Here is a 57,671-nt window from a genome sequence, read left to right as displayed (position 1 = left end):
CCAGCGAACGCTCCGCAGGCACTGGAAAAGGCGTTTGTAGTACAGCTTGAAGTACGTGAAACCGCAGTTGCCGCATACGCTAATGTGCTTTTGCCGGTAGCTCCGACTGCTGAAAAAGGCGGCACTTTTGTGAATTGGGAGGGCCGTCTGCGTCCCTTTGGGCAAGTGCTTACTTCAACACAATTACCAGACCGGCGTGTACTCAATGATTTGGCGCATGAACTCGGCGTTGAGCTGGGGCTGGATTCCTTGCAAGCAGCAGTAAATGAGTATGCGCAGTTGCGTACATGGGAAGGGCAGCGCGCAGATGTACCGCAAGTTCCTGCACAAGCGCCGCGGGAAGTTATGCCTGAAGATGTGGTTCTAGCTACTTGGCGGCAAATGCTTGACGGAGGAGCGTTGCAATCGCATGAGCCGTTCCTTGCAAGTACAGCGCGCAAAGCAGTAGCCGTAATGGATCAGCAAACTGCACAGGCGCATCATATTGGGCAGCGGGTAAAAGTTACCGGACCAGCTGGATCTCTTGAATTTCCGGTAGCGCTGCAGCCGATGCCAGTAGGGGTAGTTTGGTTGCCAGAAAATGCGGTTGGTTTAGCGCTGGCACAGATCGGCTTGAAAGCCGGAGATGCAATGCAAATCGCGAATGCGGAGGTGGCATAGTGAACGATGCAGCAGTGAATATGGTTGCTGATTTCTCCCAAGATACTTGGTGGATTTGGGTCATTAAAGCCGTTTTTATTGTGGTGTTTCTGATTTTCTCAGTGATTTTTGCGCTCTGGTTTGAACGCCGTTTGCTTGCGCGAATGCAAAATCGTGTTGGCCCCAATACGGTTGGTCCTTTCGGTTTATTGCAGTCTTTCCCTGACGCAGTGAAACTGCTCTTTAAGGAAGATTTCAATCTCAAAGGTGCAGATCACTTTGTCTATTTCTTTGCCCCAGCGCTTTCAGCACTTTGTGCTTTTACTGTGATGGCAGTGATCCCAATGGGGCCGTCGGTAAATCTTTTCGGGTACACCACTCCATTGCAACTTACCGATTCGCCAGTGGCGATGCTGTTTATTTTGGCAGTCGCAGCACTTGGCGAATATGGTTTGGTGCTTGGCGGATGGTCAGCTAAGTCGACCTTGCCGCTTTATGGTTCAGTGCGGTCAGCTACCCAGATGATTTCTTACGAGTTAGCACAAGGTCTTTCGCTCGTCACGATTTTTATTTTGAATCAGACGATGGCTACTTCTGGGATCGTTTCCGGGCAGCAGGCAATTTGGAATATCTTCCTGGTAATGCCAGCATTCTTGGTTTATCTCGTTACAATGTTTGGCGAAACGAACCGTCTGCCATTCGATCTTCCCGAAGCAGAAGGTGAAATTGTGGCTGGCCCGCATGTTGAATATTCTTCAATGAAATTTGGCTGGTATTACCTTTCTGAATACGTGAATATGTTGAATATGTCGATGATTGCGACCACACTCTTCCTGGGCGGTTGGCGTGCAGATCCGATTACCGGCTGGATTTTCAGCTTATGGGGTGGGGATCCGAACCTGGGCTGGTGGCCAATGCTTTGGTTCCTTGGAAAGACTTGGACTTTCATGGCGCTGTTCATTTGGGTGCGCGGTACGCTGCTTCGCTTCCGATATGATCAGTTTATGCATTTGGGTTGGAAAGGTTTGATTCCAGCTGCGCTAATCTGGCTCTTTATTGTAATTGCTGTGATTGGGATTGATATGGTCTATCCAATCAACACCACAAATGTGCTGTTGATCCTTTCAATCGGTTTCTCAATGATCCTGCTGATTTGGGCAATTGGTGATGATACCGTCAAGCCAAGCCAGGCTGAGTTGATTGCGCAACGCGGGCAAGAAGAATTTACTGGCTTTGAATATGGCTATCCAGTGCCGCCGCTTCCGGGGCAGCATCTTCCGCCATCGGAGCGAGCTGCGCGAAGATCGATTGAAAACACGAATGATTCTGCAGGTGTGCAAGAATTGGAGGCGAATCATGTCTGAGCAGACGACGCAAAATCAGAGTGTCGATCCAAAGCTCTATCAGCCGCGGAAACGCACAATTCTCGGCAATTTGCTTGCGCCGGTAGCTGGATTTGGAGTCACATTTTCGACACTTTTCAAACCGGTAGTTACAGAGCAGTACCCATTTCAGAAAGTCCCGCCACGCCCGCGTTATCACGGGTTACACCGTTTGAACCGCTATGCTGATGGGCTGGAAAAATGTATCGGTTGTGAACTTTGTGCATGGGCTTGTCCGGCAGACGCAATTTATGTTGAAGCTGGTACGAATACTCCGCAGGCACAGTATTCGCCAGGTGAGCGTTATGGGCGTGTTTACCAGATCAATTATTTACGTTGTATTTTCTGCGGGTATTGTATTCAAGCTTGCCCGACGCGTGCACTCACAATGTCGAATGAGTTTGAAATTGCAGGGCAAACTCGTGAAGGAATGATTTACGAGAAGCATGATCTACTCGTGCCACTGGCAAAGGGGATGCTCCAGCCGCCACATCCAATGGTGGCTAATACTACTGATGCTGATTATTATCGCGGACGAATTACTGGTCCGACGAATGCACAAGTAGCATGGGTAAAAGAGCAGCGCCCGGAAGATGGATCATTAGCGGATGTGGCGATACTTGCTGATGCGCAGGATCGGTCAGAAGATGTACAGCGTGATTCAGCTAATGGGAGGAATGCGTAATGATGCCTCAAATGCAGCCATTAACGATCTCGACGGGAGAGACGATCCTTTTCGCTTGTCTTGCCGTCTCGATGATCCTTGTTGCAATCTTTGGGCTGCTGATCACACGAAAAGCTGTTTATACGATTATTTCAGTGATTTTTGTGATGGTTGGTTTTGCTTTCCTCTACACTATGCTGGAAGCGCCGTTTATGGGCGTAGCGCAAGTGGTTGTGTATACTGGTGCGATTTTGATGATGTTCCTCTTCGTCTTGATGCTGATCGGTGTTGATTCTGCCGATGCCGGCCACGAGCTGCTCAAATCACAGAAAGTTGTTGCTGGTATTGGCATGGTTGGGATCCTGGCGGTGATTGGCGCAGTGTTGATTGAACTTGGGCACAGTAGCGCAGCCGGACTGGAACTGGCAAATGGTGAATCGAATCCGGTTGCTGTCGCAAAACTGATTTTTTCAAACTATGTACTTACGCTTGAACTTACTGGTACTTTGTTGATCGTTGCCGCGCTTGGTGCAATGACCCTCACGCATCGTGACAAAATGGGGAAACGCAGTACTCAGGAGAAGCTGGCAGTGGAAAAAATGTTGGCTTTTACAAATCGGAATGTACACCCTGGTGCAAAGCCGAATCCTGGTGTTTATGCAGAGTCTAATTCGTCAGCAAATCCGTCGCTCACAGCGCATGGTGAACCGCTCGATAATTCGGTGAACCGCGTCTTGAAAGTGCGTGGGCAAGCACGGCGGGTAGCGGAGATCTCGCCGATTACGGTACAGCGAATCACGGCTGGTGCGGCCGTATCTGGACCAGAAACATATGGAAAAGTTGGTCGTGCGCAAGTGCCAGGGATGCCAGGCGAGACGGCACCTGATTATGAAGCAGCTAAGGAGAAGTAATGGACTTAATGTATTACATCGGATTGGCGCTTGTACTTTTCGTAATTGGTGGGGCGACGGTACTCACCCGGCGAAATGGTGTGATTGCCCTGCTGGGTGTGGAAATTATGCTCAATTCCTGCAATCTGGCGTTGATTACTTTTTCGCGTATGTGGGGAAACTTGCACGGGCAAGTATTTTCTTTCTTTGTCATGGTCGTAGCAGCTGCGGAAGTAGTAGTAGGCCTCGCAATTATCGTAACTATTTTCCAAAATCGCAGGTCAACATCACTTGATGGTGTGAACCTGATGAAGAACTAGGAAGCAGGTGTAGTCTATTGCTTTCCACACTTCTTACTTCTGCCAATGCGGCTCCTGCCGGTGGTGCGGCAGCATTAATCTGGCTTGCAGTGGCTGTGCCTTTGCTCAGCTGCGGTGTGCTGTTATTACTTGGTCGGCGTGCCGATAAATGGGGGCATTGGCTTGCAATTGCAGCTGCTGCTTGTTCTTTTGGAATCGGAGCGGCCGCTGCGCTTGAACTGATGTTTTTGGAGCCAGCGAAACGGATCCTTGAAAGTGAATTATTCACGTGGGCTGCTGCACCTGGCTTACAGATAGACTTTGGTACGCGTGTTGATCCGCTATCGATCACTTTCGTATTGCTTGTCACTTTTGTAGGCACATTGATCCACATTTATTCCGTGGCATATATGAGTCATGATCTGGATCGGCGGAGATTTTTTGCTTATCTGAATCTTTTCGTTGCTGCAATGCTGCTGCTCGTGCTGGGAAATTCTTATCTGGTACTCTTTTTCGGCTGGGAAGGCGTTGGTTTAGCGTCCTATCTGTTGATTTCATTCTGGAATTTCGTACCTGAATATGCTGCTGCCGGGAAGAAAGCTTTTGTGATGAATCGCGTAGGCGATTTGGGAATGCTGATTGCAATGATGGCAATGGTGGGTGCTTGGGGGTCAGTGAAATTCACTGACGTGAATGCGGGTGTAGCTGCGCAAAATTCGCAAGGTTTACTTACTTTTATTGGATTCTTTTTGCTGCTTGCTGCATGTGGTAAGTCTGCACAATTCCCGCTGCAAGCCTGGCTTGGAGATGCAATGGCTGGCCCGACTCCCGTATCTGCACTGATTCACGCGGCAACGATGGTTACTGCAGGTGTTTACCTGATGGTGCGTTCTAGTGCAGTGTATGCTGCTGCTCCGGTTGCGGCTCTGGCAGTAGCAATTATTGGTGCGATCACGCTTACTTTTGGTGCGATTGTGGGTGCTGCCAAGGATGATATGAAGAAAGTGCTTGCAGCTTCGACGATGTCACAGATCGGTTATATGATGCTCGCTGCTGGTCTAGGGCCGGTTGGCGCTGGATTTGCGATTTTCCATCTCGTTACGCATGGTTTCTTCAAAGCAAATATGTTCCTCGGGGCAGGGGCAGTCATGCATGCAATGGGTGACGAAGTAAATATGCGCGGTTTTGGCGCTCTCAGCAAGAAAATGAAGATCACTTGTGGCACGTTCATGGCTGGTTATCTGGCAATTATCGGTTTCCCATTCCTATCCGGATATTTTTCGAAAGATAAGATCATTGAGGTCGCATTTACAGGATCAGGTGTGCAGCCTTGGATCTTTGGCTCGCTTACCGTTTTTGTTGCTGGGCTTACCGCTTTCTACATGTCGCGCATGGTATTTATGATTTTCTTCGGTACAGCCCGTTGGGATCATGATGGAGTTGGTGCAAAACATCCGCATGATCCATCCCCATTCATGTGGATTCCAATGGTGTTGCTTGCACTCGGATCGTTGGTATTGGGTGCAGTGATGAATTATGGTGGATTCTTAACGTGGCTCGAACCAGTGATTGGTCATGCTGAGCATCCGCATCCGGTGCTTCCAGTTCCAGTAATTACCGGTGTTACATTAGCGTTTGTGGTACTTGGAGTTGCGCTTGCAGGGAAAATGTATTTAGCTCAGCCGATTCCAAAGGCTGCGCCGATTGGTTCGGCTCTTACCCGCGCAGCTCGGCAAGATTTGTACCAGGATTTGTGTAATGAAGCTTTCGTGGTGCATCCAACGATGAATCTTGCACATGGCACAGTGCTGGTAGATAAATATGTTGTTGATGGAGCCGTCGAAAGTACTGGAAAACTCTTGCCGGCACTGGGCAAGATCGTCGGTAGCATGCAAAATGGTTATGTTCGTTCCTATGCTGGGTATATGATTCTCGGCGTAGTGATTGCTTTGATTGCTGCAGTGGCAGTGACCTTATAAAGACGGAAGGATAGTTCAAAATGCAATCTGCAACGCCAGCCCTCCCGTGGCTGTCAATCCTCATTCTCCTTCCGCTCTTGGGAGCGCTGATTATTGCCTTAGTCAAGCCGTTTGCGAAAACTGCGAAATTGATTGCCTTAGTCTGCTCAATACTTGTTTTTGCAGTTTTTAGTGCGGTGATTTTTGGATCTTTCAATTTTGCTGATCCAGGCAGTGTGCAGCTGATTGAAAAATATGCATGGATTCCGCAAATCGGCGCTTCGCTTGCTTGGGGTGTAAATGGTATGGGGCTAGTGATGATTGCCCTTGCCACATTCCTCGTGCCGTTAGTGATCGGAGCTTCGTGGAATGATCTTGATAAAGCTCAGGAACGCGGTTACTTTGCGTGGATCCTTGCACTGGAATCGATTATGATTGCGCTCTTTGCGGCGCGTGATATATTCCTCTTCTACATTCTTTTTGAGGCAATGATCGTGCCAATGTATTTCTTAATTGGAAATTACGGTGGAAAAGAGCGGAAGCATGCAGCAATGAAATTCCTGCTTTATTCGCTCTTCGGCGGGCTGATCATGCTTTTGGGAGTGATCGCAATTTTCTTAGAAGGTCCTGGTGGACCTGGCGGATATCATCTTGAGATCTTGATCGACGGATTGAATTTGCCTGCGCAAACACAACTCTGGATTTTTGTGGCTTTCTTTATTGCTTTTGCAATCAAAGCTCCAATGTGGCCAGTACATACATGGTTGCCTGATACGACTGCACAAGCAACTGCTGGAACCTCGACGCTGCTTGTTGGAGTGCTCGATAAGCTCGGAACCTATGGGATGATCGCGATTTGTCTGCCACTTTTCCCGGCAGCGGCAAAGCAGGCAGCGCCAATAATTATTGCACTTGCGATTATTTCGATCCTGTGGGGAGCGCTGATGGCGATTGGATCTGATAATCTGTACCGCCTAGTGGCATACACTTCGGTTTCCCACTTTGGTTTCATTGTGTTGGGGATCTTCTCGGGTTCAGCACTGGCAATAACGGGTGCGATTCTATACATGGTTGCACATGGTGTCGGTACTGCTGGTTTGTTCTTGATTGTGCGGTTCCTGGAGCTACGCGGTGGTTCTCCCGCGATTTCAGCTTATGGCGGTTGGCAACGCGTTACTCCTGTGCTTGCAGGTATTTTCCTCGTAGTTGGGCTGGCTACGATTGCTTTACCGGGGCTTTCGGGATTCGTACCGGAATATCTGGTGTTGATGGGGACTTATGCAGTTGCTCCCGTCCCAGCGATTTTTGCGGTGATCGGTGTAGTGCTTGCTGCCGTCTATATTCTTCTGCCATACCAGCGGATTTTTACCGGCGCGCAGCCGCAGCAGCAAGTCTCTGATCTGAATTTACGAGAGAAAACGGTGATGGGGATATTAATTGCGGCAATGCTAATGCTCGGTTTTTATCCGCAGCCAGTGATCACCGTAATCGATCCGGTTGCTGCGCAAACTGCAAGTGTTTTTTCGATGAACCCTGGTGCAGTGCAGGAAGATCCTGCTCTTGAGACACCAGAATCGAGTGAGGGAGCAAATAAGTGAATCTGACTCAAATTATTTGGGGGCCGCTCGTCCCACTCCTGGTCGTTTTTTCAGGAGCGGTGCTTGCCACCATTTTTGAAGCTTTTATTCCACGGAAATTCCGTCGCTCATGGCAGGTAGGATTTTCAATCCTGGTATTGTTGAGCGCATTCATTAGTTTGATTTGGCGTTGGAGTGTTACGCAGAGTGAAGCAGGAATCAATACTACGCCGCTTGCGATCGTGCAGACTATGGGGAAAACGCCCACTGGTATTTCCTTCGTTGAGGATGCATTCACGCTGCTTGGGCAAGCAATTATTGTGCTTGCCGCGTTCCTCTCAGTAATCGTTATTGCAGATCGAAGTGAAATGCGCGAAGGTGCCTTTGCCGCTTCAGCAGCGACTACACCTGGATCACGGCAAGAGCATACATATACTGTCGCACGCTACGAGCAGAGTGAGATTTTCCCACTCACGCTTTTTGCTACCGGCGGTATGATGGCCTTTGTCTCCGCATTTGATTTACTTTCTTTGTTCATTGCGCTGGAAGTACTATCACTGCCGTTATACGTCCTGTGCGCCACAGCGCGTCGTCGGCGGCTTCTTTCGCAGGAAGCAGCATTGAAATACTTCCTGCTTGGTGCATTTTCGTCAGCAATTTATTTGATGGGTGCAGCATTCGTGTATGGCGCAACGGGCGCGATCGGTTTTTCCGAAATTGTGACCGTGGCACTCACCCCTGGAATTGCTACACAACTATTAACTATCGGTGCAGTACTGGTCACGATTGGATTATTGTTTAAGGTTGGTGCAGCTCCATTCCACGCTTGGACTCCAGATGTTTATCAAGGTGCACCAACGCCAATTACTGGTTTTATGGCGGCAGGCACGAAGGCTGCTGCTTTCCTCGCTTTGATTCGCGTATACGTTTATATTGCCGGTGGAGTAGCAGCAAATCTGCAGGTGTTCATGCTGATCGTGATCGTGGCAACGATTGTGATTGGTACTGTCGGCGGCTTGATCCAACAAAATATCAAGCGGCTTTTGGCATATTCGTCGATTGCACATGCTGGATTTGTGCTGATTGCCTTTAGCGTTATTCAGCTCACCACGATGACTCCAGAGACGTACGTAGTAACGGTATCTGCAGTAATTTTCTATCTCCTGGCTTATGCGATTGCCACAATTGGTGCATTCGCAATTGTGACTTTGTTGCGTGAGAAAGATCAGAATGGAAATATTCTTGGTGAAGCTACGAATTTGCAAAGTTGGGCAGGACTTGCAAAGCGCAGTCCGTTGCTTGCATTTTCGATGACGATCTTCTTGTTCTCCTTTGCCGGTATTCCATTGACTGCTGGATTCATCGGAAAATTTGAAGTATTCCGGGCAGGTATCATGGGCGGATCAGCTTGGCTAGTAGTACTTGCAGTGCTCGCTTCAGCAGCAACCGCATTTTTCTACTTCCGGATCGTGCAGTTAATGTTCTTCAATGAGCCAGCTGCAGGGGCAGCAGCGATCAAATCAGAGGGCTTTACGATCTGCGCGATTGTAATTTGTCTGATTTTAGTGTTGCTCTTGGGGATCTTCCCGAATTCAATACTGACATTAATCCAAGGATCATTTGCGTGAATATAGTAGAGACGGTATTCCCCGAAGATCAGGAGCTTGCAGCAAAAATTACTGCGCAGATGGAAAAGGTAGAAACTCAACTTGCCTCGGTACTGCGCGGGAGTGATGCATTTACTGATGAAGTTACACAGCATCTGGCATTAGCTGGTGGTAAGCGTCTACGTCCATTGCTTTGTTTTATGGCTGCACAGCTTGGCCCTGAACCGGAAAATGAGCGTGTGCTTGATGCTGCATTATCAGTGGAGCTAACGCATCTTGCATCCTTGTATCACGACGATGTGATGGACGAAGCTCCGATGCGTCGGGGTGTGCCTACTGCGCAGCGGCTTTATGGAAATTCGGCTGCGATCATGGCCGGTGACGTACTTTTTTCGCGTGCTTCAGCTACGATTTTGCGAGTTGGGTTAGCTGCCGTGCAAGCACATGTAGCAGCCTTCGAGCGCTTGTGCATTGGTCAATTACGCGAAACGGCGGGGCCAAAATCCGGAGCCGATCCGATTGCGCATTATCTCGATGTGCTTTCTGGGAAAACGGGTTCACTGATTGCTTTGGCTGCGCGCCACGGTGTGTGCGCTGCTGCTGGAGATCTCCAGCTTGCTGCTGATTTGGCAGAGTATGGGGAGCGGATCGGGGTAGCCTTCCAGCTTGCTGATGATGTGATTGATCTGAGCGAAGACGGTTTTGTCACTGGAAAAACGCCAGGCACTGATTTGCTTGAGAACGTTGATACGATGCCGACGTTATTGCTCAAGAAAGCCGCGCAAGCAGGAACTTTAGACACTGCTGGGCAAGAGATCCTCCGGCTGTTGGAAAGCGGTGAAATCGCTGCAGACGACAATTTACAGCGTGCTTTAGCAATGTTGCGCGAGCATGAAGTAGTAGCACAGACTAAAGAGCTTGCCGCAAAGTGGGCAGCGGATGCTTTGAGTTATTTGCAGCGCGTACCTGATGGCAGTGTCAAAGATGCTTTTGTTGGTTTTGCCCATGCGATGGTATATCGCATGGCATGAAAGTATGCGTGAGACGAGATAATCAGCGAATCTGACCCTGTCCAAAAATAGCCCGCGCAGCAAAAGGGCTTGCAATTTTTGCGTCGGCGTTCACTGCTGGGCGAAGGAATTCAAGATTCGCCCTTGAATGCCTTAGAATTAGCCAGAAGTCTGAAAATTTCGGATTGTATCTGGCGCTGATTTGCGTATATCGATGGTATGCCGATAGCGGTTTATGAATGATATTTTCCCGAAAATCTCCAAGGAGCAAATGTGCGGAACATATTAAATAAGATTCTTCGTGCTGGTGAAGGTCGGACGCTGAAAAAATTGCAGCGGATCACGGAACAGGTAAATCTGCTTGAACCAGAAATGCAGCAGCTGAGTGATGAAGAATTGCGTGGACTCACCGATGAATTCCGCAAGCGTTATGTAGCTGGTGAATCTTTGGATGATTTGCTTCCAGAGGCGTTTGCTGCTGTGCGTGAAGCATCTTGGCGCACGCTCGGGCAACGCCACTATGATGTGCAGATCATGGGTGGCGCCGCATTACACTTAGGCAATATCGCCGAAATGAAGACGGGTGAAGGAAAGACTCTCGTCGCTACTCTTGCGGCCTATTTGAATGCGATTCCAGGGCGCGGTGTGCACGTGGTGACGGTCAATGATTATCTTGCGTCATACCAGTCTGAGCTGATGGGGCGGGTATATCGTTTCCTCGGCATGACCACCGGCTGTATTACGGACGGGCTTTCATCGGAGCAGCGCCGTCACGAGTATGCTTGCGATATCACTTATGGCACAAATAATCAGTTCGGCTTTGATTATCTGCGCGATAACATGGCTACAGACGTTTCCGGCTTAGTGCAGCGTGAATATTATTTTGCAATCGTCGATGAGGTTGATTCAATCCTGATCGACGAAGCGCGGACACCATTGATTATTTCCGGTCCAGCTGAAGGAGATGCGACAAAGTGGTATCACGCTTTTTCGGAAGCAGTTTTGGAAATGAAGCGCGATATCGACTACGAAGTTGATGAAAAGAAGCGCACCGTGGGCGTGCTTGCGCCAGGGATCGACAAAATCGAAGACTACCTCGGTATCGATAATTTATACGAATCCGTAAATACTCCACTGATCGGGTATTTGAACAATGCGCTCAAAGCAAAGGAACTTTTCGCCCGCGATAAGGATTATATCGTTGCTGATGGTGAAGTGCTGATCGTTGATGAGCATACTGGGCGGGTGCTGCCTGGCCGTCGCTACAACGAAGGCATGCATCAGGCAATTGAAGCTAAAGAGCATGTGGAAGTGCAGGCAGAGAATCAAACTTTGGCTACGATCACGCTGCAGAACTATTTTAGAATGTACGATAAACTCTCTGGCATGACGGGTACAGCTGAAACAGAAGCTGAAGAATTTGCCTCAACATACAATATTGGCGTAATTCCGATCCCGACAAATCGACCAATGGTGCGGATTGATCAAACCGATCTGGTGTACCCTACAGATGCAGGAAAATTCCGGGCGATCGTGGCAGATATTAAGGAACGCCACGCGAAAGGGCAACCAGTTTTAGTTGGTACGGCTTCAGTGGAAAATTCTGAGCGCTTATCAGCGATGCTCAGAAAAGCGCATGTGCCGCATGAGGTTTTGAATGCGAAACACCACGAATCAGAAGCGTCAATCGTGGCGATGGCTGGTCGAAAGGGTGCAGTTACAGTCGCTACGAATATGGCTGGGCGTGGTACGGATATCATGCTTGGTGGTAATGCAGAGCATATCGCACTGGCGTTGATGCAAAAGCTCGGGCTTGATCCTGAAGAAAATTCTGCGGAATATGAGGCCCGCTGGCCAGAGGTGCTGGAGCAGGCGAAAGCTACAGTGAAGGCTGAGCACGATGAGGTAACCGAGCTGGGTGGGCTTTATGTGCTTGGTTCAGAGCGGCACGAATCACGGCGTATCGATAATCAGTTGCGCGGGCGCTCCGGCCGTCAGGGCGATCCTGGAGAATCGCGGTTCTATCTTTCGCTTGACGATGATTTGCTTCGGTTATTTGCGAATAATCGTGCGATTCAACCATTTCGGAATGGGCCGGAAGATGAAGTGCTTGATTTTAAGCTCCTTTCAAAGGTGATCCAGCGTGCACAGACAGCAATCGAGGCACGTAACGCAGAAATGCGGAAGAACGTTTTGAAATACGACGATGTGATGAATGAACAGCGAACCGTGGTTTATGAAGAGCGTCGGCGGATTCTCGATGGCGAAGATCTTGCAGCACAAATTCAATCTTTCGTTGATTTTACAGTTGAAGATGTAGTGCGCTCAGAGACGGCAGGCAGCCCTGAAGAATGGGATTTGGATGCATTGTGGACGGCGATCCGCGGATACTATGCACCGTCATTCTCGGCTGCGGAATTACTCGCTGCACAGGGTGGGATACAACGAAATCTTGATCGCGGAGAAGTCTTGCGAGAATTGTGTATGGATGCACATGAGATTTACGCAGACCGCGAAGAGGAGCTCGGCGAAGAGACGATGCGTAATGTCGAGCGTCAGGTGCTGCTAAACGTATTGGATCGAAAGTGGCGTGAGCATCTGTATGAGATGGATTATTTGAAGGAAGGCATCGGTCTGCGTGCGATGGCACAGCGAAATCCACTTGTCGAATATAAGCAAGAGGGTTATCAGATGTTCCAATCGATGAATGATGCGATCCGCGCTGAGACGGTACAATTCCTTTTCAATTTTGAACTTCCTTCTGAGCGTGCAGCGCGTCTGGAGCAAGAGGCTGCGGCAGCGAACCAGGCTGCGGCAAATGCGCAGCTACAAGCACAGACACAAGCAGCATTGCAAGCCGGTGCGCCGAGCAAGACCGCAAAAGAAATGGCAAAAGAAATGTTGGGCGTGAAGGAAGAAGATCACAGTGCGCAGATGCATTATTCCTCTGCTGCTGCTGAAGATCCGGCGCGTGGAAAAAAGAATGCTTTTGGAGTGCAAGCATCTGATGCTGACGGCACCAAGCAGCCGATGAACCGTGAGCAGCGGCGAGCAGCACAACGCAATGCGCGCAAAGGCAGGTAAGGAAGCAGCTAAAGATCGCTGATCTGAAGAATCGAAGTAAATCTAAAATTTTTGGGAGGGAAGCAGTCGAAGGCTGCTTCCCTCCCAAAGTTTATCCGTCCATGCAGATAAAAAGTGCAAAGTTGAATTTGCCGCATAAATATAATTGCCGCATAAATCATAAATGTTATGCGAAAAATTTCTTCAGCATCAAGCGTATTCAGTCGTCCAACCGATTGCAGATACACTTTCTTGTTTTGACTCTGAAATCCGTGCCGCTTTTCGTCCGAAATAAAGAAACCAGAAAATTACCGCCAATAATGCGAGTGTGCCAATGATGATCTTAACGGGCCAGAGTAAGGCGGAAGGAGTAACGAAACCTTCGATCACTCCAGAAAGCAGCAGTACGAATACTAGCCCAATTCCCACCATTACAGTATTTCGGCCTTCCTCAGCGAGCGCCTGCGTGCGGGGCATGTTCCGGGGGCGTACCCATGCCCAAAAAAGCCGCAATCCAGCTGCACCAGCAATGAAAATCGCGAAAAGTTCAAGTTGCCCATGCGGTAAAATGAGTTGAAAAAATTCGCTGAGCAAATCTCGTGAGGCAAGCACCGCTCCAGCCTGCCCGACGGAAATAGTATTCGCCCAAAGTACGTACAGCGGATATATTCCCGTCACTCCACTCGCAATACATTGCAAGGCGATCCAAGCGTTATTCGTCCAGACGATTAGTGTGAAATCAGAATTCGGATGCGCAGAGTAGTATGCTTCAAATCCGACTTTTGCGTAATAATCAAGTTGATCTTTTGGTGCAAGATTTTCAATCAACTGCGGATTGAGCAGATAGGTCAAAAGCACAATCGCGAAAAGCATGATGCAGCATAATGTGGTTGTGAAAATCCACCAACGGATTCGGTAAAAGGCGTAGGGGAGAGTAACGAAAAAGAGTTTTTGCAAGGCGCCAAAAACTGATGTTTGCTGTGCTGTAAGCTTTGAACGCGCCCGGCCAAGAATCGCCGAAAGATGCATGATCAACTCTGGATCAGGAGCATTAGCACGCAAAAATGCTAAATCAGCAGCTGTACGCTGATAAAGCTGAAAAAACTCATCTGCTTCCGCGCCCGAAAGTCTGCCTTTTTTCGCAAGTACTTCCAGACGTTTCCAGATCTGCTGCCGTGATTTTGCATATGCTAAAGAATCCACGCTTTAACTTTGCCATATTTTCCTTGCCGGTGTACAAAATATCGCAAGCTAAGAATCTTTGTGAGGAGTTCACTGATATACGTTAAACTCAAGGCATGCCCAAGAATCTTGATCCTTCCAGTGAACTTGCCCGGCAAGGTTACCTGGGAGATGAAATCGTTACCGGCGAAGCGGTGGTTTTGGAACTGCCTGCCGCTACTGGTTTTTCCAGAATAGTGGCTGGCGGGATCGATTTTTTGATTTACGCCTTAATGTTTGTCGGATCCCTATTTTTGCTGCTGCACCTTGAAATCGGATGGAGCTATGAAATATTCCAGGCAGTCCAAATCGTGATGGCGGCAGTATATGTTTGGATTATTCCAGCTACGGTGACGGCGATGACGCACGGTTTCTCGCTTGGGAAACTTTTGCTGCGGATCCGGGTGGTCCGGCTTGATGGTGGCACTATCAGCACACGCCAATCTTTTATTCGTGCATTAATCGCAATTTTTGAAGTATGGATGACACTCGGGGTGGCAGGCGCGATCACTGTGCTGATCACTAAAAAGGCACAGCGAACCGGCGATATGCTTGCCGGTACATACGTGGTGCGGTGGGTGAAACATCGTCGCGAAGAGCCACAATTTGAGATGCCGGCAGCGTTACAGACATGGGCGCAGATTACGCAAACACGTGCACTTCCAGTGGAGCTTGGTCTGCATATTCAGAATCATTTGCAGATGGCTCAGAAACTTACCCTGCACGCACGCGAGAAGCAAGCACTTGCCTTAGCTGCCAGCGCAGAAAAATATGTGGCTCCGCCCGTTCCTTGGGGTACGCCACCGGAAGATTTCTTGAAAGCGCTGATAATTTTGCGCTACCAGATTGAAGGCAAAAACCATGATCGTGATGTACAAACTCAAGAGCGGATCATGCAGCGTGTTGAAGCATTGAAATTCTAGTGATCAACACGGTTTTGCAGTACCGGGGGATCTTTATTCGGTCTGACCGCCGTCGATAATTTCTAAATTTGGCCGTCCTTGCTGCTTTTTCGTCACCTGGCTGGGGTGCTCTAAATGGCGTTGGCGAGCAAGCTCTGGGCGCACATTCAAATGTGCATTCGGGCGAGGCACATCACGCCGTGCGGGCTGGGGTGCTGGTACGTCACGGCGAGAAGCCTCACGGATTGCGTCAGCTAATGCGGTGAGATCATCATGTGACGGCTCGGCAGGTGCAAATTCTGTGACTAAACGTACCAGCTGCCAGCCAATTGGTACCGTCACCGAAAGTGCGTGCTCAGCGCAGAAATCAAAAGTGCCAGCCTGCGGAGTAGGGGATAACGGACCGATGACTGCTGTAGCTTGGGCGTAGCTGGAGGTCATTGTAGCTACTGCCGGCGATTGGCAGTGAGATCTGGAGCATCGGCGGATATATCCCATAGGTGTATCTTACACCCGCATTGCGATGCTCGTTACTCCGAACGCGGTGCACGGATGCTGGCTGTGTAGCGTCAGATATGATGGGATAGTGAATGAAGAGCAGTTTCGAGGCAATACAAAAGCATTGGCACAACCCAGAATCGTGGGAAAAGCCGATCTGCGGCGAAAACAGCGTGATCGGCATGGGCGTGGGATCCGTGGTCCGGTGATTCCACCATCTCTGCCTGCCTGGCGCACTAGAGCTGATATTTTTGATGACGTAATTTCGTATGAAATTGGCACTTACCGGAAGCATTTGGGAAATAAACTAAATCGCTTTGATTTCGCAGTATTAGATGTGCCACAAAATGAACTTGCTCCCTGGGAAAACGGCATCCCGATGGGGAGATTTCTGCCATTTGAACGACCAGCGAAAATTCATGGCAGGATCATATTTTATCGGTTGCCAATTATGATGAGTGCGTGCCGTACACCGATACCATCACTTTTTATTCACGATGTAGTGACGCAGCAAATCGCATCTGCGCTTGAAACAAGACCGGAGAAAATCGACTACCTGTAGTGCTGTGGCGTGTTTTCATACTTGCTTTATCTTGCCAATCAGTTTCGTACTTTGATTTGTACTTCGGCAGTGGCAGCGATTCCAGCAGTGAAGGGAACCCAGTCAAGCAATCGTGCATCGCCCACGTGCGAGCTTACTGAGATCGCGGCATAAATTGGCGCATCTGCTTCTAAAGCAACGAAGGCTGCATGATCGGGAAGCGGAATCGCTAATGTGCCGACCGTTTCTGTTGCAACTTGCTGGGGCATTTCGTCAGCAGCAAGTGCAGTTGCGCTAATTGCAAATTTTTCTGTCGCAATTTGCTTACCCAGCGCGTCATATGCGATCCAGGTGCCGTGTGTGCTTGATGCTGCATTGTGTGGATTCTGCCGGGGTGTATTTTCAGGAGAGCTTTTTACTGTGCTGATGATCAGCGTACCGTGCCCTCCAGAAAATGCTGCACCAGATGAGGTGAGTGGATTTTGTGCAGCGAGCCAGGCAATATCGCGGGCACCTGGATCTTTTCCGGAAATGGTTTCGATCCCGCCTGTAATTTCGCCGTCAGAAATCAGCTGGATCGCATATGCTCCTGCTTGTAAGCCGGACAGGCTCAGATCAAAGACGACACCTGGTGCGAGTAAAACTTTTTCAGCACCTGCCAGGAGCTGTGGTGCTCCAGATTCAGGGATGAGATATACACTTACATGTTTTGAAGTTTCGCCAGGGTTGACCATTCTTAAAGTTGCGGAAAAATCTGCTTCAACGAGTTGTGAAGCCGGCAATTTCTCAGCTTGCGGAGCAGGATCTGCCGGAGGGTTGGGTGGGGCGTTGCCGCTTGGCGCAGGGCCTGGAGGAGGTGCATCTCCCAAATCCACTAGTGGTTTGCCATCATTGTTGATTGTATTCTTTGCCGGTGGCAAGAATAGCCCGGGAATGATGAGTGAAGTTCCTGTTGCGGCTGGTTTTTGAAAATCAATGCCCTGTGCCGTCAATCCGGCAAGTGCAGAAGTCTGCACTGCCGCTCCAAAAAGCCCTGTTGAACTGCTTAAATGGAGCGATATTTGCGCATTCGTCTGGAGTATCCCGGTAAGTGAAACCGTCTTCATCGCACCTGGTGCAAGTGCAATATTTGCGTTTGCCCCCACCTGAGTTTTGCCGAGTGCATTAAATGCTTCCATTTGCACAACTAAGGGATTGGCTGATGGATTGATCAGCCTGAGTTGATTTGAAATTCCCACTCCGGCTTTCAAACCTACAAACCATGCAGAATTAGTGGCCCAAGTGCATGGATTGCTTGCCAATCCGCGCAAATCACCTGCCTCAGCACGATGAATATTGTTCACAGCAAGCACATCTGCATTCGCTTCATTGCGAGAAATTGCAAAAAAACCACGCAAATCTGGTTGCGGAGCAGAAGCAGTGCTTTCTGCGGCAAAACTGCTGATTACTTGCTTCGTTAGCGGCTCGCCTGAGTTTGTAGCGCCACCAGCATTTTCCGATGCTGCAGGAGAGCCTTCCGGGGCAGAGCTATCTTTGACTATTGACGGATGCCAAACAATTCCTTTTGGAATCAAATTTGCAGCGGTCTTTGTCTCAGATCGTGCAGGGAAGATGAAGCCTCCGGCGAGATGCCGAGTATTTGGATCTTGGATGCCTGCTGCTTCGGCTGAACCTGCACCTGCTGTGATCAGATGTTCGAGATTACCGGTACAGACAAGATTCATTGTGCCACCACTGGCAGTGATCCCGGGAACTGATTGTGGTGCGCTTTGATGCGTAGCTGGCAGTGGAAGACGGATAGCTGTATAGGCGGTGATCCCAAGTGCTGCCAGGATGCAGATCCCGCTGGCAAAGTTTTTCATCCGCATCAGTTTTAGTCACCTGCTTTCTTTGTCCGAAGCGGGAGTGCGACCACAATTGACACCAAAGCGATCAAAAGCTGGATCACAAAAAGCCATTTATGAATTGGATCATCATGCCAAATTCGTAACTCGCCAACAGAGTTGGCAGCTGATTGCGGAATTTCCCATGCTTGTGCCCAGCCATTTGCAGCCTGGGTTGGAGATAAGACGATCCCATTGAAAGAAGCCTGCCAATGATCATCTGCACGCTCTGCCATTTGAATGATTCCGCTTTCAGGCAGCTTAATTTCCGTCTGCAGATCATATTCACGCGAGGCGATAGCCGTGATTTTTCCAGATTCGTCGGTGATCCAGGCACGCGCCGAAATATCGTGCCCGTTTGCAGGCTGCACGCGCCAGAAGACCCCCTTTTCGTTTTCAGTCACATATTCGAGCCCTGGTACTCGTTGCAAGGCTGAAATTAGCTCATCACGTGCTGGCGTGCTGAGCTGAATCATATCCTGCCCTTGAATCAGATCATCTTTCAGCAAAATATCGGTTGCGGAGTTTTGCTGTGAATCAATGCGCTTGCTTTCGTTGGGATCGTTGGTAATACCTGCAATATGCTTGAGTTGTTGTGCTGAAGCTGGTGGTACCAAGACAACACCAACACCGTGTTCTTGCAGCCGTGCGGCTGAATCTGGAGTAGCTACGAGCAGATCAGCGATAATTTGGGCTAAATCTGCGCTTGCCAGATTTTGCAATTTTCCGTTATTCTCGGTGCGGTTGTGCAGCATCGAAAACTCATGCAAGGCGATACCGTCAGCACGCCACAATTCAGCATGGTATGTGCTCTGATCTGGTGTGTTTTGCGCATCACGGACGGCAGATATGGCCAGTAGCCGTGAGCGGTTTGCGGAAGTGCTTTGATTTTTTGCGATAGCCGGCAGTTTTTCTCCGCTATCGGCAGTTAAAACCCGCTGCTCTGGCGCGAATTGGAAGGCGAGAGCAGTTATGAACAGACCACACATTGATACCGGTACGAGGAAAATTGCCAAGGCACTCAGAATTTGCGCAAAGCCAAAATTTCGGGCTTTCAGACTTGCGCGTAAACCGTGTGTACCTGCTGCCAGTGAGATCAATAATCCCAGCCAAGCCACGGAGAGAAAGCTGCCATGCCACGGTGAGCCTTGTTGGATCTGCGAAAAGCGGCTAGTTACAGTTTGCGGCAAATAAAGTGTAGCAAGTGCAAAAATTGTGCCGAAAAGATAAATCACCCAACCAGAGCGAACTTGCCTTGCGAGTGCTCCACCGCGCAGAAGCGCAAAAATCGCGGAGAGGAGCAATCCGCCGAAACACGAAAAGGCAACTATCGTCCAAAGATCCGGCGATAAATCAGCATCTGGAAAACCTCCGAAAACTGCTATGGGAGCAGCGAAATTCGGCATTGGCACACCAGGATTTGCAAAAAGATAAGACAATACTGCAGCACCGCGGAGCTGAATTAGTTGTGGAGTGAGGAGTACGAGCGCAGGAACTGGGAGCCAGAGCCAAGCCCAACGGCGATGCCTCAGCAGCATCCAAAGCGTCAATACTGCGCTGAGCGGAAGGAAAATTGGCGCAGCTGCACAAATCAATGCAAGTGTGATCGCGCAAATTCCGATCCCGCCAGAGTGGCCAGCGCGTGCTCGAAGGAAAGCCCAAGCAAAAAACGGAAGCACAGCGTGTAAAAGAGCTGGGCCGATGCGCCCGTCATGCAAGGCTGTAATAAATCCGGGCGCGAGCATCCAGAAAATCGCCAAAACATACCGTACGAGCCATGCACGAGTAAAATGCCCGGTAAAAAGATACGCGCCAAGGACGCCAATAATCGGCGTAATATAGAGTGAAATCGTGACGGTAAGACCAAGGGTCGCTCCGAAAGGTGCGCCAAGTAATAAAAATGGCAGGTAGCACAACCATAGTGGATCGAGATTATTGGTAGTGCCGTCACCAGTATGCATCCATGATTGCATGGCAGTATGCCAGATTTTGATTCCTGTGGCAGAATCGCCGGCAAGCTGGCCACCGCTGAGCGTGCCGGATGCGAAATATGGAATAAACAACACAGCCGTCATGAGCAAAACAGTAAACAGCGCAAGATAACAGCCGCGGCGTTGGTAACGTGCCAGACTTTGTTGTGCCTGTAAAGTGAGCGGATCAGGCATTCCAGCCATCTTCCGAGCTTCGATATTGGCTTCACGATGAGCACGTTTTGCCTTGCGTACATCACGATTTGTAGCTTCAAGATCGCGTAAGCCTGCTGCGGAGCGTGAAATTTTCGCAATATTTTTGCGCCCTGCAAGAATATTTGGAAAATACCCAAGAATTTTCAGACCAGCGTGGAGCTCTCCGCGAGCGCGGGTGAAATCACGCCAGGCACAGCGGATCAGTGCACGTGGGAAGGAAAGTAGCACAAACCCAATCCAGAACAGCGGGAGCAGGATCGTCGGCGCAGCTAGCAGCGCATTGAAAATTTGTGCAAAACGCCGTGAGCCGAAACTTTGTGCTGCGGTCTGTGCCGAAATTCGCGCATCAGGATCGAGATTTGTACCTGCCGGGATCGCCGTATGCCCAATCAAGTTAGTCAGCTCTGGACGCAATGAAAGCTGGGCGTGCCGGATCCGTGCAGCGGGGCAGACTACTACGCGGTAACCTGCCACATGCAGCCGGCGCGAAAACTCCAGACCATCTCCAAAAGGACCAAGAGATGGATCGAATCCAGATAATTCGTGATACACAGCCGCGCGAATAAGTGATCCGGCGGACCCAATTGCGAGCACATCGTCTTGCCGGTCAAGCTGCCCCTGATCACGTTCTCCGGGAATGATTTCCGGTACGCGCCGGGCACTGCGCGTGGCTTTGATCCCTACTGCAAGCAAATCATATGAACCATCAGGATGCGCATTCCAAAAAATTTGTTTTGGCCCGACGGCAGCAATCCGGCGCGAATCAGAGCCCATTTTGATCATTTGTGCTAATGCGTCTGGAAGTGGAGCAGAATCGGTGTGCAGCAGCCAGAGCCAGGAGTTATCAGCTGCTGGCAGTGCGATCTGCGTTATTGCAGCTTGGATGCTTTGCCCGAAATTTTTTGCTTCGGGGGTGTGAACACAGCGAAAATCGATCCCACTTGCGGCACTAAGATTTGCGCAAATATCCGAAATAAGTTCGTGTTTTTGTGCTTGCTTGGAATCAGGAAAATCTTTTGCGACGGCTACCGTCACTTGTGTGAGAGGAGATGTTTGTGCAGCTAATGCATTGAGCGTATCTTCAAGATACATAATCGGCTCGGCATGGTATACCACAATTGCAAAAACAGCGTCTTTACTTGGATCAGAATCGTAATTGCTGCTGGTGGATTCGAGGCTGGGGATCCCCGATGCTGCTGTAGTAGCTGACGGAGCACTACTCAGGGCGGCGATAGGCGTGCGAAAATGTGTTTGCCCGTCTGTTTCTTCTTGATCAGGTGCGGTGTGCTGTTTTGCAATTGCACTCTTCGGGTCTGAATTTCTGCCCACGTCTACCTTGACTTATCTCTCGCGTTGATTGGCGAGTCTGCCTTATCGGCGACCGCCCTGCGCGATCCTACGTTCGCGGGCGATCCGCTTGCGATCATTATCAGAAGTGCCACCCCAGATTCCGTGACGAATATCGTTTGTGATCGCATATTCGAGGCATTGTGCGCGCACTGCGCAGCCCTGACAAATAGAAGTAGCTGGAGCAGTGGATCCGCCTTTTTCTGGATAGAAAATATCTGGATCCGTCTGTGCGCAGAGCGCATCTTCCATCCATGAGAGATCATCAGCATGCGTAGTGCCGTAGCCAAGGTTAAAAATACCTTGCATTAACGCCTGCTCACGAGCGGCTTGAGACTCAAGGCGCGGCGCCGCAGCGCCTTTGGGTCGGTGAGCATCAAGCTCAAAGACCGCAGCTTCTTGCCACATGTGGATACCTCTCGTCAGAAAAACATACTATGTAAATTACACGCGTGTAAGACGTCCAATGTCAAGACGAAAGAGGAAATTACATTGTTTCTGCACCAAGCTTCACACTCCCCAAAAATACTTGACTTTCTCAATTTGAAAGGCACCGCTCCGGCCCTCACATGGTATGGCATGCAAGGCGGTATTGAGCGGATTGAACTTTCGGGAAAGGTCTGTGCAAACCACCTGGCAAAAATCGCTAATTATCTCGCAATGGAATGTGATTTGGGGCCAGATACATGTATCGGTATTGATTTGCCGCCACACTGGAAGAGCTCATTATGGGCGATGGGTGCCTTGCTGATCGGAGCCCAGGTGCGGTTTTGGCCAACACGGATTTCCGCAAGAACGGCAGAAGCATTTGCTGCTGACGGCTCTGCGGCTGTGGATCCGCAGGATTTTTTGCAATCTGTAGACGTATTACTCACCGACCGTCCTGAATTTTGGTTGAGCGAGTTATCCCCACAAATTCTTACAGATTTTGCGGGGGAGATCATCGCACTGAATTTGCATAGTCTCGCATTTTCGTGGAACGGTGAGCTGCCGTCGGGAGTGCTAGACGGGCAAGCGGAAGTGTTGGGGCAAGCTGATGTGATGCTTGCCGTGGAATGCTGTAACGATGCAAATGCAATGCAATTTATCCTGCCGGTAGCGCAGCTGCATGATTTACCAGCGGGAATGCTGCTTGCGATCGACGCTGATCGGGCACGAACTGCGCTGAGCGTGCGTAATAGCAGCGCCTGCTTGCAAGCAATTATTTCCGGATGGGCTGCTGGATTAGCTGTAGTGATCGTGGATGATCCAATGCTGCAGGATCCGAAAAATGTGCAAAATTTATTGCGATCAGAAGGATTTTCAGACGAATATATCTAATCGCATGAGATGCGTACTAAGATTGCTTAAAAGATTGGAATAACGAAAAACAGTCGAAACTTTTCCAGGAGCGAAGATGAAAATGCGGCAAAAGAAAATATTTTGGATATTGCTTGGTGTGATATTTGTATTTATTGTTGCACTCGCTGCGGTATTTTTCCTCAATAAATGGATCGTCACGGTGCAGCTGCATGGTGCGCAGCGAATGACGGTGGAATACGGAGAAAAATGGGATGATCCGGGAGCAAGCGCTGCTTATCGCGGGTCAATCTTCAAATTTATCGGTACGGATCTTCCAATCGCTACGCACGGAAAAGTTGACGCTGAGAAACTAGGCGAATACGAGATCGAATATACGGCGCAGGCATATGGGATGAGCAGCACGGCAAAGCGGATCGTGGAAGTAAAAGATACGAAGGCTCCGGAGATCAAACTTGCGCATGGTGCGCAGGTGGAATTGATGCATGCAGCGAAATGGGGCGAGACTTTCACCGCTACTGACAACGTTGATGGAGATCTCACTGCGAAGGTGCATATTGCAGGTAGTGTCAATCCAGATGCGCCTGGCGAATATGAATTGAAGTATCAAGTTACTGACGCGAGTGGAAACACTGCAACGCAAATCCAGAAAGTAAAAGTAATTCCTCCGAAATCAGATGTGGTAGATCCAGCTGCTGGAAAAGATAAAGTTATTTATTTGACCTTTGACGATGGGCCGAGTGTGCATACGGCTCGGTTGCTCGATATTTTGAAAGCCCGGAATGTGCCCGTCACATTCTTTGTTACCGGTACTGCTCCACGTGAAATGATTGGTCGCGCAGCACGTGAAGGGCACTCAATTGGTGTACACACATATACACATGATTATGCGCAGATTTATGCATCTGATGCTGCGTTTTGGGCTGATATCGAGCAAATTGCGGCGGTGGTTCGTGAACAGACCGGAAAAGATACACGGTTATTACGCTTTGCTGGTGGAGGCTCAAATACCGTTAGTCGGAAATATTCGCCAGGGATCATGCGCCGTTTAGTGCAGCAAGCAGCACAAAAAGGGTACGTCTATTTTGACTGGAATGTATCCAGCGGAGATGCTTCGGCTGCAGCTACGAAAGAAAGTGTATTGGCGGCAATGAAACAAGGTGTGCAGGGGAAGCGGGTTTCAAATGTGCTTTGCCACGATAGCCACGGTTATACAGTGGATGCGATTCCAGAATTTTTGGATTGGGCTCTCGCGCAAGGATACACGTTCTTACCGCTGACGCCAGGATCTTTGACGGCACACCATCCGATTGCAAATTAAAACTACGCGGGTCTGCACATCAAAATCAGGAGGTGCAGACCCGCGCAATACAATCTCTGCATGAAAAATTTACTTTTAGTAAGCCATATTTAACGCAGTATGTACTTCACGTAGTGTTTCTTGCGCTTGTGCGCGAGCTTTCGCGATCCCCTGATGCAAGATTTGCGCAAGATAATCTGGATTGGCGGTAAGCTCCGCCCGCCGTTCCCGAATTGGTGCGAAATGTTCATTGATCGCTTCCGTTACGAGATTCTTCAAAGTACCGCCCCCGCCATTGCCGATTTCAGCTGCGATTTCTTCTGGATCACCGCCGGTGGCCATTGCTGCAAGCAGCAACAAGTTTGCTACTTCAGGACGATTTTCTGGATCGTATGTAATAAAACGTTCAGAATCAGTGACGGCCTTTTTGATTCGCTTTGCGGTATCGTCAGCGCTCATCCCGATTTCAATCGTATTCCCGCGTGATTTGCTCATCTTTGTACCGTCGAGACCAAGCACAGATTCCGCCTCGGAAAGCAGAGCTTGGGGACGACGGAAGATCGGGCCAGGGAGCGAACCGTGACCATAACGGGCTTCAAAGCGGTCAGCAATAACTCGCGCTTGCTCTAAATGCGGTAACTGATCCTTTCCGACGGGCACAATATTTGCTTTGCAGAAGAGGATATCTGCGGCCTGATGCACCGGATACGTAAGTAAGAGCCCTGACATTGGACGGCCGTTAGTTGCCTCAAATTCTGCTTTTACTGTAGGGTTTCGCCGAAGTTCCGCATCCGTCACTAAAGACAGGAACGGCAACATCAATTCGTTTAATTCGGGCACTTGTGAATGTGCGAAGATTGTGGTTTTTTCCGGATCAAGTCCGATTGCAAGATAATCAGCAAGGAGCGAATATGCCCGGGTGCGAATTGAATCGGCATTATCGCGGTCAGTAATGACTTGATAATCTGCAATCAAAATCCAGGTATCTACCCCGGCTTTTTGCAGCGCGACACGATTGCGCAGCGAGCCGAAATAATGCCCAATATGGAGATTCCCAGTTGGGCGATCTCCAGTAAGCACTCGGAATTCGTTTGCGTTTTCTTTTAAGGCTTCCTTGATTTTGGCACTAACTTTGCGCGCATGCGCAAGTGATGCGTCTGAAGTGGAATTTTCAAGAGCATCTTGAACGTTCTGAGAACTCATGGATTCATGCTTCCTTTTGTATCTCTTAAATGATTGTAGTTAAAGCGCGGGGAAAAACTAATTTCGCGCAATTCCCTTCATATCTTAGCCGCCTTAACTGCGGAGCAAAAACGCTTTATGACGATTTTTGATCCAAGAAATCATTTACAAGCGTTAATAATGCTAATCCGTAGCGAGAGAGCTTTAGGCTGCCAATACCTTTAATCAAGCGTAATTCGTCGAGCGAACGGGGTTTATTGATCGCAATTCTGCGCAGCACGGTATCGGGAAAAATCGTGTACGGTGGCTTTTCTGCAGTTTTTGCAAGCTGCGCCCGCCATTGCCGCAATTCCTCATAAAGGGCAAGATCTGCGGGATGCTCCGACACAAACTTGTGGTGATCCACTTTTGCTGTGATCCGCTTTTGCGTAGCTGACGATACTTCGCGTGGCCAAAGCGGAGCGAGAAACTGCGAAGCTTTTCGCTTCTTTCCATTCAAATTAGCTTTGGAATAAGAGAGATATAGTTCATCAGCTGCCCGTGTGATACCGACGTAGAAGAGGCGTCTTTCTTCCTCGATTTCGGACGGAGATTTAGCGTATGAAATTGGTAAAAGCCCCTCATTCACCCCGGCAAGAAATACGATTGGCCATTCCAAACCTTTTGCACTGTGCAGTGAACTGAGAGTAACAGATGCAAGCTGTGGTTCCATCTCAAATTTTGCATGTTCTGCAAGATAATCAATGAAGGCCTGCACGCTCGTATTTGCGGTTGTGGAATCATTTTTACGTTCCAACGCGGATTCGGCGCGAAACTTTTCACTCATCTGGCGAAGTACATCTAAGGATTCCCAGCGCTCGCGGCTTGCACCTGGGCTTGCAGGGGCTTCTTTTCGCCAGCCCATCTGCCAGAGCACGTCATTAAGGCATTCGGTAACATCAGCTGCAGGATTTACGCGTGCTCCTGCTCGCAGCGAGACCATTGCGTTAATTACTTCCGGACGTTCAAAGAAACGTTTCCCACCTTTGATCGTATATGAAATACCAGCTGCATTGAGCGCAGTTTCAAATACTGCGGATTGAGTATTCGTGCGATATAGGATTGCAATATCTTTTAGCGGAGTACCCTTTTTGTGTAGTTCGCTGATTTTGTGCGCAATTCCTTCGGCTTGCGCATTATCGTCTTGATAATCCTGAAAACTAACAGGGCGGCCGGCAGCGCGGGCGGATACTAAAAATACAGCTCCCGCTGCGGCTGAGTTTCGATTTGGCGGCTGCGGTTGGGAATGCGATTGGGCAAGAGCGGTAGTTGATTTACCGATTGTTTTATTGGCTAATTCCACAATTTGCGGTGTGGAGCGGTAATCGCGGTTGAGTACGATTTGTTTTGCGCCGCTCCAGTAAGCGGCAAAATTTGCGAGATATTCAGAGTTTGCTCCGGCAAATGAATAGATGGTTTGCGAAACGTCCCCAACTACACAGAGATCTTTATTTTGCCCGAGCCAAAGTTGTAAGAGCCGGTGCTGCATCGGCGAGACATCTTGAAATTCATCAACCACAAAGTACGTGTATTGTGCGCGAATTTGTTTGGCGATATCTGGACGGTCTACCAATAATCCGATCAGGATCAGGATCACATCTTCAAAATCGATTACGCCGCGTTCAGTTTTCAGCTCTTCATAAGCAATCATCAGACGCGCAATAGCTGCACTTTTTTGCGCAGCAATTTCGTCTCGGCCCGCGGCAAGAGCGCGGGACGGATACGTATCAGGCGTGATCAGCTGCACCTTTGCCCAGGCGATTGCATCCCGCAAATCACGAATCGTAGGTGTATCCGTGGGAAGATTCAATCTGGCGGCAGCCTGTGAGACTAAAGCCAGTGTATTTTCCTTCAGCTCTGGCACGCGTCCGCCGATGGCAGTGGGCCAAAAATAGTTTAGTTGCGCGAGAGCAGCGGCATGAAATGTTTTTACTTGTACCCCAGTAACTCCGATTTGCCTTAGCCGACTACGCATTTCACCTGCGGCACGGGTAGTGAATGTGAGCGCTAAAATATTTTGCGGAGTCACAATTTTACGATGTACAGCATTGGCGATCCGGTATGTGAGCGCACGCGTCTTTCCTGCTCCTGCCCCTGCGAGCACGCATAGCGGGCCGCGTAGTGTATGGGCAACTGCGAGTTGGGCTGGGTCGAGTTGCGTTTGCAGCACTTGTGCAAAATCCGTCATCACGATACTTCCAATTTCTTTAGTTTGGATTCGACTGCTAATTTGCCAAAATGGCATGAAATTTTTGGCTGGCAGTGGTTTGTCTGCATTTGATTCTATCGGCAGCATCGGTCGGTTTCGCGATAGTACATGATTTGTGAAGCGAAATAACGTAAATTCGCAACTGTGGAAAATTTGCATCAGCTGCGGCGATGATTTTTCTTCTCGCCCTCCGGCACATATTATCGCGCTATTTGCAAGAAAAATGGATTTTTCTTGCAAAATCAAAATTTTTGCATGATGCGGGTGCAAAAAAGTGTAAAAACTGTCAGAATTAGCGGAGAAAAACTGTTTGAAAAATTCTTTCACCAGCAGATTCGCCTGGAGGCACGATTTTATGAGCCATCATATGTTCTTCCTGCAAGGTGAATATCTGCATCTTCGCAAACTGAAAGACCGAGGCTGATTCGTAAATGCAAAATGCTTTTCTGAGTGATGCTAACGGCGTAGCGCCATCATCTGTGCACTATTCCGAACACACAAATGACGAGATGCGAAATGGGCCATTGGCTCGGCCAGTTCGTCTTGGAGCGTGGATTATCGGAGACGGAGTAGATTTTGCCGTCCGTGCTGGAAATGCACAACTAGTTGAAGTGTGCCTATTTGATCCAGACCCACAAACTGGAAAAATGCATGAAAAGCGCTATCCGCTTGTGCGCGGCTTCCAAAATATCTGGGCTGGGCATATTCCCGGCGTACAAGTAGGGCAAATATACGGCTACCGGGTGCACGGAAAATGGGATCGCAATATCTCAATGCTGCATAATCCGGCGAAAGTGCTGCTTGATCCGTATGCGCGTGCAATTGGGCAAATGCCGCAGCTGCATCAAGCAATTTACGCCTACCAAAATTATGAGCAGCTTACGGTGCAAACTGATCCTGCCCCAAGTAGCACTGAGATGTGCAGTGAAAGTTTAGAAGAACGAAAATACACTGATCTGGCGGCACGCGATGAACGCGATTCTGCTCCATACGCGGCGCTGGGAGTAGTAATCGCAGATACGCCTGCCCCGCCCACATTCCCGCGCACACCGTGGCGCAAAACAGTGATTTATGAAGCGCATGTGATTGGTTTAACGCGAAATTTTAGCTCTTTGCCAGCAGAAATACGTGGCACATATGCAGCGCTCGGGCATCCGGCTACAATCAAGTATTTGCAGGATCTCGGAATAACGGCGCTCGAACTGCTGCCGATCCATGCAAAATTTTCTGAACCATTCCTGGTGCGGAAGAATCTTGAAAACTATTGGGGCTACAACACGCTTTCGTACTTTGCGCCAGAATCAAGTTATGCTACCGCAAAAGCCCAGAGTGAAGGGCCGCAAGCCGTCATTGCGGAATTGAAAACTGCGATTCAAAATTTGCATGCAGCCGGTATTGAAGTGCTTCTCGATGTAGTCTACAACCACACTTGTGAAGCAGGTGCGGACGGTCCGACACTATCCCTACGCGGATTTGATAACACCTCATATTACCGTCACAGTTCACGGCAAATTGGGCAATTGGTAGATACTACCGGGTGCGGAAATTCATTAGATTTCCGCAGGCTTCCCGTCCTCCAATTAACGCTCGATTCTTTACGTTATTGGGTGGAAATAATTGGTGTGGACGGGTTCCGATTCGATCTTGCCGTCACGCTTGGGCGCGAAGGGGATAATTTCAACCAGCATCATCCGTTGTATGCAGCAATGGCTACTGATCCGATATTGAGCGGTGTAAAGCTGATCAATGAGCCTTGGGATCTCGGGCCAAACGGCTGGCAGACCGGGAATTTTTCGACTCCGTGTGCGGATTGGAATGATCGTTTCCGGGATAGTGTTCGGGCTTTTTGGGTCAGCGAGCCAGGGCAGATCATGCATGGTGGTGCAGGTAGTGATATGCGCGATTTGGCCACCCGGCTATCTGGTTCTGCAGATCTTTTCAGCCACGGAATCACACCAGGTGGACGTGGGATGTATGCGTCAATCAATTTTGTGACGGCACATGACGGATTCACAATGCGCGATTTGGTTTCGTATAACTATAAACATAACGAAGCTAATCTGGAAGATAATCGTGACGGCTCAGATAATAATGCTTCATGGAATCACGGGATGGAAGGCGGAGCTGACCCGCAAATTGAGAAATCTCGACGCAAAAGTGTGCGGAATTTGTTTGGCACATTGATTTTTTCCGCAGGCACACCGATGATCACTGCTGGCGATGAAGTTTATAAAACTCAGCATGGCAATAACAATGCCTACTGCCAAAATAGTGCAATCTCGTATCTTGCATGGGATGGATCAAAGATTTCGCAACAAATGTATGCTACTGTCGCATATCTTTTGCGTTTGCGTCGGGAGCATCTTACGTTGCGTCCGAACTGTTTTTATACTGGCGAGATCGGGGAAGACGGGATTCGGGATCTTGAATGGTTCGATGCGTTTGGGAACCAGCTTGCTGATTATAAATGGTTTGATGGAGGTGTCCGCACAATTCAGATGCTTCGCTCCGGGAAGGGCGGAGACGTAGACGCGTTATTAATTGTAAATGGGTCGATCGCTGATACAGAACTGCGTTTAGCGCCTGGGCGAGGTGTGGATTATCGTCTTGTGTGGGATTCAAATTGGGAAGAGCCGCGTGAGCAGCTGCCAATTTATCGAGCCGGAGCAGTGACTCGGATCCAGGCCACGTCAATGCAGCTCTATTTTGCTGCCCCACAACTTTGAGTGCTTGCTCAAATAGTATCTGGTCAGCGGTTCATTTTTTATGCAATCGGGGGTGATTCCCGTTTGTGGAAATGCTGAGCGAAAAAGCGCAGGCACAGTCCGCTGATATTTTGCAGTGGACTGCGCCTGCAATTTTTGTTGCACGTAATTTTGTGTACGTGCAACGGCACGTGTGGATTAATCCGTTGTGGTGTCGTCTTCCGGTTTTTGTGTGTCTGGATCCGCTGCTGGATCCGAATTTGCGGGTTTTGCTGATTCGTTAAATAAATCAGCCAGGAAAGAATCAAGCTCAGCAGAGATATCGTTAGCTGGAGCATCCTGGAAAAATGCTGTGATATCTCCGTTGAGCGCTGCTGCGCTCGGCAGTAAATCGGGGTGATTCCACAGCGCATCCCGCTCAGCGCTTCCTAAGTGTGTTTCAGCAAGCTGCCAGAAAGTGACGGCAGCACGCATATTTCGGGGTGTTAATTCCATCCCTAATTGCATCTCCCACACACCCTTTGCCGGATTGTCGGTAGCGTAGCGCCGCGCAAACATTTCCCGCAAAGCCATTGCGTTCGGTAAATGCGGTGCTACCGCGCGTGCTGAAACTTCACTGACCCAGCCTTCAACCAAAGAAATGAGATGCTCTAAACGATTCAAAACTTCTTGTTGTGATGGTGAAATCTCAAGCGCAAAGATATCGGTAAGATCGATTTGCCCCATTGATTGTGGGTTCTCGAAAGTCATCTCGCGGACCTTTTCCTCGATCGCCTCAGTATCGATTTCAATCCCGGGTGCATATTCGGCAACTGTGTCAAGAATCCGGGTACGCAGCCAAGGCACATGCGTAAAGAGTCGGGCAGCAGCAAGTTCACGCACGGCGATATATGCTAATACTTCACTCGCATCAATTTCGAGATCTTTTGCAAAATTTGCAATATTAGTCGGCACGAGAGCCGCTGTGGAAGCCTCCATCAATGGCAACCCGGTATCCGATGTGCCAAAAGAATTACTTGCCAGCTGAGCTAATGCGCTGCCGTATTGGATCCCCAAAACTGAACCAATTGCAGAACCGAGAAGCGCTGCCGGATCGCCCATCATTCCAAGCATTTGCTGCATTTCTTCAGGGGCATCTGCAAGCTGATTTTTAATCGATCGTGAAATCGCGGCAGTGATATGTGCGCCTACTGGATCCATCAGACGTTTGAAAGTAGGTAATGAATGAGCGATCCAGTCGAGCCGATTCCATGCCATATTAGTGCCGGTGACGGGTCCAAATTCGGTTGCGGCATCAAGCCAGAGTGAAGCAGTACGCAGCGCATTGCGAGCTTCGTCAGCTGTTGCGTTTGAAAGTGAATCCAGGTTTTTCTGGACTACCGTCTGCCGTGCAACTTCCTCTGCGATTTTCCAATTTACGGGGCCTTTGCCGTCAGCACCAAGCATCGACTGAATTTGCTGTGAAATTACCGTGAAATTTTCGCCGGTAAAAATATGCGGCATTCCTTGGATCGAATCCATCCCCGGGAGAAAAGGCATTCCGGGCAGACCGAACGGGGAAGCAGCAGAATTTAATCCTTTATCACGCATTGCGGAAATGATTTCCGCAGCAGCTTTATCGCCAAGAATTGAGCGTAAAGTTTGCTCTAATTCAGCGAAATCGCCTTCGTCATCATTTCTTTGTGCACCATTTTGCGCTTCACTCATCGAATCCTCCTGCATTATTTATCATTAGCGTATCGGGTTGTGTGAATCTGCCACAATCTGAAGTCTAATGTGCCCACAGTTTAGCACTTAGCGAATCTTCCCGACTGCATCATGTGTAGCGATACATAGTTTGGAGTGATGCGATGTATTCTTATGCTCAGTTTGGAAAATTGGTTTAGATGGATCGCTTCTGCATGAATGTGCGAAGCGCGATGCAGTGAACTATGGCTGCCCTATAGTTTCATGCTGCAGCGGATCAGTGAGGAGCAGGAATGTTTTTCCGCAGACGGCGTTTTGCGCCAGAAGATTCACGTGATTTTAGAAAGCCGCAACCTGCGTCGAATAATTTGCTGCAAACTTGCGATATTCCAGACTCAGAAAAGGATTTTGCGGTGTCTGTGGAAGAAAATGCACAATTTGCGGTGTCGGTATCGGAAGTTAAGGCTGGAGTAGGGAAAACACATCCGGTATCGCTCCGTACACTGGCTTGCTCACACACTGGGCGCACGATTCTGGCTGGAATTTGCTTTTGTATTTTCGTGTTGCTTGCAATGTTCTTGCCTTCGAGTTTTTTAGTGCAGACGGCGGGACCGGCAATTAATGTTAATTCAGATATTGACGGGAAACCGATTGTGCAGATCAGTGGTGTGCCAACCGAGCCAAGCGAGACGAAGCTGTTCATGACTACCGTCTCGGCCTGGGGTGCACCAACTCAAGGTGTGCCAGGAGCGCAAGCCTTAGCGGCGCTACTGAAGGGCGATTGGCAGCTGATTCCATTACGTGCATTTTATCCGCCCGAAGTCAGTGCGGATGAAGTAGCAGCGCAAAATAATCAACTAATGGCTAATTCGCAGGATTCTGCGGCACTCCTTGCCTTTGAACTTGCTGGTTTTGCGGTGCAGATGGATGTCACTGTGGTGGGCGTGGATCAGAAAAAACCGTCAGGAAAAGTACTCCAGCCGGGGGATGTGATTCGGGCGATCGGTGTAAACTCGGGGCATGCGACGGTAACTGATGCGAAGCTCACGCCAATAAAATCGCATTATGAGCTTGCGCAGATACTTGACCGGACACCTCCTAAGAGCAGGGTCAAACTGGAAATTGAGCGTGCAGGAGAGCGTAAAATAGTTGAATTTGCGACGCTTCCATATCCTCCTGATAATACCGGTTGGGTGCATCCTGGTTCGCTTCTCGGTGTGGCGATCACCGTCGAAAATGTGAAGATTCCGGGGAAAGTTGAGTACATTGTAGAAGGCATTGGCGGACCAAGCGCAGGAAATATGTTCACGCTTGCATTGTACGATCTGCTCACCCCTGGAAGTTTGGGCGGAAAAGCAAAAATTGCTGGCACCGGCACTGTTGCCTGGGATGGTGATGTTGGGCCGATTGGCGGGATCGTGCATAAGCTACGTGGAGCTGCGAAAGCAGGAGCTACGGATTTTCTCGCGCCCGCAGAAAATTGTGGGGAAACTATTGGTATGGAACCGCGCGGATTAAACATCTGGGCAGTCCGTTCTACAGATGAATCAATCAAAGTAGTGAAAGCAATCGCTGCAGGCGATACTGCCGGGTTACGAACATGTAAAGACGTGGCTGGTGCATCTTAAGGCAGCAGCAAATGCCGTGACGCAAGCTGCGAAATAATTATTTGCCGGGCAGAAGGAGATCGCTCATCGGCGGAAGCTTGCCGGTTACTTTTCAGGGTTCTCCGCTTCAGGTAGCTGCGTAAAAGTAACTTCAAGAGCAGCACAAAGACCTGAAAGCAGCTCAGCGCCGGAAAGTACTAATTCATCCCGATCGTGATCACGCATCCGCAACGCGCCCCAGGTAGCGCCATCGCGCATCAACGCGGCAACCATGCGCACATCTTGCCGTTGGGGGTGGGCTTGCAGGATTTTCATTGCTGCCTGCTCATCAGTTGGCAGTTCAACTTCGGCTGAGGGTGGTAAAATTACACGTTCTACACTGATCGCCACTCCGTCTACATCTGCTGGCCAATAAATCTGACCGAGTAATTCTGTAATTGAATCTGCAGCAGGCAGACCTTCTTGTTCTACGGAAAAGAGCGTGTGCGCTGTAGCTAGGTGTGTGGCTGCGAGATTCTCGTCTGCGCTCAGCTCTTTTGCTAATTCCGGATTTGCCGCGAGGGCTTTTTGCACGTTGACTAAGGCAAAGATCCGGATTGGCGCATCCCAACCAGCTTTTGCTACATATTGCTCGATTTCAATTGTGGCATCACGTAAGGCTTGTGTCTGCGGGGAGAGGGCGGGATCATTTGAATCATTCATACTGATTATTTTCGCATATTTTTGGGTCTTTTGAGATTTTCTATTTTTCGATTTCAGCCGCTCTCGCCTGTATCGCGCGGCATGTCAGTAATCGTTTTCACCTGGTTATTTGAGGCAAACCAATGACAGCGACACTTTGGATGGCGCGTGAGCGGCATCAATTGTGGAAGTTCGGGAATGGGTGGAATCTTCCAAGCTTTTGCAAAGAGCGTGCAGTGATTGTCAGGATTTTCTGCTGTTTTGCGCACTTGATCACGGGAGCGTGCAGAATTTGCGAAATTGTAGGTGTCAAGATATTCAAGGGCAGCGCGGAAGAGGAAGCTGGCTGCTAATTTTGCGCTCGCCAGTGGGATTGGGAGTCGTTTCAAGGCGGCCGCTTGCGGTGCTAATGCGGCCCAATTTTCGTCGATATCTTGACGGTAGTATGCCAAGCACATTCCGCACGGGCCTATTTGTGGGATCAGAAAAGGACCGGCAGTGATATCAATTTCGCCGATGGTTGCGACCAGTACTGGGATTTGCGCACCAAGATATCTATTTATCAGGAGCGGATCTATGCCGTGGTGGCCGGTGATAATTGCAAGATGTGTTAGGGAGCGTTGCGGAAAATCGCTTTGCAAACTTGATTCTGTCAGTGAAACTGTTTGCATTTGCGGCAAATTTGCGCGCAGATAGCTGGCTAATGCAAGATTTTTCCGCATTCCGAGGCATTCATTCTGAAAGATCGGATGGGAGAGCGGACCTGAGATCGAAGTGTCGAGAAGCGTGAAATTTCTGACGCCAGCTGCTGCTAAAGAGAGAGTGATCTCTGTGCTGATCCAATCTAATTTCGGGATCGTGATCTGCATCTGCTGCCGTGAGTGTGGCAGATGCCCATAAATTCGCCAGTGTGCTTGATATTCGGGGAATAGTAGCGGGTGCTGTTGATCGGGAATTGCTGGCTCAATGAAGGATAAATGGTGCAGCCATTTCTGGATTTGATGCAAACGATTTTCACTCACGTCATTTTTCTTTGCAAACAGGGCCAGTTCGGCTTGGGTGCGTGTATGTACTAGAGCTTCGATCAATCTGATTTCTGATTTGGAAAATCCGATTAAACACTGAGCTATTCGCGGATCGATACCGATTTGTGCATGGCTCAGGCTGCTCCAATAAATGCCGAGTCCCGAATTTAATTGCATTTTTGCCCTTTCTGCGCGGCACGGATTTTTAGTGCGGCTGATTCTTTGTTGCGAAGAATTCTGTTAGCCTGATGCGAAATTGGCTGGGATGTTTTCTCTTCGATGCAAACATCATGAAATTAACACCGCGTGCAATTGGAGCGTAGCGAAAATCCACAGTTGTGGATCTTAGCTACGCATCTAGAGCGGAATAGGTATTCTGAAAGATTTCTCTTTGCAGCTGAGCGCGCGATGTGGGTTTGCGGTGCTAGATTACGGATTCAAATTTCAACGCACAAATGATTTGTGGGTATTTTGCTTGGTCGGGATTCGCTTTCAGCTGGCAAAATCTGCTGTGATGCTTGGCATCTGATAGCCTTTTGCTAAACGAATTGCATCTTGAATTGATCAACCAAAGGAGGTCAGGAGATTGGGTACTGCTGATAAATCACATTCGTCTGCAAAACCAAATCCTTCAGGAAAAGGTAAGAAAAATAGCCAAAAGTTGCAAAAAGGCGGATTAAAAGGTGGCGCCTTTGGCATCATGCTAGGCGTGCTCGCCATTATTTTGATGTTCCTGGTGCTCTTTTCCCGCTTCTGGACAGAACTGAAATGGTTTGAACAAATTCAGGCAGTACGGGTTTTCTGGACCCATTACGGGGCATTCCTCGGAATTGCTGCAATCGGAATCGTCACGCTCTTCTGTATTCTTGCGGTTTCGGTATTAATTGCTTTCAGCGGGAAGACGGCTGCTGGTAAAGCCAATTTGCGCAATACTAAGCCGAAGCGGAAAGATGCAGACGATAAGCCGTCTGCATCGAAAGTGCATGAAGCGAAAATCGATGATGCCGATTCGATCTTCGCTAATCTCAGTGCACAATTTCAAAGTCAGTTCAGTGCTGCTGCTCCGAATCGTCCAAAGATGCCACACAAGAGTGGTGAGAGTACTTTCAGCCGCGCATTTATCTGGATCGGGATCTCCGTTTTGAGCATCTTTTTTGGTGGTCAGCTTGGATTGAAATGGCGTGAGCTCTTACTTTGGTTTAATTCCACTCCTTTCGGGGAAATTGACCCAGAATTTGGGAAAGATGTGTCCTTTTATGTGTTCACTTTGCCAGTACTTCATGAAGTGATTTATTTTGTATTCATTGCGCTTGCGCTATCTTTGGTAGTTGCCGTGGTTGGATACTGGTCAAAAGAAGATATTGATTTTAGAAAAGGTAAATTGCGGGTGAGTCGGCGTGCCGCGATCCATACCGGGATCCTTGCCGCTTTGTTTACAGTGGCTGTGGGTGCGCAATTCTGGCTTGCACGCTATGATCTTTTGCTCGGCAATAATTCCCGTTTTGCAGGAGCAAGCTTTACCGATATTAATGCTGCAAAGCCGGGCTTAACGATCTTGACGATTTCCGTTTTGTTGGTTGCGGCGCTATTTGTTTATGCCGCATTCCGCAATTCGTGGAAGCCGGCAGTGGTTGGTGTGGCGGCTACTGTTGCCGCAAATCTTGTGCTTACTGGGCTATATCCGTTCCTAGTGCAGAATTTCCAAGTTGATCCGAATGCGGCTGAACTTGAGTCTGAGTATATTCAGCGTAATATCAATGCAACCCGCAAGGCGTATGGCATTGATGAGGTTGAAACTCAGCAGTACGCGGCACGGACTGAAGCTCAGAGCGGGCAGTTGCGCCAGGATTCCGAGACGGCAGCGCAGATTCGTCTGCTTGATCCATCGATCGTTTCACCATCATTTAATCAATTGCAGCAAAACCGGCAGTATTATCAGTTCACTGATCGGCTTTCTGTAGATCGTTATGAAATTGACGGGCGAATGCGTGATACTGTGATCGCGATGCGTGAATTGAACCTGGATGGTCTGGACGATTCACGGCGTTCATGGGTGAATGATCATACCGTCTACACGCATGGTTTCGGGGTGGTAGCGGCTTATGGTAATACCGTCACGACAAAGGGCGATCCGGCTTTCTGGGAGTCTGGTATCCCGAGTTCTGGCGAGATGGGTGAATATGAGCCGCGGATTTATTTCGGGCAAAATTCGCCATCATATTCCATCGTGGGGGCACCGCAGACGGCCGAACCGTGGGAGCTTGATTATCCAGATGATAAGGCGCCAAATGGGCAGGTGAATACCACTTATCAGGGAGACGGTGGACCAAAGATTTCGAATGTTTTCGCGAAGCTGATGTATGCGATCAAGTTCCGCTCCACAGAATTGTTCTTCTCTGATCGTGTTACTACAAGTTCTCAGATTCTTTTTGACCGTGATCCGCATCAGCGTGTAGCAAAGGTTGCACCTTATCTCACATTGGATTCAAAGGCTGTGCCAGCAGTAGTTGATCTTGATGATGACCCTGCTACACCGAAGGAGTTAGTGTGGATCATTGATGGTTACACCACCTCGAATAATTACCCATACTCTGCGCGTGAGACACTGCAAGAAGCCACTGCGGATTCACTTTCGGGTGGTATTCGCGGCGGGCGGAGCTTAAACGCGCCAAAGCAGATCAACTATATTCGGAATTCGGTGAAAGCGATTGTGAATGCTTATGACGGTTCCGTGACGTTATTCCAGTGGGATCGGGAAGATCCGATTATTAATGCGTGGAAGAAGATTTTCCCTGGGCAGGTAACTGAACTTGCGAAAATGCCGGGAGATTTGATTGCGCACGTGCGTTATCCTGAGGATCTATTCAAAGTGCAGCGCACTTTGCTGGCGCGCTACCACGTGCAGGATGCGAAGTCTTTCTACTCTGGTGGTGATTTCTGGCAGGTTCCGACCGATCCAAACTCGGGTAGTAAGGAAAAGGAAAATGCGCCAGCGCAGCCTCCGTATTACATGACTTTGCAAATGCCAGGGCAAGAGCAGGCGTCATTCTCGCTTACTACGTCGTATATTCCTGGTGGAAATACCAAGCGTAATGTGATGACGGGCTTCTTGGCGGCAGATTCTAATGCTGGTTCACAAACTGGAAAGATTTCTGATTCGTATGGGAAACTACGGCTTCTTGAGACTCCACGTGATCTGACGGTTGAAGGACCGGGTCAGGCTAAGAATACGATGTTGGCAAATCCGGATGTCTCGCAGGCGCTGAACTTGCTGCGTCAAGGCGGTACGAATACGCGTGAAGGAAATTTGCTTTCCTTGCCAATTGGCGGCGGGTTGCTTTATGTACAGCCAATTTATGTGCAGGCTGCTACTGGTACGCAGTATCCGACATTGCAATATGTGCTGGCACTTTTCGGAGATAAGGTTGGATTCGCACCGACGCTTGATCAGGCACTTGATAAAGTCTTTGGCGGCGACTCTGGAGTGCAAGCTGGCGATGCGGCGATAGCGGGAGATAAGGAAGCTCCGATCAATGCGGATGCTGGCGGTGCAGCTGATACTGGCAGCTCTGGGGCAGTGAAGGCTCCAAATAGTGCCGGAAGTGATGCGGGCGATCAGGGAACTGCTACTCCTGCGGCTCCTGCTGTGCCGGCTCCTGCTGGCGGGAATTCTTCACTTGATGTGGCGTTGCGGAATGCTGAGGCTGCTATTTCTGAGAGTGAAGCTGCGAGAAAGACTGGTGATTGGGCTGCGTATGGAAAAGCGCAGGAGAAGTTAGCGCAGGCAATTAAGGATGCGGTAGCAGCTCAGCGTGGGAAGTAAGGGGTGAGCTCTGAGATGTGTATTCCTCACGTGTTGCGGTTGTGCAAAATATGATAAACGCAGCACGTGAGGAAAGGCACCACGAGCTGTCTTGCATTTCGCTGAGGAATACCATTAAAGTAATAGAGCCGACGCGGAGTGGAGCAGTTCGGTAGCTCGCCGGGCTCATAACCCGGAGGTCGCAGGTTCAAATCCTGTCTCCGCAACTGATACAAGATCCCTGGACTCGTAAGAGTTCGGGGATTTTGCTTTTTCAAAAGCAACCGACTCATTCGGTAAGAGATCTTCAATGTCGAGATCGAGAAACGCAGCAGTTTTCACAAGGTCAGTGACCGACCAACCTGTTCTGCCTGAAATTTTAAGAGAAATAGCACTGCGCGTAATTCCAAGGGTGTCAGCAAGTTGCATTTGCATCAGCCCGCGCCGTCGAAGCCAGAGGCTAACTCGCTCGCTAATGATTTGATCAACTGTCATTGTTTGAATGAAATTATCTGTAATAATCATGTCTATATTATATAATATAGTTTAGTTAAAATCAATTAGCTGAGATTGACAAATATTCATCACCGATAATATTCTCTTAATTAGTTGAGTAAAACTAAACGAATTGAGAGATATTGAATATGTCTGAATTAATTTCCTCTGCTGAGGCTGCTGCAATTTTGCCTGAGACTTCTACACAGTCTTTGCTGCGGTGGGCGCGTGAAGGAAAGATTCCTTCTGTCCGTTTGCCTTCTGGCAGGCGGTTTTTTCGGCGTGAAGATATTGAAAAACTACTCGCCCCGTTTCAGCCGTCTGTATCTGATTCTTTTGGCTCTTTTTCTGATGTGCCTTTTCCTGGCATGGAAGAGTGTGATGCGTGATGGCTAGTGGTACGTTGAAAACTTTGATTGCGCCTGATCGTGATCCGGTGACGATTGAGGGTAAGCCTTGTTGTGCTAATGGGCATCCTTGGCAGTCTCGTACTACTCGTTGGCGGTATCGGGTTCGTGATGGTCGGCATGGTTCGGGTTGGGAGCGTGATTGTCTTGTTTGTAAGCGTATGGCGGATAAGGCTCGTGCATCTAATTTTGCTGGTCGAAATCAGCAATTGATTGTGGACGTGACTAAGACTGGCACGGCGTGGCATACGCGGTTTTAGGGTGGTTCGGGGTTATGGAAACGTTGAGTTTATCTGTGTTTAAGCAGCTTTTAAGGCAGGCTGAGGAAAAGTCTGAAGGGGATTTGCCTGTGCTTGTTCGTTTGCCTGATGGTGAGCATGGTTGCGTGTCTGGAATGCGTCCGTTATTGATTTTGAATTCTGATGGTGACGGTGATTTGAAGGAAGTTGGGTTGCCGTCAGCGCTTATTGCGTTAGTGGTTGAGTGTGTGCGTGTGGAGGGTGGGGGTTTGTAGTGTCTTGGCGTGCGTCTGCTTGGTGTTTGGATCAGGTGAAGGGTGTTGGTGCGAATGCGAAGTTGGTGTTGTTGGCTTTGTGTGAGTTTGCTAATGATGAGAATGTTACTTGGCGGTCGCAGGAAGAGATTGCTGTGCGTAGTGAGTGTGAGGTGCGGACAGTTAAAAAGCATTTGAAAGCTTTGGAAGGTTGGGGGTTGATTTCTCGGAAAGGGATTTACCGGTGGTGTGATTCTGATTCTGAGGTGTGTATGGCTCGCTCGCCTCATAAGCATCGGTCTGGCACGGTTTATCGGGTGCATCTTGAGATTGGGGATTTTGTTGCTCCAGATCATGTAGTAGTGCCAGATTCAGATTCAGTTTCTGTTGGTTCTGTGGATAAGTCCATAGGTGCAAATATTGCACTTGTGGAGAAAACCGCGTCAGAAAGCCAAAAAGTCCATAGGTGCAATATTTGCACTTGTGAGGGTGGGGATGGTTCCACAGGTGCAAATTTAGGTATTCCACAGGTGCAAGAGCGTGCACCTATATGTAACAGTAAACCTCCAAGAATATCCTCCAACCATTCCAGGGAAGCCTTAGCTTGTGGAAAAAGTGATTCTTCTGGTGTGGCATGGCATGGTGGGATCGGGTCTGAGGATCAAGTTTTGCTGCAAGAGTGTATTCCGCCGGATTATCTTTCGGTTCTTGGTGAGAGTGCGGCGAAAGTGTGCTTGGAAGTTTTACGGGTTGGGATTGGTCAAGGTTGGGAGCCGAGCCAGATTCGATTAAAACTTGCAGCTCAGCCTTTGCCGGTGGATTTAGCTAATGGGGGCGGGTTGGTGATTTACCGTGTGCGTGATGCGCTTGCGGTAAAGCCGGTGCCGGTTTCTGGTAGGCGAGAGCGTTCGCCTGGTGAAGTATTTGACCTGGTGAACTCGATTCTTGAGGGTAGGTCTAGTCTGCCGTGGCAAAAGCAGTGTTTGGTGGTGAATGGGTTTTTGAATAATTTTCCGCGTGCTGATGCGGGTTTGGTGTCTCGTGCTGATAGGTGGCTTTCAAAGCAGCTTTCATCAGATTCTGCAAATTCTGATTCGTTGGATGGGAAGGTTTTATTGTGAGTGGAAATCTTGTTTCGTTTGTTCCAAGGTGTGTGTCTCTTCCGATCGAGTTATGGCAGCGTCAGGAGCTTACGTATGTGGAGTTAGGTATTTTAGTTATTCTTCTTTCTGGTGATTTAGAAGATGGTGGATATAGGTCTTTGGCTAGGCGTAGCGGTGCTGGTGAGAAAGCTTGCCGTGCGGCGCTGCGTCGTCTTGAGCGGGCTGGGCTAGTGTATCGGTTCTTGATGGTGAAAGACGGGAAGAAGCATTCGGTGATGGTTTCTTCGCCTTTTCCTGTAAGTGTAGATCAAGCATGTGAAAAGCTGCTGCAAGCCAGGGAAGGGGATGTTGTTTCTTGCTTATCGCACCCATCTTTTTCAAAAAGCAAGGAAATATCTGGGGAAGCCTGTGATAAAACGGGTATAGAGCCGAGTATGGCTTGATTAGTCTTCCGGTCAGGAGCTGTTTTTCAAGATACTCCCCAGATAGACACTCCATATCCATAAATCCGGTTCCTGATCGGGATTAGAAATAAATCAAAAAATTTCACTTAAGAGAAAGCGACAAGAAAATGAACAAATTAATGAATATGTCTAAAAAGGCTAAGATCCTTGCCGGTGGTGGTCTTATCGGTTTGTGTGCTTTGATAGTGGGAATATCTTTTTGGGTCTGGTCAAATTCAGATGTGCGTGTAGAGGATTCGTCTAAGGGATATAAGCAAGTGGTGAAGTCTTCAGATGAAGATATTGAGCCAAGCTCGGTTAAGCCTGCTGCTCCGGTAACGCCTGCGCCTAAGCCTGATCAGCCGGTTAAGCCTTCTGTTCCTGCTAAAAAGTCTCCGGCAGTGCCTTCAGCAAAGCCTGTGCAGCCGGTTAAGCCTGCACAGCCAGCTCCGGTAGCGCCTGCTCAGCCTGCGCAACCGGTTAAACCTGCACAGCCAGCTAAGCCTGCTAAGCCGAGTGCAGATCAGTCTTCGATTGTGCCGGGGTCAAAGGATCCAAGTGGTGGTACTTGGGTAGTAACCGGAGAAAAGGATCAGTGTTTTTCTGGGGTTTTAGGTTCTGATCCTGTTGAAGTTCCTTGCCCTTAAATAAATGGTCTTCGTAAATGTTTTTACGAAAAGTCAATCATGCAATATCCGATCTTAGGATTGGGTGAAGGAGAGTAATGAAAGAGAAATATTTTTTGAGACCTTGGCGTAATGCGTGGGTCTTCTTCTCAGTGCTAATGCTGTCGTGTACAGCTATTTTAGCGCCGATTGGGCAAGCACACGCTGCTGGAATTACAACGCAGCCGCCGCACACTAACCCGACTGGGGTTGGGATTGGTCTTATTGGGAATAAGGGTGCTTATAGTTTCTGGCTTGGTACGGAGGGTTCGTATCAGGGTTGGGCGCGGTATTGTATTCAGTGGCTGATGGCTGATCCTGGTAACGCTGAAGTAGTTAATGTTACTGATTTGAGTTCTTCTACGCCACGGTTGAGTGGCTATGAGCTGACTACCCCGCAAACCGCGTATCTTTTGGAAAAGTATAACAATACGCAAGACACTCTCACTGCTGCTGGTATTAGCTTTCTTGTCCATGCGAATTTTGAGGTTGATGGCAAGGTGAAGGCAGATAGAGCTGTGGCGGATATGGAGAAAAAAGTAAATACTCATGCCCCGCAAATTGCTGCAAAAGCTCTTGAGTTGCGTGCTGAAGCTATTAAGAGCGCCGCGATTGGCTATTCAAATTCCAGTGTAGATGGAGGAGGGAAACGCGAAGGGACAATTAGTGGTATTTATACTACTTACGATGATGGTTCACCGGCGATTAATGTGCCAGTAACAGTTAAACTCAATGGTCCAGCGATTATTACTGAATCTGGCACGAACACATGGTCTGGCGTGACCACTAATGCTCCAATTACCTTGCACTGGAAATCTACCGGAAACGGCAAAGTGACTTACAACGTTTCTTATGCGGGGACTCATAAGACTTTATCGCTTATTGACCATAATGGGAAGGTTCAAAAAACAATTACCCGTAAAATCGCTGGTCCTGCAGATCCTGAAGTGCGCGAGGGAGAAGCATTTAATGTTATTTATGATTTTCAGCCGCTTGGTGTATCAAAAGCCGTTAGTCAAGAAGTAAATACGGATGGCACAATTTCTGATGTCCTTACCACTGGTGTTGATAAGGATTATGGGTCTGGGCAATGGCTCGAAGTTGGCGGTAACCCCGTAGAAGTTACCTATAAAGCTACCGCGTATTGGGCTGGTCGGGTAAAGCCTGCCACGGCGGATAGTGTGCCTGCTGGAGCAGAAAAACTAGGCGAAGTCAAAGTAAAAGCAAGTGGTGAAGGTCAAAACCTCACCGCTAAGCTAAAAACCACCAAACGCGGATATATTACCTGGGTCTGGGAAGTAATCAAAGCTGAACAAGGCGCTAACAGCGATTACGTGCATGCAAACTGGAAGGATAAGTATGGGTTAGATGCTGAGACTTCGCGTGAGAATTTCCCGTTCCGTCCAATGGGTGTGTCTAAGGCTCATTCGGTTGAGGTGAATACGGATGGTAAGGTTCGGGATTCTTTGACCACGATGGTTGATAAGGCTTTCCGTGATGGTGAGTGGACGCGGCTTGGTGATGGTTCGTTTGATGCTGGCGATTATGTTCCTGTGACTTATCGTGCGACTGCTTATTGGGCTGGTCGGGTTAAGCCTAAGACGGTGGATGCTGTGCCTGAGGGTGCGGTGAAGCTTGGCGAGGTTTTGGTTACTGGGAATAAGCCTGGGCAGGTTTTGAATGCTGAGGTTAATGTGACCAAGCGTGGCTGGGTGACTTGGGTTTGGGAAGTGCGTGAGGCTGACCAGGCTAAAGAGTATGCGAAGTGGATTGATTCTGGCTGGAAGGATAAGTATGGGTTAGATGCTGAGACTTCGCGTGAGAATTTTCCTTTCCGTCCAATGGGTGTGTCTAAGGCTCATTCGGTTGAGGTGAATACGGATGGTAAGGTTCGGGATTCTTTGACCACGATGGTTGATAAGGCTTTCCGTGATGGTGAGTGGACGCGGCTTGGTGATGGTTCGTTTGATGCTGGCGATTATGTGCCTGTGACTTATCGTGCGACTGCTTATTGGGCTGGTCGTGTTAAGCCTAAGACTTCGGATAGTGTGCCTGAGGGTGCGGTGAAGCTTGGCGAGGTTTTGGTTACTGCTTCTAAGCCTGGGCAGGTTTTGAATGCTGAGGTTAATGTGACCAAGCGTGGCTGGGTGACTTGGGTTTGGGAAGTGCGTGAGGCTGACCAGGCTAAAGAGTATGCGAAGTGGATTGATTCTGGCTGGAAGGATAAGTATGGGTTAGATGCTGAGACTTCGCGTGAGAATTTTCCTTTCCGTCCAATGGGTGTGTCTAAGGCTCATTCGGTTGAGGTGAATACGGATGGTAAGGTTCGGGATTCTTTGACCACGATGGTTGATAAGGCTTTCCGTGATGGTGAGTGGACGCGGCTTGGTGATGGTTCGTTTGATGCGGGTGAGTATGTTCCTGTGACTTATCGTGCGACTGCTTATTGGGCTGGTCGGGTTAAGCCTAAGACTTCGGATAGTGTGCCTGAGGGTGCGGTGAAGCTTGGCGAGGTTTTGGTTACTGCTTCTAAGCCTGGGCAGGTTTTGAATGCTGAGGTTAATGTGACCAAGCGTGGCTGGGTGACTTGGGTTTGGGAAGTGCGTGAGGCTGACCAGGCTAAAGAGTATGCGAAGTGGATTGATTCTGGCTGGAAGGATAAGTATGGGTTGGATGCTGAGACTTCGCGTGAGAATTTTCCTTTCCGTCCAATGGGTGTGTCTAAGGCTCATTCGGTTGAGGTGAATACGGATGGTAAGGTTCGGGATTCTTTGACCACGATGGTTGATAAGGCTTTCCGTGATGGTGAGTGGACGCGGCTTGGTGATGGTTCGTTTGATGCGGGTGAGTATGTTCCTGTGACTTATCGTGCGACTGCTTATTGGGCTGGTCGGGTTAAGCCTAAGACTTCGGATAGTGTGCCTGAGGGTGCGGTGAAGCTTGGCGAGGTTTTGGTTACTGCTTCTAAGCCTGGGCAGGTTTTGAATGCTGAGGTTAATGTGACCAAGCGTGGCTGGGTGACTTGGGTTTGGGAAGTGCGTGAGGCTGACCAGGCTAAAGAGTATGCGAAGTGGATTGATTCTGGCTGGAAGGATAAGTATGGGTTGGATGCTGAGACTTCGCGTGAGAATTTTCCTTTCCGTCCAATGGGTGTGTCTAAGGCTCATTCGGTTGAGGTGAATACGGATGGTAAGGTTCGGGATTCTTTGACCACGATGGTTGATAAGGCTTTCCGTGATGGTGAGTGGACGCGGCTTGGTGATGGTTCGTTTGATGCGGGTGAGTATGTTCCTGTGACTTATCGTGCGACTGCTTATTGGGCTGGTCGGGTTAAGCCTAAGACGGTGGATGCTGTGCCTGAGGGTGCGGTGAAGCTTGGCGAGGTTTTGGTTACTGGGAATAAGCCTGGGCAGGTTTTGAATGCTGAGGTTAATGTGACCAAGCGTGGCTGGGTGACTTGGGTTTGGGAAGTGCGTGAGGCTGACCAGGCTAAAGAGTATGCGAAGTGGATTGATTCTGGCTGGAAGGATAAGTATGGGTTAGATGCTGAGACTTCGCGTGAGAATTTCCCGTTCCGTCCAATGGGCGTGTCTAATGTTGTAAGCGCGAAAGTGGTTGATGGGCAGGATTTGACTGATACTTTTACTGCGTCTGCTGATCCAAGGTTCCGTGATGGTGAGTGGACGCGGCTTGGTGATGGTTCGTTTGATGCGGGTGAGTATGTTCCTGTGACTTATCGTGCGAGCGTGTATTTCCATTCACCTTCTATGCTGCCAGAAGAATCTAAAGCGGCACCTGATAAGGCTGAGTTAATAAAATCTATGACGGTTACTGCTTCTAAGCCTGGGCAGGTTCTTAAGGTTAATGCTGGTGGCGCGCCGAAAGATGGTTTTTATACTTGGGTTTGGGAAGTGCGTGAGGCTGACCAGGCTAAAGAGTATGTGAAGTGGATTGATTCTGGCTGGATTGATGGCTATGGGATTCCTGAAGAGACGACATCGGCTAGATATGAGGCTGTGATTGATTCGGCGTTATCAGTGCGTGATACGAAATCTGGCACTTATTTTGTAGATGATGTGTGGGTTAAGGGTATGCCTGTGAATCATCCTGATTTTGCTGGTGGTGCCGGTTTTAAGGCTGATGTGAAAGTTATTGAGCATTCTATTCTTTTCTTCCCTCACGGGGTGGAAGTGGTAGAGGAAAATATTTCGCAGGCGGTAAAGATTGGGAACACGGTAAGTATTCCGGCTAAGAATGGTTTTTATCCGTCCATTGGGGATACTTCATGGCTGGCAAAAATTGATAAGGCTGGGAAGCTGGTTCCTGGTACCTATGTTTTTGTTTCATCTTTTGCTGGTGATGATCGGGTAAAGTCGCTTACTACTTCGGTAGAAGATAAGGCTGAGCAATTCACGGTGAAGCCTGAGCCTAGTGTGCATACGACTTTAATGTATGACAACACTCGTGGGAAGGTTCCTGGGTTTGGTGTACGTAAGCTGGTTGACGTGGTGACTTACACGAATCTTGAAGTAGGGAAGCCGTATTCGGTTGATGGTGAGCTGGTTGATAAGGCTACTGGGAAGCCGTTATTGAATGGTGAGGGTAAGCCGATCGTGTCGAAAGCAGAGTTTAAGGCTGAGAGCGTGAACGGTTCCGTGGAAGTCGTCTTTGAGGTTGATGCAGGCTTGTTTGCTGGAAAGACTACTGTGGCTTTTGAAACTTTGAAGTCTGATGGGCGTGAAATCGCGGTTCATGCTGATATTAATGATGAAAATCAGACGATTGGTTTCGAGCCAGGTTCAAAGCTTAAGACTACGGCAAGAGATGTGGCTGATGAGGATAAAGAGATTAAACCCGAGGCTAATCAAACAATTGTGGATCGTGTTTGTGATGTGAATAAGCAATTAAAGCCGGGGGTGGCATATGAGATCGTAACTAGCCTCGTCTTTGATGATGGCAAGCCTGTGTTAGATGCGAATGGTAAGCCTGTTGTGGTTAAAAGCAAGTTTATTCCAAAGAGCAGTGATGATTGCGCAACCGTCGAAATCAGTTTTGATGCTACCGGGTTTGAGGGTAGGAAAATTGTGGTATTTGAAGATGTTTTGTATAACGGGCAAACGGTTTCAGTGCATCATGATTTGAAAGATGAAGATCAAACGGTAACCGTGTTCAAGCCTTTTATCCCTGACCTTGTGAAAACTGGTGCGGCAGGCATGGTTGTTTTGGCAACTATTGCTGCTTCAGCATTTATTACTGGGTTTGTAATGCTTCGTTCTCGTAAGAAGGGGACGAATAGAGAAAGAGAAGAAGATGATTTATTTCCTAAAGCTATTTAGTCGCTTTCAGCTTTTGGGTAGATAAATCATCTCCTTCATCTGATATTTGCAAGGGCTGGAAAGTTTCAAGCTTGCCGGCGTTGGCTTTCCAGTCTTTGCTAGATTTCCGCATCTCGCGTGGAATCGAATTTTTGATACTCAATCACACGATTGGAAAGGAAATAGTCATGAAGCGAAAACTTATGACTGGAACAATTCTAACATTAACGCTGGCGTTGCCAGCAATGCCAGCGTTAGCGGTGGAAGAAGCACCTGCTAATACGAGTACATCTGTGGCGACACCGACTCCGGTAACGCCTGCGCCTAAGCCCGCGGTTCCGGCTCCGGTTAAGCCTGCGGATACTGTTCCGGTAACGCCTGCGCCTAAGCCTGCTGCTCCGGTAACGCCTGCGCAACCGGCAAAGCCTGCGCCTGCTAAAAAATCTCCTGTTGTGTCTAAGCCTGCGGATGCTGCTAAGCCTGCTCAGCCGGTTAAGCCTGTGGTTCCGGCTCCTGTTAAGTCTGCTCAGGTTTATGAAGATATTGAAGTGCCTGTGACTTCGGATAGTGCTCCGGCAGCGCCTTCGGCAAAGCCTGCTCAGCCGGTTAAGCCTGTGCAGTCTGGTGATGATCGGGTCAAGCCGCGAAAGAGTGTTGATACTTCTGTGCCACAGCTTGCAAAGACTGGTGCGAGTGTGCCTGGTGGTGTGGTGATTGCGGGAACGATTTTGACGCTTTTGGGTGCGTATTTTGTTGCTGCGATGCGTTTTGGTCGAAAGTATTTTGGCTAAATATTTGCTGTCCTTGTGGTGGCATATCCGTGTATGCGTGGGTGTGCCACCACAAGGAGTTTAAGTTTTTAAGTTTTAGAAGGCTGCTTTCAACCGTAAAAACGGGATTACCTTGTCTAAAAAATTAAGAAAAAATAAGGAAGTTCATTATGCAAGATTTTGGTGATGAAACTGGAGATATGGTGCTTCGTGCTTTGAGACGTGGTGCGAAATATTGTAGTGAATCCCTGTTTGACCATTACAAAAACCATAGTAAAACGAATTATGAAAACCATAGTAAAACGACTAAAACGAAAACGGTGCCGACTGGTGGCGCCGGTTTTAAGGCTGATGAGCGTTTATCGGGTTATATGTGTGTTCCGTTTGGCACTGTGGCTGATACAAGGCAGTTTCTCCAGATTTGTGAGAAACAGGGTGTTGCTGTTATTGGTTTACAGGATAAGAAACAGCATGGGTTTTTGCTGATTGATTCTATTGGGTATGGGAAGGTTGAGAAGCTGATTCCTGACTTTTTCTATGCTAACAAGATTGATTTGAATGATTTTTTTGATCGTACTGCCACGATTGCTCATATGAGTGAGCAGGATTTGATGAAAAATTTAAATGTTATTGATTGTGGATTGCAGCTTTCATCTTATAAAGAACGGGAATCTGCGAAAAATGTTGTTAATGATTTGACTGTGAACAAGACTGACACGATTGCGAAAATCGTTGCTGGTGCTTTATCGCAAGCGGATTCGATGGATGAGTTTCGTGACCTTCTTGCTGAAGATGGTGTTCGTATGGATACGAGCAAGGCGGGTGAAGCGCTTTTCACTAAAGATTTTCCTAATGATCAGGGAGAAATGCTTGCGTGGAATGTGCGTGGGGATACTCTCAAAGGTAAATATGGTACGGATGTGACCTTTGATGGGCTGGAAATGCGGTTTTCGGATGGTTCGCTCGATGCAAGAGGTGAAACCGCGGATATTAATCAAGGGATTGAATCCCATGATGGTATGGATACTAATACTTCTACGCTTCGAATAGAGCGAGAGCAGTCAGGGTCGGATGTCGCCCCGTCTGTTGTGCGAAAGAGTGCAGATAGAGCATCGTCCTCTCCGTATTCTCTTTCCTCAGAAGCAAAGGCTGCACGTGTGGCGGCTAAGCAGTTGTCTAAAGAGCGTGGTATTGAAGATAGGGTCACAGATATTTCTGACAAGATGAATCCCCAGCGTTAAGAAGGTGGAATTATGGGGAAATCATCGCAAAGCTCGAATCCTGAATTGAGTAGGAAGATGTTGGTATCTGCCGTCATCACTCTCATCAGTTCTGGTGGAGCGTTTTATTTTGGTAACCGTTATACTCAACAGCTTTTATCTTATGAGGGAAACATATTCAATCACGTGAGTGATGCTGCAGGCGGGATGTTTACTCTTATCCGCCAATTCCCGTTCCAGATTGATAAGAGATCTCCTTGTGTTTTAACCGGATTGGGTTTGTGTATTATCGTGTGGCTGATTTGGATGTATTACATTCAAAGTTTTGAAATTCTTCGGGTGGGCGAGGAAAGTGGCTCTGCTAGGTGGGGGACGAAAAAAGAAGGCAAAAAATTCTTAGACACTACGAATGAAGATAACAATCTGCTTTTTACGGAAAACTACGGTCTGGCTCTTTCTCGTCCTAAGTTTGATCAAGAATTGGATCGAAACTTGAATGTTCTTGTTGTTGGCGGTTCTGGTTCGGGTAAGACTTTTAACTATGTGACTCCGAATATTTGTCAGCTCAATTCGTCGTATTTTATTACTGATCCGAAAGGTACGCTCCTGAATGATGCAGGATTTCTTTTTACGGATAACGGGTATCGAGTTAAAGCTTTTAACTTGATTAACCTTGAAGACTCCATGCATTATAATCCGCTGAAATATGTAAAAACGGATACGGATATTCTCTCGTTTGTCAATTGTTACATTGTGAACACGAATGGGGATGGGAAAGCGGGTGATCCTTTTTGGGAAAACGCAGAGAAAATGCTGTACACGTCTCTTATTGCGCTGCTTCGTGATTGGTTCCCGAAAGAGGACTATAACCTCTCCAGTCTTCTTACGTTGTTGTCGTTGGCAGAAGCGAGTGAGAATGATGAGAACTTTAAGTCTCCGCTCGATTTGATTTTCAAGCAGATTGAAGATGGTAAACGATATATTGACACAGGGGCGGGCGCACTCCAATCGGCGGATGCTACTCCGGCTCAAGGCTTGTCTAGAAGTTTTACAAGTGGAAAAGCAAGAAGTTCTTTTTCGTGGGAACCTTCTTTGTTTATCAGAAACAGTGATGGTGTGAAACCAGCAGAAAAAGGTGGTTTATCCCCTGATGAAGATTTCGCGTTGATGAATTATAAGAACTTTAAGGTAGCTGCCGGGAAGACTCTTAAATCTATTATTATCTCTTGTAATGTTCGCCTTGCTCCTATTGCAACTGCTGGTGTGCGAGAACTTTTAACTAAAGACGAGATGGATTTAGATACGCTTGGAGACAAAGATTCCAAAAGCGTCATTTTCGGTATTTTATCAGATACCGATAAAACCCTATCCTTCCTTTTTGCCATTATGATGTGGCAGTGCATTGACCAGCTCTGTCGTAAAGCATTGAAAGATTATGGTGGACGACTGCCTAGGTCTGTTCATTTCATTTTCGATGAGTTTGCCAATATTGGCACGATTCCACAAATTGAAGAAACTATCGCGGTGACTCGTTCTCGAAATATTGGTATCACGATTATTTTGCAGTCAATGGCGCAGCTTGAATCGAAATATGACAAGAAAGCAAAGACGATTATTGACTGCTGTGATACCACCCTTTTTCTTGGCGGGAAATCTAACTCGACCAATAAGGAAATCTCGGAAATGATCGGTAAGCAAACCATCAGGCAAAAAACCTATGGTTCTTCGTCGGGTCAGTCTTCTAGTTCGTCTAAGAATACGCAGATTGGTAGCCGTGATCTTATTGATGCGGCAGAAATCGGGAAAATGAGCCGTAAAAAAGCAATCCTTTTGATTGCGGGCACCAATCCGCTTATGGATAAAAAATATGACCCCCGCACTCATCCTAGGTACGGGCATCTCGTGGATAAACGCAATCCTAATCGTCTTCATGATGAATCGTTTGATTTTGGTCGGTATGTGCGTGAAGGGAAAAGCTATCTTATTCAGCAATAAGTATATGGCATGTAAAAGAGAGCAAAAGAAAGGAGGTGTTTATGGAAGAAATTGTCCGGCTTGCTGTAAAACCGATTGCTTTTTTCGGAATGGCGGTCATTACGGTCGGACTGATTTATCTTGGACTTCAGTTAAGAGACGGATTAGCTGGCGGTGGCGGGGAAACGAGAAAAGCACTCGCTTTGATTGTTGCTGGTGGTGTAGTCGTCGGTTTCGCAAGCTTATATGGATTTACAAAATTATAAAAACAAGTTAAGGAGAAAATAATTATGTTAGCCAATGTTATGAACCTTTTGACAACTGGTATCACATTTCTGGGAGGAATTCTAATCGTTTTTGGTCTTATAAATCTGGGTATGACGATTAAAGATGGTATGCAAGGCGGTGGCGGTCAACTTTCTGGAGCTATTGCGATGATTGTTGGTGGAGCAATTGTGATCGGCGCTGCTGTCTATTTCGGTTCGTTAGATACTTCTTTTGCAGGCTAATAAGAAACGATGGTGCTGCGTTTATGTTATCGGTAACCGTGCATAAAGACATCGCCGAATATCAGCCCAAAGTGGTGGGGAAAATGACCATGCGCACCCTCATTTCCCTTGCGGGTGCGCTTGGGTCGTCTATCCTTGCGGGACTCTATATTTATTTTGTTCTCGGGTTGAATGTCGGTGAGTACACGATCATTATTTATGCTATTTCTCTGCCTTTTTGGCTGTGCGGGTTTTTTCGTCCGAAAGGAATGCCGTTTGAGAAGTTTGCGCCCTTGTGGGTAAAAGCAAAATTGAGCAATGATCGCATTTTTTACACCCCATCTTTTTATTTGGCTGGGGTATGCGAAACGCCGCATTCGCATTGTAAGAAGAAAGGAAATGTTTATGAAAAATACTATCGAAAAGAACGATCTCTTAAAGGAATTGAAGCCTACTCTCCTAGAGCACGGCGGGTTATCTCTTGACAATGCTGGAGAGGAACGCGACTCAGTGATGATTGATAATATTGATGAGTTTGTGCGTTCTTATAAAACGTCTGGTGATCATGATATTGATACTCAGGCGTTGGGTTCGATTGTTTTTCGTCCACAGATTGCTGGTGAAAAACTATCCCGTAAAGAGAAAAAATTGGCGAAGAAGGAACTGGCTCGTCAAAGGAAAGTCTCTCGTCAAAAATACGTATCTGTGAAATCACAGTTGAAAGATCGTGATAAGGAACTTTCTAATAAGACTGAAGAATTTCGTAGGAAACGGGAATGCGCGAAAAACGTCATAGACTATATTGGTTATAACGCCATGCATCAAGATGGTATTTGCGAGGTAGAAGAAGGTTTGTTTTCTGCTTCTATCGCCTTTGAAGATACCAGTTATCATTCTGTGCGTGATGAGCAGCAAAAAACGATGTTTTCAGGCTTAACCCGTTTGTATGACCAGTTTGGTGCTGATGCTCTTGTGCAAATGAGTGTTATTAATACTCCTTTATTGAAGGAAGAGGTTGGAAATAGGCGATTCTTCCAACCAGAAACACAGAACACTGCCGCTGCTAAAAATGATGCCGCTGTATTTAATGAAATTCTCAACGATAAAGTTTTAGAAGGTGTATCCAATATTCGTCGGCATCGTTATTTAACTTATACCGTCAATGCGGAAACAGCGGAAATTGCGACTAGGCAGCTTTCGCGTATTGAAACGGAAACTAGCAGGATTCTTTCTTCTATCGGTTCTAAAGCTCATTTAATGAATGGAACAGAGCGTTTATCTGTGATTCATTCCCTGCTTAATCCTTATAAGCCGTTCTATTTTGATTACCAAACCGATATTTCAGCACGGGCGATGCAGACTACAAAGGATTGTATCGCGCCAACACAAATTGATTTCAAGCCAGATGGTATTTTCAATGATTGTTTTAAGCTTGATAACGGTATTTATGGGCAAGTGCTTGTTATGAAAAAGTTCGGCTCTGAACTTTCCGACCGTGCCCTAGCAGATATTGTAGATTTGCCTATTCCTATGGCAGTGACCTGGTTTGTGCAGCCAATGGAAAAATCCAAAGCGATTAATTTTGTTCGTACTAGAAGTGCATGGATTGATAAAGAAATTATTGAAGAACAGCGTTCGGCTGTGAATAAAGGCTATGATTTTTCGATTCTCCCCCAAGAATTAAAATACTCGAAAGATGAGACGGAAGATGTTCTTGACCATCTGCAAAATAAAAATCAACGCCTTTATGTTTTTACAGGGTTGATTTATACGTATGCAGAATCTAAAGAAGCCTTGGATTCGCAAGTTCTGCGTATTATTTCCACAGCACGTCAAAATTCCATTGAAGTAGACACCTATGAATATAGGCAGCGTCGTGGACTTAATTCGATTCTTCCTCTTGGGCATAACTATGTGGAAATCAGTCGTATGTTCACTACTGCTCAGGTTGCTATCCTTGTGCCGTTTGCGACTCAGGAATTGGACGATCAAGGTGGAAACTATTACGGGCAGAACAAGCATTCGAAAAATCTTGTCATCTGTAACCGTAAGAAACTCACTAGCCCGATGGGATTTGTGTGCGGTAAAACCGGTTCAGGTAAAGGTATGTTTGTTAAAACTGAAATGACGGGAACTATTTTTGCCAATCCGACCGATGAAATCTTCATTATCGACCGTGCAGGTGAATACACGGGTATTACTGAGCGGTATGGGGGTGGTACCTATAGTTTCGGTGTTGGTACAAATACTTATCTTAACCCTTTCGATACTGTTTCGGTTGAGCATCTAGGAAGAAGTGAGCAGATAGCTTTCAAGATTGATGCCATGCTTGCTCAAGCTGGAGCATCTGCTGCTGAAGCGGGGCAAAACCTCTCAGAAGCTGACCAGTCCATTATTCAGCGTTGTGTGGAACTAGCATTTGACCGTGCAGTAGAAAGAGGCGATAATCTGCCGCCAACCTTGCAGGATTTCTACGATATTGCTAAAGAACAGCCAGAGCACCAAGCCCAAAACATTGCTTTACGCTATGAGCGGTTTGTTAAAGGAGCGATGGACTTTTTCAACCATCAATCCAACACGGACTTTAACAACCGGATCATTGATTTCAACTTGAAAGACTTGCCGGATTCAATGCTGGTCTTTGCGCTGATTAACGTGTGTGAAGCTGTGCGTAATCGTATGTATTTCAATGCCAAGCGAGGTGTGCGTACATGGCTATATGTGGAAGAAATGCAGTCGCTTTTTGCCTATCCGACCGTGCTCAACTATTTCTCGCGCTTCTCAAATGAGGGGCGAAAATTTGGTCTATTACTGACGGGTATTACGCAGAACGCGGTTGCCATGCTGAACAATGAAGCAGCCCAAAATATTGTTCTGAATGCAGACTTTTTGATGCTTTTAAAGCAGTCCCCGCTCGACCGGATGAGATGGGCAGAACTGTTAAACCTTTCCCAGCAGGAAGAAGAGTGCATTGATGAATCAGCTGAAGCAGGAGACGGACTACTGATCGCAGGAAATGCCCGGGTGCCTATCCGTGGAAAATTCCCGTCAGGGAATGTGCTCTATGAACTTTTCAGTACTAACCCGAATGAGAAAACCGTTACGGCAGACGTGGACAAAGCATCGGGTAGACACAAATAGAGCAGTTATAACAACGAAGAAAGGGTGGTATCTGAATATATGAAAGCAGAAAGCTTTGTAAAAACAGGCGAAGAGAAATATCAGGCAAGTGAAAGCTTGCTCTCGACTGAGAAGACGGATGCCATCAATTCAGGAATTGTCGAAGGTGGTGAAAGTTCATTATCACGCTCCTCACGGCACGGCTATTCCCCATCGGCACAACAATCACGCCACAAAGCTAAAGCCCGCAATGCTGATGTTATAAGGGATAGGAAGGATGCGGATCGTGTTGGTGGGGAAGAAAGCCACGGTGGTCATGAACAGAGTAATGTCCACGGTGGCTATGAACAGGGTAGTGGGCATATTGCTTCTGATAATAAAGTCTCGCAAAAATTCAGTAGTAAACATGCACTGAAAAAATCTCTGGATGGATCCTTTGCGCAAACCATGCGCAAAGGTGTTCATAAAGCTTTAGATGACAGCGAATTGGAAGGTATTGATGATGCCTACTATCGGGGTAAGCGAGCCTACCATGCGCCACGAACCTTCAAAAGCGCGGTACACACGGGAAAAACTGTTCTTGCTAAAGTAGCAGGTAAACAATCAGCTACAAAAACAGCAGCCAGTGCAACCAGTGCAACGCAAAATCAGGTACGTGCGCAAGCGCATCGCTATTTTAAAAAGAGTGTTTACAAACAGGCTGCTACTCAAAATATAACGCGGCAGTTTGCGGTAAAAAAGATGTTTTTCCCAGGTGTGAAAGCAGGTATGGGGAAGCTGGTATTTATTGCATCGCCAGTGTTTATCGGGATTATTTTAGCTTTTTTAAGTGCTTTGCTTTTAGTTGCGGCAATAAGTAATCCCAGTAATGAAGAATATGGTTCTGGTTCGTTTGGGCAGCTTTCTGGTGTGCAGTTGGAAGTTGCTCAAGCATTGCGGGCGGGCGGGCTTGATAACGTGCAGATTGCGGCTATTATGGGCAATATTTCAGGTGAGTCAGGATGGAATCCCGCTGCCGAGTATCATAGGCAAGGTAATAATACGGCGTATGAATATGGTTATGGTTTATTCCAGTTCACTGATACTAAGCAGGGTGTTGGAAACTATAGCAATTATAAAAAATGGGCAGAAGCCAATGGTAAAGCTTTGGATAGTGCGGCGGCTCAAACCGAATATTTTATGAATCAATTGCCATCATCGTGGAGTACGGGTCTTCATGCGAGTGGATATTATGCGCTACATGTTCCGCAGTACACGGGCAAAAGTGTCTCTTATTCTTCATGGCTGAAAGAGCCTGATTTAGGGCTTGCAACATACGCATTTCTTGCCTGTTATGAACGTCCAGCAGATTGGGCGGCAGGTATTTCTTACCCGAAGCGATTTGCGGAAGCTCAAAAGTTTTATAACCAATTAACTACAGGTGGAGGTGAATTAGAAGCATCTACCGAAGTTCAGCAAGCTATTCTTGCTGCAACTAAACGAACCCCTTTTACAGGCGCAGGTTGGTGTGCGATGTGGGTTAATAATGTTTATCAAAATGCAGGGCTGCCTAGACCTGTGGGTAATGCTAATGATCTTTATCGGAACTTTGCCCATAACAGTGATCGGTCACAGCTAAAAGTGGGAATGGTAGTTGCGGTGGAGCGTTCAAGTGCAGGTGGAGCTGAAGGGTGGAAATTTGGTCATGTGGGAATCTATATCGGCAATGGGCAAGTTATGCATAATTCTCTTTCTCTTGAAATTACCAGTCTTGATGACTGGATTAACACGTTTGCGAAATACTCTCCTGCTGGGTGGGGTTTTCCGCCAAGCGTGTCCGTATCTCAATAAAGCCTCACAAAATTCTTTATAAATTCGCGAAAGGCAGATTTTAGATGAAAAACATAGCTACTGTTCTTAAAAAGAATAAAAAGGTTGCTTTGGTTGGATTGTTTTTTCTTATTATTTTTATCGGATTCAGTATAACTAATGCGATT

General features: G+C 48.1%; 43 protein-coding genes and 1 tRNA gene (2 of these 44 cut by a window edge). 34 read left to right on the top strand and 10 right to left on the bottom strand.

All coding sequences use genetic code 11. The features are described 5' to 3' along the window. The 10 genes from J2S36_RS04115 to secA form a co-directional block, all read left to right on the top strand. On the top strand, positions 1–660 hold the end of the coding sequence (locus tag J2S36_RS04115) for an NADH-quinone oxidoreductase subunit G (protein ID WP_309955845.1). It extends 1,911 nt beyond the left edge of the window; the window shows 660 of its 2,571 coding nt (coding positions 1,912–2,571); its start codon lies beyond the left edge, outside the window; the stop codon is at positions 658–660. Then, positions 660–2,003, top strand: coding sequence for an NADH-quinone oxidoreductase subunit NuoH (nuoH, locus tag J2S36_RS04110; protein ID WP_309955843.1), 1,344 nt, complete (start codon positions 660–662; stop codon positions 2,001–2,003). Before J2S36_RS04115 ends, nuoH begins: the two co-directional genes overlap by 1 nt. Continuing rightward, the gene (gene nuoI, locus J2S36_RS04105; RefSeq protein ID WP_309955841.1) at positions 1,996–2,706 is read left to right on the top strand and encodes an NADH-quinone oxidoreductase subunit NuoI; all 711 of its coding nucleotides are present in this window, start codon (positions 1,996–1,998) and stop codon (positions 2,704–2,706) included. Before nuoH ends, nuoI begins: the two co-directional genes overlap by 8 nt. Beyond that, positions 2,706–3,596, top strand: coding sequence for an NADH-quinone oxidoreductase subunit J (locus J2S36_RS04100; RefSeq protein WP_309955839.1), 891 nt, complete (start codon positions 2,706–2,708; stop codon positions 3,594–3,596). Before nuoI ends, J2S36_RS04100 begins: the two co-directional genes overlap by 1 nt. Then, complete coding sequence (gene nuoK, locus J2S36_RS04095) at positions 3,596–3,895, top strand: NADH-quinone oxidoreductase subunit NuoK (protein WP_309955837.1); 300 nt, start codon at positions 3,596–3,598, stop codon at positions 3,893–3,895. The genes J2S36_RS04100 and nuoK overlap by 1 nt, the downstream gene beginning before the upstream one ends. 17 nt (positions 3,896–3,912) lie before the next feature. Next, on the top strand, positions 3,913–5,853 hold the full coding sequence (gene nuoL, locus J2S36_RS04090) for an NADH-quinone oxidoreductase subunit L (protein WP_309955835.1): 1,941 nt from the start codon (positions 3,913–3,915) through the stop codon (positions 5,851–5,853). A gap of 20 nt (positions 5,854–5,873) precedes the next feature. After that, positions 5,874–7,430 carry an NADH-quinone oxidoreductase subunit M gene (locus J2S36_RS04085; protein WP_309955833.1) on the top strand — a complete coding sequence of 519 codons (1,557 nt, stop codon included), beginning with the start codon at positions 5,874–5,876 and terminating at the stop codon, positions 7,428–7,430. Beyond that, entirely contained in the window at positions 7,427–9,037 is a 1,611-nt protein-coding gene (nuoN, locus tag J2S36_RS04080; RefSeq protein ID WP_309955831.1) for an NADH-quinone oxidoreductase subunit NuoN, read from the top strand. The genes J2S36_RS04085 and nuoN overlap by 4 nt, the downstream gene beginning before the upstream one ends. Positions 9,038–9,096: 59 nt before the next feature. Continuing rightward, complete coding sequence (locus J2S36_RS04075; protein WP_374717343.1) at positions 9,097–10,047, top strand: polyprenyl synthetase family protein; 951 nt, start codon at positions 9,097–9,099, stop codon at positions 10,045–10,047. A gap of 252 nt (positions 10,048–10,299) precedes the next feature. After that, on the top strand, positions 10,300–13,110 hold the full coding sequence (gene secA / locus J2S36_RS04070; protein WP_309955827.1) for a preprotein translocase subunit SecA: 2,811 nt from the start codon (positions 10,300–10,302) through the stop codon (positions 13,108–13,110). 189 nt (positions 13,111–13,299) lie between these two features. Here secA and J2S36_RS04065 read toward each other — a convergent pair whose 3' ends face one another. Then, positions 13,300–14,292: a stage II sporulation protein M gene (locus J2S36_RS04065; RefSeq protein WP_309955825.1), complete on the bottom strand. Its 993-nt coding sequence runs from the start codon at positions 14,290–14,292 to the stop codon at positions 13,300–13,302. Between the two features lie 95 nt (positions 14,293–14,387). Between J2S36_RS04065 and J2S36_RS04060 the strand changes: the two genes are divergently transcribed. After that, entirely contained in the window at positions 14,388–15,233 is an 846-nt protein-coding gene (locus tag J2S36_RS04060) for an RDD family protein (protein ID WP_309955823.1), read from the top strand. A gap of 33 nt (positions 15,234–15,266) precedes the next feature. On the opposite strand, the gene J2S36_RS04055 is transcribed toward J2S36_RS04060, so the two are convergent. After that, positions 15,267–15,653 (bottom strand): DUF3499 family protein, encoded by a 387-nt coding sequence (locus J2S36_RS04055; protein WP_374717329.1) that lies wholly within the window; start codon positions 15,651–15,653, stop codon positions 15,267–15,269. A 145-nt stretch (positions 15,654–15,798) separates the two neighbouring features. Here J2S36_RS04055 and J2S36_RS04050 point away from each other — a divergent pair, with 145 nt between their 5' ends. Then, positions 15,799–16,272: a metallopeptidase family protein gene (locus tag J2S36_RS04050; RefSeq protein ID WP_309955820.1), complete on the top strand. Its 474-nt coding sequence runs from the start codon at positions 15,799–15,801 to the stop codon at positions 16,270–16,272. Between the two features lie 38 nt (positions 16,273–16,310). Here the strand turns inward: J2S36_RS04050 and J2S36_RS04045 are convergent, their stop codons facing one another. From J2S36_RS04045 to J2S36_RS04035, 3 genes are read right to left on the bottom strand one after another with little or no spacing between them, the layout of a single operon-like run. Next, positions 16,311–18,113: a DUF5719 family protein gene (locus tag J2S36_RS04045; protein WP_309955818.1), complete on the bottom strand. Its 1,803-nt coding sequence runs from the start codon at positions 18,111–18,113 to the stop codon at positions 16,311–16,313. A gap of 11 nt (positions 18,114–18,124) precedes the next feature. After that, a complete protein-coding gene (locus tag J2S36_RS04040) occupies positions 18,125–21,649 on the bottom strand; it encodes a glycosyltransferase (protein WP_309955815.1) in 3,525 nt (1,174 codons plus the stop codon). Between the two features lie 42 nt (positions 21,650–21,691). Further along, positions 21,692–21,976 carry a WhiB family transcriptional regulator gene (locus J2S36_RS04035; RefSeq protein WP_309957477.1) on the bottom strand — a complete coding sequence of 95 codons (285 nt, stop codon included), beginning with the start codon at positions 21,974–21,976 and terminating at the stop codon, positions 21,692–21,694. Positions 21,977–22,159: 183 nt separating this feature from the next. On the opposite strand from J2S36_RS04035, the gene J2S36_RS04030 reads away from it, so the two are divergent. Beyond that, entirely contained in the window at positions 22,160–22,987 is an 828-nt protein-coding gene (locus tag J2S36_RS04030) for a TIGR03089 family protein (RefSeq protein WP_309955813.1), read from the top strand. Positions 22,988–23,063: 76 nt separating this feature from the next. Further along, on the top strand, positions 23,064–24,287 hold the full coding sequence (locus tag J2S36_RS04025) for an immunoglobulin-like domain-containing protein (protein WP_309955812.1): 1,224 nt from the start codon (positions 23,064–23,066) through the stop codon (positions 24,285–24,287). 75 nt (positions 24,288–24,362) lie between these two features. Here the strand turns inward: J2S36_RS04025 and trpS are convergent, their stop codons facing one another. Then, entirely contained in the window at positions 24,363–25,469 is a 1,107-nt protein-coding gene (trpS, locus tag J2S36_RS04020; protein ID WP_309955810.1) for a tryptophan--tRNA ligase, read from the bottom strand. Between the two features lie 115 nt (positions 25,470–25,584). Further along, entirely contained in the window at positions 25,585–27,732 is a 2,148-nt protein-coding gene (locus J2S36_RS04015) for an ATP-dependent DNA helicase UvrD2 (RefSeq protein WP_309955808.1), read from the bottom strand. 395 nt (positions 27,733–28,127) lie between these two features. Between J2S36_RS04015 and glgX the strand changes: the two genes are divergently transcribed. Then, on the top strand, positions 28,128–30,422 hold the full coding sequence (glgX, locus tag J2S36_RS04010; RefSeq protein ID WP_309955806.1) for a glycogen debranching protein GlgX: 2,295 nt from the start codon (positions 28,128–28,130) through the stop codon (positions 30,420–30,422). 177 nt (positions 30,423–30,599) lie between these two features. Here the strand turns inward: glgX and J2S36_RS04005 are convergent, their stop codons facing one another. Next, a complete protein-coding gene (locus J2S36_RS04005; RefSeq protein WP_309955805.1) occupies positions 30,600–32,108 on the bottom strand; it encodes a zinc-dependent metalloprotease in 1,509 nt (502 codons plus the stop codon). Between the two features lie 272 nt (positions 32,109–32,380). On the opposite strand from J2S36_RS04005, the gene J2S36_RS04000 reads away from it, so the two are divergent. Beyond that, a complete protein-coding gene (locus tag J2S36_RS04000) occupies positions 32,381–33,715 on the top strand; it encodes a YlbL family protein (protein WP_309955803.1) in 1,335 nt (444 codons plus the stop codon). 84 nt (positions 33,716–33,799) lie between these two features. Here the strand turns inward: J2S36_RS04000 and J2S36_RS03995 are convergent, their stop codons facing one another. Further along, on the bottom strand, positions 33,800–34,396 hold the full coding sequence (locus tag J2S36_RS03995) for a PPA1309 family protein (RefSeq protein WP_309955801.1): 597 nt from the start codon (positions 34,394–34,396) through the stop codon (positions 33,800–33,802). A gap of 53 nt (positions 34,397–34,449) precedes the next feature. After that, positions 34,450–35,577, bottom strand: a complete 1,128-nt coding sequence (locus J2S36_RS03990; protein ID WP_309955799.1) for a hypothetical protein — start codon at positions 35,575–35,577, stop codon at positions 34,450–34,452. A 409-nt stretch (positions 35,578–35,986) separates the two neighbouring features. On the opposite strand from J2S36_RS03990, the gene J2S36_RS03985 reads away from it, so the two are divergent. The 18 genes from J2S36_RS03985 to J2S36_RS03900 all read left to right on the top strand — a co-directional run. Next, the gene (locus tag J2S36_RS03985; protein ID WP_309955797.1) at positions 35,987–39,223 is read left to right on the top strand and encodes a UPF0182 family membrane protein; all 3,237 of its coding nucleotides are present in this window, start codon (positions 35,987–35,989) and stop codon (positions 39,221–39,223) included. A 132-nt stretch (positions 39,224–39,355) separates the two neighbouring features. Then, positions 39,356–39,429, top strand: a tRNA-Met gene (locus tag J2S36_RS03980). A gap of 417 nt (positions 39,430–39,846) precedes the next feature. Then, a complete protein-coding gene (locus tag J2S36_RS03975) occupies positions 39,847–40,086 on the top strand; it encodes a helix-turn-helix domain-containing protein (RefSeq protein WP_309955795.1) in 240 nt (79 codons plus the stop codon). Further along, the gene (locus tag J2S36_RS03970; protein ID WP_309955794.1) at positions 40,083–40,364 is read left to right on the top strand and encodes a hypothetical protein; all 282 of its coding nucleotides are present in this window, start codon (positions 40,083–40,085) and stop codon (positions 40,362–40,364) included. Before J2S36_RS03975 ends, J2S36_RS03970 begins: the two co-directional genes overlap by 4 nt. A gap of 14 nt (positions 40,365–40,378) precedes the next feature. Continuing rightward, positions 40,379–40,618, top strand: coding sequence for a hypothetical protein (locus J2S36_RS03965; RefSeq protein ID WP_309955792.1), 240 nt, complete (start codon positions 40,379–40,381; stop codon positions 40,616–40,618). Next, positions 40,618–41,718 (top strand): helix-turn-helix domain-containing protein, encoded by a 1,101-nt coding sequence (locus J2S36_RS03960; RefSeq protein WP_309955791.1) that lies wholly within the window; start codon positions 40,618–40,620, stop codon positions 41,716–41,718. The genes J2S36_RS03965 and J2S36_RS03960 overlap by 1 nt, the downstream gene beginning before the upstream one ends. Further along, a complete protein-coding gene (locus J2S36_RS03955; RefSeq protein WP_309955789.1) occupies positions 41,715–42,143 on the top strand; it encodes a hypothetical protein in 429 nt (142 codons plus the stop codon). Before J2S36_RS03960 ends, J2S36_RS03955 begins: the two co-directional genes overlap by 4 nt. Before the next feature lie 140 nt (positions 42,144–42,283). Further along, complete coding sequence (locus tag J2S36_RS03950; RefSeq protein WP_309955787.1) at positions 42,284–42,790, top strand: hypothetical protein; 507 nt, start codon at positions 42,284–42,286, stop codon at positions 42,788–42,790. Between the two features lie 77 nt (positions 42,791–42,867). Next, positions 42,868–48,144 carry a VaFE repeat-containing surface-anchored protein gene (locus tag J2S36_RS03945; RefSeq protein WP_309955785.1) on the top strand — a complete coding sequence of 1,759 codons (5,277 nt, stop codon included), beginning with the start codon at positions 42,868–42,870 and terminating at the stop codon, positions 48,142–48,144. Between the two features lie 167 nt (positions 48,145–48,311). Next, positions 48,312–48,914: a hypothetical protein gene (locus J2S36_RS03940; protein ID WP_309955783.1), complete on the top strand. Its 603-nt coding sequence runs from the start codon at positions 48,312–48,314 to the stop codon at positions 48,912–48,914. 149 nt (positions 48,915–49,063) lie between these two features. Continuing rightward, positions 49,064–50,134, top strand: a complete 1,071-nt coding sequence (locus tag J2S36_RS03935; RefSeq protein WP_309955781.1) for a hypothetical protein — start codon at positions 49,064–49,066, stop codon at positions 50,132–50,134. A gap of 12 nt (positions 50,135–50,146) precedes the next feature. Next, the gene (locus tag J2S36_RS03930) at positions 50,147–52,108 is read left to right on the top strand and encodes a VirD4-like conjugal transfer protein, CD1115 family (RefSeq protein WP_309955778.1); all 1,962 of its coding nucleotides are present in this window, start codon (positions 50,147–50,149) and stop codon (positions 52,106–52,108) included. 41 nt (positions 52,109–52,149) lie between these two features. Then, a complete protein-coding gene (locus tag J2S36_RS03925) occupies positions 52,150–52,353 on the top strand; it encodes a hypothetical protein (protein ID WP_309955776.1) in 204 nt (67 codons plus the stop codon). Positions 52,354–52,377: 24 nt separating this feature from the next. Continuing rightward, entirely contained in the window at positions 52,378–52,596 is a 219-nt protein-coding gene (locus J2S36_RS03920; protein WP_309955774.1) for a hypothetical protein, read from the top strand. 23 nt (positions 52,597–52,619) lie between these two features. Beyond that, a complete protein-coding gene (locus J2S36_RS03915; protein WP_309955772.1) occupies positions 52,620–53,060 on the top strand; it encodes a PrgI family protein in 441 nt (146 codons plus the stop codon). Beyond that, a complete protein-coding gene (locus tag J2S36_RS03910) occupies positions 52,981–55,716 on the top strand; it encodes a VirB4-like conjugal transfer ATPase, CD1110 family (RefSeq protein ID WP_309955770.1) in 2,736 nt (911 codons plus the stop codon). Before J2S36_RS03915 ends, J2S36_RS03910 begins: the two co-directional genes overlap by 80 nt. A gap of 39 nt (positions 55,717–55,755) precedes the next feature. Continuing rightward, positions 55,756–57,525 (top strand): phage tail tip lysozyme, encoded by a 1,770-nt coding sequence (locus tag J2S36_RS03905; RefSeq protein ID WP_309955768.1) that lies wholly within the window; start codon positions 55,756–55,758, stop codon positions 57,523–57,525. A 44-nt stretch (positions 57,526–57,569) separates the two neighbouring features. Next, positions 57,570–57,671, top strand: the 5' portion of a protein-coding gene (locus J2S36_RS03900; protein ID WP_309955766.1) for a hypothetical protein. It continues 759 nt past the right edge of the window; the window shows 102 of its 861 coding nt (coding positions 1–102); it begins with the start codon at positions 57,570–57,572; the stop codon falls past the right edge of the window.

This window comes from Arcanobacterium hippocoleae (assembly GCF_031456295.1).
Taxonomy (GTDB): Bacteria; Actinomycetota; Actinomycetes; order Actinomycetales; family Actinomycetaceae; genus Arcanobacterium_A; species Arcanobacterium_A hippocoleae.
This window is presented reverse-complemented; position numbering and strand designations above follow the sequence as displayed.

Excerpts from the sequence above, each read along its gene's own strand:
- nuoI (WP_309955841.1), top strand. The coding sequence starts at position 1,996 with ATGTCTGAGCAGACGACGCAAAATCAGAGTGTCGATCCAAAGCTCTAT.
- J2S36_RS04100 (WP_309955839.1), top strand. The coding sequence starts at position 2,706 with ATGATGCCTCAAATGCAGCCATTAACGATCTCGACGGGAGAGACGATC.
- nuoK (WP_309955837.1), top strand. The coding sequence starts at position 3,596 with ATGGACTTAATGTATTACATCGGATTGGCGCTTGTACTTTTCGTAATT.
- J2S36_RS04085 (WP_309955833.1), top strand. The coding sequence starts at position 5,874 with ATGCAATCTGCAACGCCAGCCCTCCCGTGGCTGTCAATCCTCATTCTC.
- J2S36_RS04075 (WP_374717343.1), top strand. The coding sequence starts at position 9,097 with ATGGAAAAGGTAGAAACTCAACTTGCCTCGGTACTGCGCGGGAGTGAT.
- J2S36_RS04060 (WP_309955823.1), top strand. The coding sequence starts at position 14,388 with ATGCCCAAGAATCTTGATCCTTCCAGTGAACTTGCCCGGCAAGGTTAC.
- J2S36_RS04055 (WP_374717329.1), bottom strand. The coding sequence starts at position 15,653 with ATGACCTCCAGCTACGCCCAAGCTACAGCAGTCATCGGTCCGTTATCC.
- J2S36_RS04045 (WP_309955818.1), bottom strand. The coding sequence starts at position 18,113 with ATGAAAAACTTTGCCAGCGGGATCTGCATCCTGGCAGCACTTGGGATC.
- J2S36_RS04035 (WP_309957477.1), bottom strand. The coding sequence starts at position 21,976 with ATGCAAGGTATTTTTAACCTTGGCTACGGCACTACGCATGCTGATGAT.
- J2S36_RS04025 (WP_309955812.1), top strand. The coding sequence starts at position 23,064 with ATGAAAATGCGGCAAAAGAAAATATTTTGGATATTGCTTGGTGTGATA.
- trpS (WP_309955810.1), bottom strand. The coding sequence starts at position 25,469 with ATGAGTTCTCAGAACGTTCAAGATGCTCTTGAAAATTCCACTTCAGAC.
- J2S36_RS04015 (WP_309955808.1), bottom strand. The coding sequence starts at position 27,732 with ATGCCATTTTGGCAAATTAGCAGTCGAATCCAAACTAAAGAAATTGGA.
- glgX (WP_309955806.1), top strand. The coding sequence starts at position 28,128 with ATGCAAAATGCTTTTCTGAGTGATGCTAACGGCGTAGCGCCATCATCT.
- J2S36_RS04005 (WP_309955805.1), bottom strand. The coding sequence starts at position 32,108 with ATGAGTGAAGCGCAAAATGGTGCACAAAGAAATGATGACGAAGGCGAT.
- J2S36_RS04000 (WP_309955803.1), top strand. The coding sequence starts at position 32,381 with ATGTTTTTCCGCAGACGGCGTTTTGCGCCAGAAGATTCACGTGATTTT.
- J2S36_RS03995 (WP_309955801.1), bottom strand. The coding sequence starts at position 34,396 with ATGAATGATTCAAATGATCCCGCCCTCTCCCCGCAGACACAAGCCTTA.
- J2S36_RS03990 (WP_309955799.1), bottom strand. The coding sequence starts at position 35,577 with ATGCAATTAAATTCGGGACTCGGCATTTATTGGAGCAGCCTGAGCCAT.
- J2S36_RS03975 (WP_309955795.1), top strand. The coding sequence starts at position 39,847 with ATGTCTGAATTAATTTCCTCTGCTGAGGCTGCTGCAATTTTGCCTGAG.
- J2S36_RS03965 (WP_309955792.1), top strand. The coding sequence starts at position 40,379 with ATGGAAACGTTGAGTTTATCTGTGTTTAAGCAGCTTTTAAGGCAGGCT.
- J2S36_RS03950 (WP_309955787.1), top strand. The coding sequence starts at position 42,284 with ATGAATATGTCTAAAAAGGCTAAGATCCTTGCCGGTGGTGGTCTTATC.
- J2S36_RS03945 (WP_309955785.1), top strand. The coding sequence starts at position 42,868 with ATGAAAGAGAAATATTTTTTGAGACCTTGGCGTAATGCGTGGGTCTTC.
- J2S36_RS03940 (WP_309955783.1), top strand. The coding sequence starts at position 48,312 with ATGAAGCGAAAACTTATGACTGGAACAATTCTAACATTAACGCTGGCG.
- J2S36_RS03935 (WP_309955781.1), top strand. The coding sequence starts at position 49,064 with ATGCAAGATTTTGGTGATGAAACTGGAGATATGGTGCTTCGTGCTTTG.
- J2S36_RS03930 (WP_309955778.1), top strand. The coding sequence starts at position 50,147 with ATGGGGAAATCATCGCAAAGCTCGAATCCTGAATTGAGTAGGAAGATG.
- J2S36_RS03925 (WP_309955776.1), top strand. The coding sequence starts at position 52,150 with ATGGAAGAAATTGTCCGGCTTGCTGTAAAACCGATTGCTTTTTTCGGA.
- J2S36_RS03920 (WP_309955774.1), top strand. The coding sequence starts at position 52,378 with ATGTTAGCCAATGTTATGAACCTTTTGACAACTGGTATCACATTTCTG.
- J2S36_RS03915 (WP_309955772.1), top strand. The coding sequence starts at position 52,620 with ATGTTATCGGTAACCGTGCATAAAGACATCGCCGAATATCAGCCCAAA.
- J2S36_RS03910 (WP_309955770.1), top strand. The coding sequence starts at position 52,981 with ATGAAAAATACTATCGAAAAGAACGATCTCTTAAAGGAATTGAAGCCT.
- J2S36_RS03905 (WP_309955768.1), top strand. The coding sequence starts at position 55,756 with ATGAAAGCAGAAAGCTTTGTAAAAACAGGCGAAGAGAAATATCAGGCA.